The 57671-nt window shown below is 49.5% G+C and carries 45 protein-coding genes and 1 pseudogene (1 of these 46 running past the window's edge); 21 read left to right on the forward strand and 25 right to left on the reverse strand.

Features of this window, described 5'->3' with window-relative positions; all coding sequences use genetic code 11:
* Nucleotides 1-391: IS4/Tn5 family transposase DNA-binding protein (locus tag RW114_RS10630; RefSeq protein ID WP_340122727.1), on the reverse strand; the 391-nt coding region annotated here is incomplete at its 3' end.
* A gap of 28 nt (nucleotides 392-419) precedes the next feature.
* Nucleotides 420-662, reverse strand: a complete 243-nt coding sequence (locus tag RW114_RS10635) for a P-loop NTPase family protein (protein WP_340122728.1) — start codon at nucleotides 660-662, stop codon at nucleotides 420-422.
* An 82-nt stretch (nucleotides 663-744) separates the two neighbouring features.
* Between RW114_RS10635 and RW114_RS10640 the strand changes: the two genes are divergently transcribed.
* The 3 genes from RW114_RS10640 to RW114_RS10650 all read left to right on the forward strand — a co-directional run bounded on the left by RW114_RS10640 (nucleotide 745) and on the right by RW114_RS10650 (nucleotide 3037).
* Complete coding sequence (locus RW114_RS10640; RefSeq protein ID WP_340122729.1) at nucleotides 745-1635, forward strand: dienelactone hydrolase family protein; 891 nt, start codon at nucleotides 745-747, stop codon at nucleotides 1633-1635.
* Nucleotides 1636-1817: 182 nt separating this feature from the next.
* Nucleotides 1818-2537: a cytochrome b/b6 domain-containing protein gene (locus tag RW114_RS10645; protein WP_340122730.1), complete on the forward strand. Its 720-nt coding sequence runs from the start codon at nucleotides 1818-1820 to the stop codon at nucleotides 2535-2537.
* Between the two features lie 65 nt (nucleotides 2538-2602).
* The gene (locus RW114_RS10650) at nucleotides 2603-3037 is read left to right on the forward strand and encodes a c-type cytochrome (RefSeq protein ID WP_340122731.1); all 435 of its coding nucleotides are present in this window, start codon (nucleotides 2603-2605) and stop codon (nucleotides 3035-3037) included.
* Nucleotides 3038-3168: 131 nt separating this feature from the next.
* Here RW114_RS10650 and RW114_RS10655 read toward each other — a convergent pair whose 3' ends face one another.
* The 3 genes from RW114_RS10655 to RW114_RS10665 form a co-directional block, all read right to left on the reverse strand.
* Nucleotides 3169-5526 (reverse strand): putative bifunctional diguanylate cyclase/phosphodiesterase, encoded by a 2358-nt coding sequence (locus tag RW114_RS10655; protein ID WP_340122732.1) that lies wholly within the window; start codon nucleotides 5524-5526, stop codon nucleotides 3169-3171.
* 318 nt (nucleotides 5527-5844) lie between these two features.
* Nucleotides 5845-7644 (reverse strand): ABC transporter transmembrane domain-containing protein, encoded by a 1800-nt coding sequence (locus tag RW114_RS10660; RefSeq protein ID WP_340122733.1) that lies wholly within the window; start codon nucleotides 7642-7644, stop codon nucleotides 5845-5847.
* A 271-nt stretch (nucleotides 7645-7915) separates the two neighbouring features.
* Complete coding sequence (locus RW114_RS10665) at nucleotides 7916-8416, reverse strand: hypothetical protein (RefSeq protein ID WP_340122734.1); 501 nt, start codon at nucleotides 8414-8416, stop codon at nucleotides 7916-7918.
* 592 nt (nucleotides 8417-9008) lie between these two features.
* Between RW114_RS10665 and RW114_RS10670 the strand changes: the two genes are divergently transcribed.
* Complete coding sequence (locus RW114_RS10670) at nucleotides 9009-9383, forward strand: PLP-dependent cysteine synthase family protein (protein ID WP_479687030.1); 375 nt, start codon at nucleotides 9009-9011, stop codon at nucleotides 9381-9383.
* Nucleotides 9384-9480: 97 nt separating this feature from the next.
* Here the strand turns inward: RW114_RS10670 and RW114_RS10675 are convergent, their stop codons facing one another.
* Nucleotides 9481-13290, reverse strand: a complete 3810-nt coding sequence (locus RW114_RS10675; RefSeq protein WP_340122735.1) for a hypothetical protein — start codon at nucleotides 13288-13290, stop codon at nucleotides 9481-9483.
* A gap of 71 nt (nucleotides 13291-13361) precedes the next feature.
* On the opposite strand from RW114_RS10675, the gene RW114_RS10680 reads away from it, so the two are divergent.
* Both RW114_RS10680 and RW114_RS10685 read left to right on the forward strand, forming a co-directional pair.
* Nucleotides 13362-13532 (forward strand): aminotransferase class V-fold PLP-dependent enzyme, encoded by a 171-nt coding sequence (locus RW114_RS10680; RefSeq protein WP_340122736.1) that lies wholly within the window; start codon nucleotides 13362-13364, stop codon nucleotides 13530-13532.
* 147 nt (nucleotides 13533-13679) lie between these two features.
* Entirely contained in the window at nucleotides 13680-17354 is a 3675-nt protein-coding gene (locus RW114_RS10685) for a DUF3683 domain-containing protein (protein WP_340122737.1), read from the forward strand.
* A 265-nt stretch (nucleotides 17355-17619) separates the two neighbouring features.
* On the opposite strand, the pseudogene RW114_RS10690 reads toward RW114_RS10685, so the two are convergent.
* The 9 genes and pseudogenes from RW114_RS10690 to acs all read right to left on the reverse strand — a co-directional run bounded on the left by RW114_RS10690 (nucleotide 17620) and on the right by acs (nucleotide 31220).
* A pseudogene (locus RW114_RS10690) lies at nucleotides 17620-18155 on the reverse strand (REP-associated tyrosine transposase).
* Nucleotides 18156-18266: 111 nt separating this feature from the next.
* Nucleotides 18267-19382: an alanine dehydrogenase gene (ald, locus tag RW114_RS10695; protein ID WP_340122738.1), complete on the reverse strand. Its 1116-nt coding sequence runs from the start codon at nucleotides 19380-19382 to the stop codon at nucleotides 18267-18269.
* A 972-nt stretch (nucleotides 19383-20354) separates the two neighbouring features.
* On the reverse strand, nucleotides 20355-21167 hold the full coding sequence (locus RW114_RS10700; RefSeq protein ID WP_340122739.1) for a hypothetical protein: 813 nt from the start codon (nucleotides 21165-21167) through the stop codon (nucleotides 20355-20357).
* Nucleotides 21164-21952, reverse strand: coding sequence for an SMODS domain-containing nucleotidyltransferase (locus RW114_RS10705; RefSeq protein ID WP_340122740.1), 789 nt, complete (start codon nucleotides 21950-21952; stop codon nucleotides 21164-21166). The genes RW114_RS10700 and RW114_RS10705 overlap by 4 nt, the downstream gene beginning before the upstream one ends.
* Before the next feature lie 160 nt (nucleotides 21953-22112).
* Nucleotides 22113-22790 carry a TSCPD domain-containing protein gene (locus tag RW114_RS10710; RefSeq protein WP_340122741.1) on the reverse strand — a complete coding sequence of 226 codons (678 nt, stop codon included), beginning with the start codon at nucleotides 22788-22790 and terminating at the stop codon, nucleotides 22113-22115.
* Nucleotides 22791-23019: 229 nt separating this feature from the next.
* A complete protein-coding gene (locus RW114_RS10715; protein ID WP_340122742.1) occupies nucleotides 23020-23754 on the reverse strand; it encodes a DUF3800 domain-containing protein in 735 nt (244 codons plus the stop codon).
* Nucleotides 23755-27036, reverse strand: coding sequence for an LAGLIDADG family homing endonuclease (locus tag RW114_RS10720; RefSeq protein ID WP_340122743.1), 3282 nt, complete (start codon nucleotides 27034-27036; stop codon nucleotides 23755-23757).
* A 178-nt stretch (nucleotides 27037-27214) separates the two neighbouring features.
* Complete coding sequence (locus RW114_RS10725; protein WP_340122744.1) at nucleotides 27215-28969, reverse strand: ABC transporter ATP-binding protein; 1755 nt, start codon at nucleotides 28967-28969, stop codon at nucleotides 27215-27217.
* Between the two features lie 310 nt (nucleotides 28970-29279).
* A complete protein-coding gene (gene acs, locus RW114_RS10730) occupies nucleotides 29280-31220 on the reverse strand; it encodes an acetate--CoA ligase (protein WP_340122745.1) in 1941 nt (646 codons plus the stop codon).
* A 305-nt stretch (nucleotides 31221-31525) separates the two neighbouring features.
* Between acs and RW114_RS10735 the strand changes: the two genes are divergently transcribed.
* The 6 genes from RW114_RS10735 (at nucleotide 31526) to RW114_RS10760 (ending at nucleotide 35900) form a co-directional block, all read left to right on the forward strand.
* Entirely contained in the window at nucleotides 31526-32890 is a 1365-nt protein-coding gene (locus tag RW114_RS10735) for a M16 family metallopeptidase (RefSeq protein WP_340122746.1), read from the forward strand.
* On the forward strand, nucleotides 32890-34203 hold the full coding sequence (locus tag RW114_RS10740; protein WP_340122747.1) for a M16 family metallopeptidase: 1314 nt from the start codon (nucleotides 32890-32892) through the stop codon (nucleotides 34201-34203). Before RW114_RS10735 ends, RW114_RS10740 begins: the two co-directional genes overlap by 1 nt.
* A complete protein-coding gene (gene rsmD, locus RW114_RS10745) occupies nucleotides 34193-34750 on the forward strand; it encodes a 16S rRNA (guanine(966)-N(2))-methyltransferase RsmD (RefSeq protein WP_340122748.1) in 558 nt (185 codons plus the stop codon). The genes RW114_RS10740 and rsmD overlap by 11 nt, the downstream gene beginning before the upstream one ends.
* Before the next feature lie 147 nt (nucleotides 34751-34897).
* Nucleotides 34898-35383, forward strand: coding sequence for a pantetheine-phosphate adenylyltransferase (coaD, locus tag RW114_RS10750; RefSeq protein ID WP_340122749.1), 486 nt, complete (start codon nucleotides 34898-34900; stop codon nucleotides 35381-35383).
* Nucleotides 35384-35389: 6 nt separating this feature from the next.
* Nucleotides 35390-35617: a 4Fe-4S binding protein gene (locus RW114_RS10755; RefSeq protein ID WP_340122750.1), complete on the forward strand. Its 228-nt coding sequence runs from the start codon at nucleotides 35390-35392 to the stop codon at nucleotides 35615-35617.
* 37 nt (nucleotides 35618-35654) lie between these two features.
* Nucleotides 35655-35900 carry a YfhL family 4Fe-4S dicluster ferredoxin gene (locus RW114_RS10760; RefSeq protein ID WP_340122751.1) on the forward strand — a complete coding sequence of 82 codons (246 nt, stop codon included), beginning with the start codon at nucleotides 35655-35657 and terminating at the stop codon, nucleotides 35898-35900.
* Here the strand turns inward: RW114_RS10760 and RW114_RS10765 are convergent.
* Both RW114_RS10765 and RW114_RS10770 read right to left on the reverse strand, forming a co-directional pair.
* Nucleotides 35897-36670, reverse strand: coding sequence for a hydroxypyruvate isomerase family protein (locus RW114_RS10765; protein ID WP_340122752.1), 774 nt, complete (start codon nucleotides 36668-36670; stop codon nucleotides 35897-35899). The two genes, RW114_RS10760 and RW114_RS10765, sit on opposite strands and share 4 nt — an antisense overlap.
* Nucleotides 36663-37547 (reverse strand): NAD(P)-dependent oxidoreductase, encoded by an 885-nt coding sequence (locus RW114_RS10770; RefSeq protein ID WP_340122753.1) that lies wholly within the window; start codon nucleotides 37545-37547, stop codon nucleotides 36663-36665. The genes RW114_RS10765 and RW114_RS10770 overlap by 8 nt, the downstream gene beginning before the upstream one ends.
* 175 nt (nucleotides 37548-37722) lie before the next feature.
* On the opposite strand from RW114_RS10770, the gene efpL reads away from it, so the two are divergent.
* Nucleotides 37723-38289 (forward strand): elongation factor P-like protein EfpL, encoded by a 567-nt coding sequence (gene efpL, locus RW114_RS10775; protein WP_340122754.1) that lies wholly within the window; start codon nucleotides 37723-37725, stop codon nucleotides 38287-38289.
* A 5-nt stretch (nucleotides 38290-38294) separates the two neighbouring features.
* Nucleotides 38295-39434, forward strand: coding sequence for a methyltransferase (locus tag RW114_RS10780; protein WP_340122755.1), 1140 nt, complete (start codon nucleotides 38295-38297; stop codon nucleotides 39432-39434).
* 120 nt (nucleotides 39435-39554) lie between these two features.
* Here RW114_RS10780 and RW114_RS10785 read toward each other — a convergent pair whose 3' ends face one another.
* Nucleotides 39555-39707: a hypothetical protein gene (locus tag RW114_RS10785; RefSeq protein WP_340122756.1), complete on the reverse strand. Its 153-nt coding sequence runs from the start codon at nucleotides 39705-39707 to the stop codon at nucleotides 39555-39557.
* Between the two features lie 365 nt (nucleotides 39708-40072).
* Between RW114_RS10785 and glgX the strand changes: the two genes are divergently transcribed.
* Complete coding sequence (gene glgX, locus RW114_RS10790; RefSeq protein ID WP_340122757.1) at nucleotides 40073-42163, forward strand: glycogen debranching protein GlgX; 2091 nt, start codon at nucleotides 40073-40075, stop codon at nucleotides 42161-42163.
* 54 nt (nucleotides 42164-42217) lie between these two features.
* Here the strand turns inward: glgX and RW114_RS10795 are convergent, their stop codons facing one another.
* The 3 genes from RW114_RS10795 to RW114_RS10805 form a co-directional block, all read right to left on the reverse strand.
* Complete coding sequence (locus tag RW114_RS10795) at nucleotides 42218-43087, reverse strand: universal stress protein (RefSeq protein ID WP_340122758.1); 870 nt, start codon at nucleotides 43085-43087, stop codon at nucleotides 42218-42220.
* Complete coding sequence (locus RW114_RS10800) at nucleotides 43087-44580, reverse strand: SulP family inorganic anion transporter (protein WP_340122759.1); 1494 nt, start codon at nucleotides 44578-44580, stop codon at nucleotides 43087-43089. The genes RW114_RS10795 and RW114_RS10800 overlap by 1 nt, the downstream gene beginning before the upstream one ends.
* Before the next feature lie 659 nt (nucleotides 44581-45239).
* Complete coding sequence (locus RW114_RS10805) at nucleotides 45240-45662, reverse strand: MarR family winged helix-turn-helix transcriptional regulator (RefSeq protein WP_340122760.1); 423 nt, start codon at nucleotides 45660-45662, stop codon at nucleotides 45240-45242.
* Nucleotides 45663-46149: 487 nt separating this feature from the next.
* On the opposite strand from RW114_RS10805, the gene RW114_RS10810 reads away from it, so the two are divergent.
* Nucleotides 46150-47004, forward strand: a complete 855-nt coding sequence (locus RW114_RS10810; protein WP_340122761.1) for an ion transporter — start codon at nucleotides 46150-46152, stop codon at nucleotides 47002-47004.
* On the opposite strand, the gene RW114_RS10815 is transcribed toward RW114_RS10810, so the two are convergent.
* Nucleotides 46996-47247, reverse strand: a complete 252-nt coding sequence (locus RW114_RS10815) for a hypothetical protein (RefSeq protein ID WP_340122762.1) — start codon at nucleotides 47245-47247, stop codon at nucleotides 46996-46998. The two genes, RW114_RS10810 and RW114_RS10815, sit on opposite strands and share 9 nt — an antisense overlap.
* 284 nt (nucleotides 47248-47531) lie before the next feature.
* On the opposite strand from RW114_RS10815, the gene RW114_RS10820 reads away from it, so the two are divergent.
* The 5 genes from RW114_RS10820 (at nucleotide 47532) to RW114_RS10840 (ending at nucleotide 54601) form a co-directional block, all read left to right on the forward strand.
* The gene (locus RW114_RS10820) at nucleotides 47532-48095 is read left to right on the forward strand and encodes a DUF4912 domain-containing protein (protein ID WP_340122763.1); all 564 of its coding nucleotides are present in this window, start codon (nucleotides 47532-47534) and stop codon (nucleotides 48093-48095) included.
* The gene (locus tag RW114_RS10825) at nucleotides 48092-49744 is read left to right on the forward strand and encodes a glycoside hydrolase family 57 protein (protein ID WP_340122764.1); all 1653 of its coding nucleotides are present in this window, start codon (nucleotides 48092-48094) and stop codon (nucleotides 49742-49744) included. Before RW114_RS10820 ends, RW114_RS10825 begins: the two co-directional genes overlap by 4 nt.
* A 170-nt stretch (nucleotides 49745-49914) precedes the next feature.
* Entirely contained in the window at nucleotides 49915-51423 is a 1509-nt protein-coding gene (locus tag RW114_RS10830) for an endonuclease/exonuclease/phosphatase family protein (protein WP_340122765.1), read from the forward strand.
* 111 nt (nucleotides 51424-51534) lie between these two features.
* Nucleotides 51535-53127, forward strand: coding sequence for a phospholipase D-like domain-containing protein (locus RW114_RS10835; RefSeq protein WP_340122766.1), 1593 nt, complete (start codon nucleotides 51535-51537; stop codon nucleotides 53125-53127).
* 142 nt (nucleotides 53128-53269) lie between these two features.
* Nucleotides 53270-54601: a hemolysin family protein gene (locus tag RW114_RS10840; RefSeq protein ID WP_340122767.1), complete on the forward strand. Its 1332-nt coding sequence runs from the start codon at nucleotides 53270-53272 to the stop codon at nucleotides 54599-54601.
* Nucleotides 54602-54682: 81 nt separating this feature from the next.
* On the opposite strand, the gene RW114_RS10845 is transcribed toward RW114_RS10840, so the two are convergent.
* The 3 genes from RW114_RS10845 to glgB form a co-directional block, all read right to left on the reverse strand.
* A complete protein-coding gene (locus RW114_RS10845) occupies nucleotides 54683-55453 on the reverse strand; it encodes a polysaccharide deacetylase family protein (protein WP_340122768.1) in 771 nt (256 codons plus the stop codon).
* Nucleotides 55454-55562: 109 nt separating this feature from the next.
* Nucleotides 55563-56996, reverse strand: a complete 1434-nt coding sequence (glgA, locus tag RW114_RS10850) for a glycogen synthase GlgA (protein WP_340122769.1) — start codon at nucleotides 56994-56996, stop codon at nucleotides 55563-55565.
* A 201-nt stretch (nucleotides 56997-57197) separates the two neighbouring features.
* A protein-coding gene (gene glgB / locus RW114_RS10855) for a 1,4-alpha-glucan branching protein GlgB (RefSeq protein WP_340122772.1) crosses the window boundary here: on the reverse strand, nucleotides 57198-57671 show its 3' end. Its footprint extends 1704 nt past the window's final position; 474 of the gene's 2178 nt are visible here — the last part of the coding sequence; its start codon lies beyond the right edge, outside the window — the gene reads right to left on this strand; the stop codon is at nucleotides 57198-57200.

A 57671-nucleotide genomic window follows, 5' to 3' on the forward strand; every position in this document is an offset into this window, starting at 1 on the left:
CTCCTAGAGGGATTCGATCCGGTGTTACACATAACGTTGGGTGAAGGTACATCCCTCGCTGGGCATCATAAGACAAGCGCCCTAAATCTTCGGTCTGCTGTCCATTGAAGTCTAGTTCCGTTGTATCTTGCAGGCATAAAATAACCGCTGAGTCACTTAGGCGGATACGTTCTTCCACGTTATTTGCATGTCCTTCAAGCACCTTATCCCAGGTCACATTTTCATTGGCATAAAAACGATAGGTTGCTTGCGTCTCTGCCCAACCTTGACATGATTCAGGTATGCTTGATTTTGGCGACTTGGCTAGGTTTTCGATTAGCTTTATGGCTCTATTCTTTAGTCGTTTATCACCTAAATCTAAATTACGAAATTCTGTATTTGCCCAATTCATAGCTAAAATGATTCTACTTTACTAAATCTTAACAACTTGTGTGTAAGGAGATGACTTTAGCCCCAATCCGCTCCACCAAAATAGGCACATGCGAGATAACGCCGACTTTTCTGCCCAAGGCTTGCAGGGTGTCCAGGCTGGCGATAGCTATATCCAGCGTTTTCGGGTCCAGACTGCCGAAGCCTTTGTCGATAAACAACGATTCAACCTGGGTTTGCGCTGGTTCCCAAGCTCCAGCTTGGGAACCCAGTGCGTAGGATGTGCTGAACAAAGTGAAGCGCATCTTTCGCGATTGATGCGCTTCATGCTTCAGCACATCCTACATGTGGAAACGATAATTAACAGGTGAAACCATGACACGCAAAACAGCTAAAGACTTCGATCCGGAAGCGCTGAAACTATTCGACAAATACGTCCACGGCGATTTATCGCGCCGGGGATTTTTGGTTTCGGTCGCAAAATACACACTGATCGGTTTGACTGCCGAGGGTTTGCTTGAGGCACTCAGTCCGCGTTTTGCCGAGGCGCAGCAGATAGGACTGGATGATCCACGGATCTCGGCGAGCTATGTGGAATATCCCTCGCCTTCAGGTTACGGCAAGATTCGCGGCTATCTGGTTCAGCCGGCCCAATTCACCGGAAACCTGCCGACGGTGCTGGTCGTGCATGAAAACCGTGGCCTGAATCCGCATATTGAAGATATTGCCCGGCGTATTGCGCTGGATAATTTTATTGCCTTCGCTCCCGACGCGCTGTACCCGTTAGGCGGCTATCCGGGCGATGAGGATAAGGCGCGCGAGCTGTTCAAATCGCTGGATCAAACCAAAACGCGTGCCGACTTTATCGCCGCCGCCGAAGTTCTGAAAAATCTGCCCGAAGGCAACGGCAAAGTAGGCGCGGTAGGCTTTTGTTACGGCGGCGGCATCGTTAATTTCCTGGCGACGCAGCTTCCCGATCTGGCGGCAGCCGTGCCTTTCTACGGCAGTCAGCCTAGCGCCGAAGATGCCGCAAAAATCAAAGCGCCGCTGTTGCTGCATTATGCCGGCGACGATGAACGCATCAATGCCGGTTGGCCGGTTTACGAGGCCGCTCTAAAAGCCTCGGGAATCAGCTACGAAGCTTACATTTATCCGGGCGAACAACACGGTTTTAACAACGACACCACGCCGCGTTTCGACGAGGCCGCGGCAAAGTTGGCATGGGAGCGGACCATCGCTTTTTTTAACAAGCATCTGCGTAGCTAAGCCGTACAAGGTCAGGCTGTTCCCGAGCACGGTTTTTTTACTAATGAATAAGGAGTCAATGATGTTTTTACATCGACTTTATCAAATCGCTTTAGTGAGTTTCACTTTTGCGCAAACGGCCAAATCCAGCACCAAACCGTACGGCTGCTCTGTGAAGTACGCCAGTTAAAAGGAGAATCAAGATGAAAGTTACAATTCATATTTGGGACTTGCCGCACCGGCTGTTTCATTGGCTGCTCGTGGCCTCGGTGATTGCGTCTTATATCACCGCCAAGATCGGCGGCGCATTGATAGACTGGCATGGCCGGTTGGGCATTTTTATTTTGGGATTGCTGGTGTTTCGCCTTATATGGGGATTTATTGGTTCGACTCATTCGCGCTTTGTAACTTTTTTCCCTACCGTTCCGCGAATTGCCGCTTACCTTAAAGGCCGTTGGCAGGGTATCGGTCATAATCCGCTGGGCGCGTTGTCAGTGTTAGCGCTGCTGTCCGTCCTGGCAGTGCAGGTGGGTACCGGCTTGTTTGCCAACGACGACATCGCCTTTGAGGGGCCATTGTTCAACCTGGTCGACAAGTCTTTTAGCAATAAATTGACCGGCTGGCACAGCATCTCATTCAACTTTTTGCTGGCGCTGGTTGGGCTGCATTTAGTCGCCCTGATCTTTTACCGCTGGGTTAAAAAAACCAATCTTGTCGCGCCGATGCTGACCGGAAAAAAGAAAATTTCCACCGCGCTGGCGGAAGCCGTTGCGACCAATCATGTTAAGGAATTTGGCGCTATGCGTTTTATTCTGTCTTTGATCATTCCCAGCACGGTGGCCTGGGGCGTTTCGGGTGGAATAACGCAGCTCTATCCGGTGCCCGGCCCGCAACAAACCGCACAAGCGCCGTCAAGTTTTTAAACCGCTTAACTATTTTTATAACACACAGGAACTGAAGAAATGAAAAAAAACTAGCACTCACCTTATTGCTTACTGCTTCAACCACAGCGGCGATAGCCGGTCCGATTGAAGAACAGATAAGATTCCGGCAGTCGGCCTATTCTTTTGCGGCGTGGAATGTCGGGAAAATCAAAAGCCAAGTCGTTGATCATCCCGAAACCTTTAACAAGGACGCTGTCGCTGCGGCCGCCAATGCGATTGCGGCGGTTGCCAATTCCGGATTGGGCGCACTGTACGGTGAAGGTACGGACCAGGGCGTGGGCTGGAAACAAAGCCGGCTCAAGCCTGAATTCTTCCAGAAAAAAGAAGAAGTGACGATAGCGGCCAACGCCTTTAACGTGGCCGCAAACGAATTGGCGAAAGTCGCGGCAACCGGTGACGTCAATGCGATCAAGGCCCAGTTTGGAAAGGTTGGCGAATCCTGCAAGGGCTGCCATGATTTGATTCGTATCAAGGAGTGAAGATATTTGTCGGGTGAGTTAAGTGCGCTGTACTCATTTGCACTGTATCCCAAGCCGGAGCTTGGGATACAGTGTATTGCTGCTCTCGACCCATTCCGGTCAGTCAAATCGATTTCAATGTTTTATTGGCTTTATAACTCATTCCGCTGTTGATTGTGCAATAACTTGGCAAACTCTGTCGCAGACAGGGGGCGGCTTTTGATAAAGCCCTGATACATATCACAGCCTTTTTCCTGTAGAAATGCCAGTTGTTCCGGCGTTTCTACGCCTTCTGCTAAGACTTTTAAGCCCAGTGTATGTGCCATGGCGATGATGGTGGCGGCGATTTCCATACCGTCTTTACTATGGGGAATATCATCGATAAATCTCTTGTCGATTTTCAGCACATCCAAAGGGAAACTTTTGAGATAAGCCAACGACGAATATCCGGTGCCGAAATCGTCAATGGCAAGGCGAATGCTCTGAACACGCAGGCAGTTGAGAATACCCGTCGCGTTCTCCTGATTCTCCATCAGTCCGCTTTCGGTTATTTCCAATTCCAGATGCTTTGCCGGAAAACCGGTTTCGGCCAGTACCTTAGCAACCAAGGCGTTAATGTCGCTACGCCGGAACTGGTGTGGGGAAACATTAACCGCCAGGGTTAATGGAGGTAGTCCATAAGCCAGCCAAAACTGACCCTGGTTACAGGTTTCCCGCAACACCCATTCGCCAATCTCCAAAATCAAACTGGTTTCTTCGGCAATGGGAATAAAGCGGAAAGGCGGAATCCATCCTTCGATAGGGTCTTGCCAGCGCACTAATGCCTCAGCGCCGACAATGCGGCCACTGGCAATATCCACCTGCGGTTGGTAGAACACATGCAGTTCCTGTTGTTGAACCGCCCTGCGCAATCGGCTTTCCAACTCAATACGCTCACGGGCAGCAATCGTCAGGTCTGCGGAAAAATAGGCAAAGCAGCCGCGCCCCAGGTCTTTTGCTTGATACAACGCCTTATCGGCATGATCCATGAGTATTTCAAAGCTGTCACCGTGTTGTGGATAAATGCTGATGCCAATGCTGGCGCCAATCCGCACATCGTCACTACGGGTCAACCCAAAGGGTTTGCTTAAATCGGCGACGATTTCTTCAGCGAGCCGTGCGGCATCCTCCGGGTAAGCAATATCTTCCAGCAACACGATAAATTCATCGCCGCCCAAACGGGCAACCATGTCTACACTGCGCAACCGGGTTGTGATTCTTTCAGCGACTTGTTGCAGTAACTCGTCGCCCGCCAGATGCCCCAGGCTGTCGTTGACTGCCTTGAAACGATCCAGATCGAGCATCAGCAAGGCCAGTTGCTTGCCTTCACGTCGCGCCACTTTGATGCCCTGCTTCAACCGCTCTTGCAACAGCAGACGGTTGGGCAGATGGGTGAGCGGATCGTAGAAGGCCAGACGCGCCATCTCTTCCTCCACTGCTTTGCGTTGGGTGATGTCGAGATGCGTACCAACGTAATAAATGACCGCACCGGCGGCATCTTTCACCGCAGTGAGGGTTAACCACGAGGGGTAGATTTCACCATTCTTGCGCCGATCCCAGATTTCCCCCTGCCAGGTTCCGGTGTGATTGATGCTTTCCTGCATCGCATTATAAAAGACATCATCATGGCGCCCTGATTTGAGCAAGTTCATGTTATGGCCCACCGCATCCTCGGCCGTGTAGCCAGTGGATTCGGTGAAGGCCTTGTTGACGCGCAAAATAACGTTATTGGTATCGGCGATGACTATCGCTTCCTGCGACCACCCGAAGGCGGTGGCGTCTATCGGGCTGTTTTTACCAGCGAGGAGCAGCAGCGAGACGAGTCCCATAGTCGCCGCCACGGCGCACGCGGCTTGCAATAACTGGACGGGAATGCCAAACAACGCAAGGAAATCTGCCTGCGTTGGCAACCATGTTGGCAGAGGCGGATCGTTCTGGAGCAGGAAAAGGAAAAGGGTAGACAAGCTGTAGCAGATGAATGCCAGCACTATGATGCACAGCCAGACCTCGTTGCGGAGGGTTGTGTATATTTTTCCCTGCGCGCGCGGGGTGGCGAACAGCGCAACACCGGTTAGCAGTGCAGCCAGGGCGCCGACCAAAAAATGCGTGCTCGCCATGGGTTCGGCCGCCCACGGCGTCAGCGCTGCCACCCCGAAGCTCGCAGTGCCATACACCCAAGGCGCAGGTAGCCGAACCGAACCCTGATTGCTGTTCCAGGTACGACGGGCAAACTCCAGTAGCGGCAGATAGGAGGTTAGCAGCAACAGGCCGCCCAATCTAGTTAACCACTCGGCTGAGTCGCCCAGTCTCTGCATTTCAATAAACTCCACCATCCCGTGCAGAATGCTGAACGCTGCCAGCAGCGACAGATGCGGGGCGAAGTGCCACGTCGTATTATACTTTGGCAGCATAAAGGCAACCACGCCCAGCATGAAAAAAGCCAAGCCATAGGCCAAGTAGATCATTTCCATAACCTATGAATTCCAAGAAACTTTTAAAGTAAGTAAAGCTAGTATAGGATAATTTTAATTATAGTGTCTAAACAGTAACCTATAAATAAGGAATTTTACCTGTAACCGTTCGATTAGTAGAAGATAGTTACAACACAAGTTAAAGCACATTTTATATTCGTCTGGCAGGCTTCATTTTACAATTTTGATACATCCATGATCGTCTGTAATTGGCCGAATTGCGACCGAGAGATCATGATCGCTTATTTGCCTATGGCAAATATTACACACCCTGAATCCAAGGTGATCATTCTAACTTTTCCACCAATGAGCCGTGCATTACTGAACGTCGAATTGCAAGTTTGCGAGCTTGGCGTACAGTCCGCTCTGTTTGCGTAAATCTTCCGGTGAGCCGATTTCGACGATACGTCCTTGATCCAACACGATGATGCGGTCGACCTTCTTCACTGTGGCTAGCCGGTGGGCAATGATGAGGGTGGTTCGGCTCTGCATGGCTGCATTCAACCCTTCCTGCACTAAGATTTCTGATTCCGCATCCAGTGCGCTGGTGGCTTCGTCGAGCAATAAAAGTGGCGCATTTTTCAAAATGGCTCTTGCGATGGCGATTCGCTGCCGCTGCCCGCCGGACAAACGAGTACCGCGTTCTCCGAGGAAGGTCTGATAGCCATCCGGCAGGCGCTTGATGAATTCTTCAACCTGCGCCGATTTGGCGGCGGCCATCACTTCATCATCGCTGGCAGAGGGACGGCCGTAGCGAATATTTTCCATGGCATTGGCTGAGAAGATCACCGAATCCTGCGGCACGATGGCAATCTTGTTACGCAATTCATGCAATGAAAGTTGGCGAATATCTCGCCCGTTGAAGGATATGGTGCCGTGGGTTGTATCGTAAAAACGCAATAAGAGTTGGAACAGGGTGCTCTTGCCCGCACCGGAAGGGCCGACTAGCGCGACGACTTCCCCTGATACGATGTTGAGGCTAATGTCATCAAGCGCGATTGTCTGCATGCGCGACGGGTACCGGAAGCTGACATGTTCGAATTGAATCTCGGCTTTTCCAGGTTGCGGTAACGGTTGTGAGGTAGTGATTTCGACGATGGCGGGTTGTGCATGGAGCAGTTCCAGCAAGCGCTCGGTTGCACCTGCCGCACGCATGACATCGCCCCATACTTCCGCCATTGTGCTGACGCCGCCCGCCACCAACGTTGCATAAAGGACGAAAGAAGCCAGTTGTCCGCCCGTCATGCTGCCTGCATGCACCTGGTTTGCGCCTAGCCACAACACGAAAATGATGGAGCCCATCACGGCTATGATAACGATCGCCGTCAATGCCGCACGAAAGCGGGTGCGCCGGATGGCGGTCATGAAGCTGATTTCCGCGCGGTCGGCGAAGCGTTTGGTTTCTCGTTGTTCCTGTGTGTAAGCTTGAACCGTCGGTACCGCGTTGAGGATCTCTCCAGCCAGCGCCGAGGCATCGGCAATTTTGTCCTGCGATTCACGCGAAAGTTTTTTGACTTTGCGACCGATGGCAAAGATGGGCAACGTTAGCAATGCCATCAAGCCTAGATTCAGAGAGAACAGATAAAAACTGGTCACCGCCAGCATGACCATCCCGCCGACAAACTGGAACAGGCTTCGCAAGCACATCGAAATCGAGCTGCCGATCACGGTCTGGATCAGAATGGTGTCGCCGGTCAGGCGTGACAGCACTTCGCCGGTTTGCAAGGTCTCGAAAAACTGCGGAGATTGCGCCAGTACCCGCGCATATACAGCACTGCGTAAATCCGCCGTCACCCGCTCGCCTACCCAAGTCACGGTGTAATAACGCACTGCTACGGTCAATGCCCAAAGGCACGCCAAGCCGAATAACACGGCGAAGTGACCGTTCAAACTCAGCGCACCCAACAGACCGCCTCCGGTGTTTTGCCTTTCCCCAAAACCAAAATCGATCAGGTCGCGGAACGCCAACGGAACCAACAGGATGGTGGCCGAGCCTAGGCATAGCAGCACTAAAGCCAGAACTATTCTGCCCCGATAGGGGCGCATAAAAGGCCACAAATCTTTAAGAGAAGATAGGTGTCGAGTGGGGTCGGGTTGGATCGATTTCGAGATAGACATCCGTGGTCGTGTTTGATGATGTGGGTTTCATTCTCTCATGTCTTGTAGAATCAAAACGAGAAAATATTCATACGGGAGAATTACCAAACTCCAGGATGTACCTCATTTGACTGGATTTCGGCTGTCATGCTACAGGTAAAAAACGACCTGCAAGAAACATTCGGCAGTGCTTCATCATTTCGGTGGCTTTTTTCCGTTGCTGTGTCGTTTACCTCTTTTGTTGCCGGATTCGGTTTCATCCCCGTCACGTCGACTGAGATTTGGGGCAAGATCATTTCATTCCAATAAACAGCTCGACGCATTTATCTATGGCCAAGCTTGGGGCATGGATAAAGTTTTTATTTTCATCGATTTCGTTTTCTGGGACATGAAGTTTTTCTTTTTCCATTTCCCAGCGTTTTTTGAAGTAGTCGAGAAACAGTTCGGACATATTCCAGTGATCCGATTCGAACAGCTCCTGATTACCGGGATTAAGCTCCGTTTCCCAATGCGGATAAGGCATTTTCGAAACCGGCTCGGTGAGATAAAAGCTGTTATAGACTTCCACCTTTTTGGATTCCTTACGAATTATTATAAACAACGGCAGGCTGGGTAGGCCGTCGTAGACAAACACCCCCAATGAGCCTGATATAGTGTTGTCTATGCGGCTGATTACATCCTCTAGCGACACTTTAAACAGTTTGGAATATTCATTGAATTCGTACAGATTAAAGCCGTTGGTTTCCTGGGCGCGCAATTCGCCACTTCGGCAGTCGGCTTTTAAAATCAGCATCCTGAAGTGAACGCCGGTTTTTATTGCATTTTCCAGTTCCCACGATTAGTTTTTGAACCGGGGGTCGGGGGTCGAAGGTAATCAGCCAATAGACGTAATCCTCGTGATTTTCCGGGAGAAGATCAAAAATATGCCTAGGAAATAACTGGTATTGATTAAATTCAACCGGACTTGACTTGAAAGGAGCTGGCATGGCGTGACCCAATGATGTTATTTTCTGCGAATTATAACATAATGCATTGTTTATATTGAATATTTAAATGATGTTTTGTGGCGGTTTGGGCTGCTTTATGAAAATAGGGCGGTAAGGAATATGGGGCTTTATTTTTATGGCTATTCTCGGATAGCCTCCTAGTACAATAAATAGATAAACTAAGGTGTTGTTGGGTGTTCGAGAGAATACAACTATGCGCCTTGACAGAACGTAACGACTTAAAGTAGTTTATAAAAAACGCAAGCTGACCGGACAACCGGAAGCCAGTGAATCCCTTTCCTTGGAGATCACTGGCTTTTTTTTGGCCAAAATTTGGCTGACAGTTACTCGAACATTGCTCACCAGGCAGCTTAGCGGCTGAAATCACAGGAGATTCTTATGTCACATTGGTACGAAGACAATTCCCACTCCATCGGCCAGACTCCGTTGGTTCGGCTTAACCGCATCATCGATGGTGAGCCGGTCACCCTGTTGGCAAAAATAGAAGGCCGCAATCCTGCTTATTCGATTAAATGCCGGATCGGCGCGGCGATGATCTGGGATGCCGAGCGCCGAGGCTTGCTGGGTCCCGCTAAGGAACTGATCGAACCGACCAGCGGCAATACCGGCATTGCGCTGGCGTTCGTCGCGGCGGCGCGGGGCATTCCATTGACCTTGACGATGCCGGAGACCATGAGTCTGGAGCGCCGTAAACTGCTGATTGCCTATGGCGCCAAGCTGGTGTTGACGGAAGGTGTCATTGCTAATGGCTGAAGAAATCGCCACTTTTTCATCGACACGGTACAGGGTTGGTAATCGGTGAGCATGATAGGATGCTGAAGCCCTATTGCTATCGATTCTTTTTATTTCATTAAAACCGCTCCCGGCTTAATTGCGCATCGAGATCGTGTCTAACTCCGTCGGCTTCGTAGCTGCGGGCCATGGCTTCCAAGGCTTCGGCAACATAGACATGGCTACAGGCAAGCGCTTGCGCCTGTTGACGGTAATAATCCGCCAGCCTGCGTTCCTGATTGCCGCCTTCACCGCAAGCGCGTGATGTGACGCCGCGTTTGTTGTGTATCCCGATTTGAACGCCACGTCGCATGTCTTCAAGTTCGGGCCGATCGAGCAGCTCGCGTACCGCTTCGCAGGGCCATATTTCATCCGAACCTGCCGGTGCATAGGCCAGAACTTGGCCTAGCGTCGAGTCGCAGACTTCCAACCGGTCGGCCTCGCGGCAAAGCTGGCGGGCATTATCGACAAACTGGGCAAGCGCCACACCGTCGATTGAACCATCGGCTTGCGTGCCGGGAACCAATCGGCAACCGCGCAGTACACGCCATGCGGTTTCCGCCAGAGCTCGCTCGGATTCGGAAGGTTCGATTTTCCGCTCGCCGTGACGCGGCTTGTAAACCATGCAAAGCAGTTCGTTAAATAGCGCCGGTTCGGACATCAGCGCGTCGTATAAGGTTTTCGCCTGCGGCTCGTTACCGTATCTAAGCGCAGGAAGCAGCGCAAATTCGATACGGATAAGCCGTTGCCTATCCATCAATGGCGAAGCTTGTAAGGCTTCCAATGCCTGCCCGATAGCCCACGAATCCAGCAAAGGGCCGTCAGTTTCTTCACCGGCAATAAAGCGCTCCAGCATCTCTGCCAGAATATCCGCTTCGACATTGTTCAGATTGTAACGGCAGCTCGCAAATGCGGTTCTCGGTCGCCCCGCTCCCAGCAATCGGCCAAGCATGAAGTCTAAGTCTTCGGAGGCATCGCGTGCCCAAAAATTCGGCTGCACTGCCGACCAATAAGCCGACTCGACCGCCTGTCCGCAAGCCGATACTTCATTCCAAGCCACCGGGCAATGCGGCATCAGCATCCATAGACCTGCGATACGTTCCGGTGTCCAACCGGCTGCTATGCCCATTGGTATGGCGTTTTGTAACAGAGCCAAGGCCCTGGAAATGTCCAGTGCGCGTAACAAGCCGCGGATCAATTCGGTTCGCGGTGCGCTGTTGGCCGAGTCGCCGCCATTTTCGAATAGCCATGCGGCAAGCCGGTCCTCGGGTATTTCCAATTTCGCTAGCGTCGTCCCCAGCCAATACGGACTGCCGCAAACATCGGCTAACTGCTCGATGCCTTGCATGCCAAACGTGGCGTGAATTTCTTGTAAGCTATCGATGCGCAGTTGCTCGACCTGCTCCAAGGATGCATCGTGATTGCCATGAGTTTTCCATGGAACATCACCGAGCCAGCCATCCTTGAACAACCAGCGATGGCGGATCAGTAAATCGTTGGGTTGCAGTTGCCGGTAAGTTTGCTCGATTGCATTTAATTCGGTTTCGGTAAATGTGTCGTGCTCTTGGTCATAATTGAGCTGTTGATGAATACGTACTCGCAGTGCGGCTCGGATCGATTCACGGTCTTCATCGGTGGCGGAATTTTCCAGGTATGGATCGATTAGCGCCAAGACTTGCCGAACACGTTGTTCGTCGAACACGCCCAGTTTTTCGATCAGTGTGACTATGCGTTGCGGGTTGCTCTCGGCGAGAGCGATCATGCGGTCGGCCGCAGCCATTACCATTTGCCGATAATCATCTTCAGTAACGTCACGACCAAAACCAGCATCGTCATCACGCCATTTGGGGCGGGCGGCGGGCGTCGCCGAACTTAGGCCGGTATGAACCAGGTCATCGAGCAAACGGAATGCGACCTCTTGATCCTTGTCTATCAACAAATCGAGCGCGGCGATCCGTTGCTCGATTGTAGCCGCTGTCTGCGGCAACCAGCTTCGGAACAAGCCGTGCAAACTCGCCATCGGCGTGTTTCCCCAATTGCTGGCATAGGGTACATGAACCAGCCGCGCCAGAATCAATGCCACGCGTGGAAATCGCTTCGGGTCCCAAGCCACGGTTTCCAAGGCCCATAACAAACCGGAATGCCAGCAGCGCCCTCCCATGATGCCCGTGCTGCGGCTTTCGGTAATCAATCGCGTAACCGGCAAGTCGGCTTGGTTGAGACTGCGTTCGACGGCTTTTAGAAACGCATCGGGCGCTGCTTCGGCAAGTTCCGGTAAGCAAGACGACAGCGATAGCCAACGCTCGCCATCCGCATTAGTTAACAGCCGGCTGATTAATCCCGCAACCCGGTCGTCGAGCCGGGCGGCTTGCAAACCCGGCAGTTGCGTCGCCATTACGGCCAGCTTGATTAAGGTATCGCATAGAGCATCAAGCAAAAAACCGGACTGAGGCCGCACCTTGCCGTAAATTTGCGCGGCATAGCGTTGTTCATCCGCCATTTCCAATATCGGGTCCGGTTGAGCGAGCGTTTGTTCGGCAATGTCGAAAAAACGATTCAATTCATCGCTGCTGATACGTTCGCCGAACAGGGCGAGCAATTCCAGCGCCGATTTGGCTTTCCAGACATCGCCGATGGCTAACAACGGCGCGTCGTCTTGCCGGGCAAGATGGCGCAAGTCTTTTTCGATGTCTTCGTAAGCGCAATCGGCCAACGCCGAAACCAGGTTTTTGTCTTCGGCAAAGTTTCCCGACCAAGCGCCGAGCAAGCACAGTACGGAGAGCGCTTTGGCTTGCGGCATTGTTAGCCAAGCAGGGGTGCGAATGGCGGGGTTTTGTGCAAATTGCCGTCTATAGATTGACCACGAGCGACCGGTATTGGCCGAGGTCCGGTGAGCATCGCCTTCATTGAATCCCATAGTCTGCAATGCCTTTTCGAACAGGTAAATATCCGGGCGTTCGACGACTAAATCCACATCGTTTTTACCGTCAGCGTTCCTTTGAAAATACCCAGACATGTCTCCAGCCGCATACGGTACGACGATAGTCAAGCCGGAACGTAAAGCCGGCCGCTCGGCAACTTCCGGCCTGGCGGCGATTGCCACGTTGATAGAGCTATGCATTTGCGCGTAACGCCAACCGGCTGCATCAGTGACGACTAAACTGGCAGATGCCAGATTTTCCTGACCGGATAAAACGCAACAAACGAAAGCCACCGCTTCTTCCGCACTATCGGCTTTGATCCGGTAAATTTCGGGAGCGGGCGATTTGGTAAGATTGGCAAGCAGGCTATCGCGGGAATGTTCGCGGCTGGCGAAAAATGCCTCTGTGGAAATGGCGGGCGCGGTTTGGCCGGACCAAGTTTTCCAGTATCTGGATACACTCTCGACTTCCGGGCCATTGAGTCCCAATTCTTCGGCGAACTGTAAAGCGACAGGCCAACACTGTTCCAGCCATTGCTCAAGATCACCGGCATCGAAAACTCGAATTTCCTTCCATTCCCCGGTTAATTGTTTTGCCTTGAGCCACTGTTTTTTTCCGGGCCATTTACGGGCGGTGACGATAACGAGAGCCGTTTGGCTACGAGCGATTGCATCGGTCTGTTCGGTTCGCTTATCGTAGTCCCGGTCCGCTTTGGTCTTTGGCTGTTTCTCGCAGCTTAACTCCCAAAAACTGGTGCCGGTTGGCGTCCAAGCTGATTCTTCGCTACATAACAATTCGCCATCCCAACCCGGCAGGCTGGTCGAATCGCCCGCCGGGAAATCGCAACTTTCGGGGGCAACAGTTGCGTGAATCAAACGCCGAATCAGTCTTGGCAAGAAAGCTTGAGCTTCCTTTGTGTTCGCCCAATCTGCAATTTTTGTGCTGGTGATTTGCTGTTGATCTTGCATGGAGCGCCTCATGAAAAGTGTTACGTAAAAGCATGTTAACTGAAATTTAAAATTGTTGAGGTGCTTGTTGTTTGCTTAGATTGCTGAATTCGCATACCAAACTGGTGTCGTTCACGCAGGTTTCCAACGCACTGGGCATGGTGACGCCCGCTCGGGAAATGATCGAGATGGCGCATCGGGTCGATGCGCGGGTGTTGCTGGACGGCGCTCAGTCGGTTTCGCATTTGCGTGTCGTTCGGTAAACTGCCGCTTGTACACATGCCCCCGAAGATTCGTCATAATTTATCTGTATAACACCATAGATACGATTCCAGAAAAACGAATACCTTCACCGTCACAATCATTTAAGAGACAATATCTTATGATGACTACCCCGGACAGGATTGAACATGTCGCCGACTACATTGAAAACTGAATCCAACGCTACGATAACCATTCCTAGAGGCTATCGGGAAATTCCGTTCAACTATACCTCGGCGGATGATTGGCAGGTCGTGTCTTTCCTGCTGGGGACGGAAATAGCCCTGATTCTGGAGGAATTGCGCGACCGCCGCGTAACCGGGCGCTCCGCCCGGTTGCTGATGCGTTTTTTCGGCGAGATCCTGATTTACCGCCGTAATCCTTATCTGTTCCAGGAGCTGGTGACCTCGGCCGGCAGGCGCAAGCGCATGTTCGAAAATGCCGAAAAGCACTTGGGCATCATCGAACAGAATATCGGCGACGAAGCCAGGGTGCATAAGGTGCTGGTCGCGTCCCGCCAACTGCTGGACGAGTTCCGCAACGATGTCGAAAAAGTGCCGGGCTTGCGTCGCCGGATGAAAAGAGAGCTGGGCGCTGTTACCGGCGTCAGTAACGTATTGTTCGACCCGTTCACGCTGGTCTCTCATGCCACTGATGCGACCGACTGGCGTTTGTATCTGCCGGTAGCGGTGGTGATGCCCGATAAAGAAGAGCAGTTGGCGCCGCTGCTCACCGCCATCGCCAAAATGGGCCTGAAAGCGGTGCCGCGCGGCGGCGGTACCGGGCTGACCGGCGGCGCGATTCCGCTACGGCCGGACTGCGTGGTGATTAACACCGAAAAGCTTGACCGCATTCGCGGCACGCGGGACATGGAATTTAAGCTTTGGGATGGACAGAACGCCGTGGCCCAGGTGCTTGAAGTTGAAGTCGGCGTTATTACCGAAAAAGCCCACCAATACGCCGGCAGTCGGGGCTTGGTGTTTGCAACCGACCCGACCAGCGCCTGGGCGTCCTCGATAGGCGGCAATATTTCCGAAAATGCCGGCGGTAAGTGCGCGGTGCGCTGGGGTACCTGCATCGATAACCTGATTTCCTGGCGGATGGCGATGCCCGGCGGCAAACGTTGGGTGGTGCGCAGAACCGATCATCAGTTGCGTAAAATCCTGCCGGAAGATCAAGTGACCTTCGAAGTGTCTGACGAAAAGAGCGGAGAGTCGATCAAGACCATTGTCTTGAAAGGCAGCGAAATCAGGAAGAAAGGCCTGTGGAAAGACATCACCAACAAGGCGTTGGGCGGAGTTCCGGGTCTGCAAAAGGAAGGCACCGACGGCATCATCACCTCGGCGGAATTTATCCTTTATCCTAAATTCGAAGCCACGCGCACGATTTGCCTGGAGTTCTTCGGCCAGGACATGGAAGAAGCCAGCCGCGTGATTGTCGAGCTATCCAAGGCGTTCCCGTTTCCGGATCAAGGCGAAGATACGTTGGTGGCGCTGGAACATTTCGACGACGAATATGTGCGCGCAATCGACTATCAGGTCAAATCGAGCCGGTTCAAAACGCCGAAAGCCGTACTGCTGATCGATGTTGCCGGACATTCTTTAGATCAGACCCAGCGTGGCATTGACAAAATACGCGCTATTCTGGATCAGCACCCGAACAGCGAACTATTTGAAGCCCGCGATACTGCCGAAGCAGAACGATATTGGGCCGATCGCAAAAAATTCGGCGCGATTGCGAGGCGCACCAATGCCTTCAAGCTGAATGAGGACGTCGTTATTCCGTTGGAAACGCTGGCCGAATTTGCCCGTTTTATCGACGAGGTCAATTTAGAAGAAGAGCGTTATGCCCAGCTGACGTTCCTTGACCGGGCGGCCGCATTATTCCGCGAACCGCCGGTTGAAGACAATAACGATTCATTCGACGCCCGATCAAGCGTTGCGTTGGAGCTTGATGCAACGGCCAGAAACGCGCTGCCTACCGCCGACGAAAAAACATTGCGCAGCCTGTCGATCATCAAAAAGTTCAAAAAGGAATTCGCCGAACTGGCGCGCGGATTTCCCAAAATTATCGCCGCCGTGAATCTTGCCCATCAGGAAGTGCGCGACCGGCGCATCGTGCTGGCGACCCACATGCACGCCGGAGACGGCAACGTGCATGTGAACTTGCCGGTGCTGTCCAATGATCGGGACATGCTGGAACGCTCCGGCGAAGTCATCGACCAAGTCATGTTCAAGGTGGTCGAACTGGGCGGCGTGGTGTCCGGCGAGCACGGTATAGGCGTCACCAAACTCAAGTATCTGGAACCGGAACGCATCGCGGCGCTGAGCGCCTATCGCCGCGAAGTCGACCCGACCGGGCTGATGAACCCCGGCAAGCTCGAAGATTTCGACGTGCTGGAACATATCTTCACGCCATCGTTCAACCTGTTGGGGCTGGAAGCGCGCATTCTGCGCCACGGCCAGCTGGAAGAGCTGGCGAACAAAATCGCCCATTGCGTGCGCTGCGGAAAATGCAAACCCGATTGCGGCGTTTTTCACCCTGCGGGCAGCCTGTTCTATCATCCGCGTAACAAGAACCTGGCGATCGGTGCGATTATCGAAGCCTTGCTGTTCGATGCGCAGCGCGAATATTCGACAAAATTTGAACTGCTGCAGTGGCTGGAAGAAGTGTCGGATCATTGCACGACCTGTCACAAATGCGCCAAACCCTGTCCGGTCGATATCGATTCCGCCGACGTATCAGTGCTGGAACGCCGGATTCTGGCGGATTGGGGTTATAAGCACACGGCCGCGGCGACCAAGATGACGTTGCGCTATCTGCACAGCGACTCGCCGACTTTCAATAAAGTGTTCCGTTTCGGCGTGCTTCGGGCCGGTTTTGTCGGACAGCAGCTGGGCACGCTATTAGCCAAGCCGCTGCAACCGAAAAAAGGCCAGTCCAAGCATTACCCGTTGCAACTGCTGAGCTCGCCGATGCCGACCGTGCCGGCACTTACACTGCGGGATCTGTTACCCGACTGCAAGGACGATCAGGTTTTGGTGTTTGAACCCGATCAGGAAGCCGAACGCACCGTATTCTATTTTCCCGGCTGCGGTTCCGAGCGCATGGTGTCCGACATATCGATGGCTGCGATCCATGTCTTGATGGGCTTGAAAACACGGGTGGTATTACCGCCGCCGTTCTTGTGCTGCGGATTTCCGGCCTACGCCAACGGCCAGGCCGAAATGCATTCGCAAAACGGCTTGCGCGTGACCATCCTGTTGAACCAAATCCGGGATATGTTTACCCATCTGGAGTTCGACGGCTGCGTTGTGACCTGCGGGACTTGCCGCGAGGGCTTGAACGAGATGGAAGCGGCCAAATTGTTTGGCGGCAGGCTGGTCGATATAGCCCGTTATGCGCTGGAGCGGGACTTGCAATTAGAAGGCACAGGCAGCGAGACCTATCTTTATCACGCGCCGTGCCATGACTCCCTGGACGGCAAGGCGCTGGACGTGCTCGATCAGCTCGGCGGATTCGGTAGCGTTCAGCCGGTACCCAATTGCTGCTCCGAGGCGGGAACGCTGTCGTTGTCGCGCCCCGACATTTCCGCCTCGATGCTGCACCGCAAACGCGAGTCATTGGCCGAAGCGATGCCGGAAAAAGGCAGAGCCACCATCCTGACCAACTGTCCTTCCTGTATGCAGGGTTTGGGCCGGAACAAGGGCATGGGTGTTGATCCGCAGCATCTTGCCGTGGCGTTGGCTGAGAAATTATCCGGGAAATCGTGGTTGAAGCAGTTTAAGGTGCAGGCGGGGAAGGCTAAGGCGTTTAATTTTTGATGGGACCCCGTTTTCCTGTTTCGCGAAGCTAGAGCTTCGCCTTCTGGGTTCCCAAGCTGGAGCTTGGGAACCAGCGATTACTAGCGAGAGTAGCGGGTAACGAATAGCCTGGCTGTGGCTTGTGGAATCACGGGCTTCGTGGTTCCGATCATCCCGTATTCCGCAAGCCACATACGAGCGATGCAGAGACATATCTCATTCACGCGCTGGTTCCCAAGCTCCAGCTTGGGAACCCAGTCTCGGAAGCTCCAGCTTCCCGAGCAACTTACCACGACCGAATCACCTCAATCAACCCCGCCTGACCGGCATAATTACGCGCACTGGAATAGCGCCAATGTTCCGGCTGGTCCACATAACCCCGCTTGACCGGATTGTGTAATGAATGTAATCCAGCTTCTGCCGCATAACGGCCTCAGATTCGATGATTTGCGGATGATTGCCTTCTTCCCAAACCTGATAGGTGGTTTCCTGCTTATGGGCGCGTTTAAAAAACGCCAGCAGCTCCAACAGCTTGACTGAGCGGCGTTGTTCCAGATGCGCGATGATTTGCTTCGCCGTGTAGGATTTAAATCGCTGCATGTCATGGTTCAAATTATCAGAAACGGCGATAAGATGCAGGTGGTTTTCGAGGATGACGTAACCGTAGAGTCGAAAGTCCGTGTCCCGCTGTAAAAAACGCCAAGAGTCCAGAATGATGTTCACGGTTTCCGGGCGGGTAAATAACGGCATCCAGTGGTTTACCGTTGCGGTCAGGAAGTGTGGGCACGAGTCGCATTGGACGCGATAGCGGCTTCTGGGCATGGTTGTACTCCTGTGTGACGAGGGTAGACGGGAAGCTGGAGCTTCCCGGACTGGGTTCCCAAGCTGGAGCTTGGGAACCAGCGGAATCGCTGTTACCGGGTATACTCATTTTTAGGAATAACCCAATGCCTGCAGCGGGTCGGTATGTTTCAAGCCGAACGCTGCTGCCACGGCGGGATAAGTCACGTTCCCGCGATAGGTGTTGAGTCCGCATCGCAATGCCGTATCTTTACGCACAGCGTCCAGGCCTTCGTTTGCCAGACGCAAGGCATACCCGGCCGTCTGGTTGTTCAGCGCAAAGGTACTGGTGCGCGGCACCGCCCCCGGCATGTTGGCGACGCAATAATGCACCACGCCGTCGATTTCATAAGTCGGGTGGCTATGGGTGGTAGGGCGCGTGGTCTCCACGCAGCCGCCCTGATCGACGGCCACGTCAACGATCACCGAGCCTTTGCGCATGGTCGGCAGCATGTTGCGGGTAATCAGCCAGGGCGCTCGTCCGCCGTGGATTAAAATTGCGCCGATGACCAGATCGGCGGTATCAAGAACCTCTTCGATAGTCGATTCATTGCTGATACGGGTTTGCAGTTGCCCCCGGTAAATGTCGTCCAGGTATTTCAGGCGGGCATGGCTGATGTCCAGTACCGTGACTTGCGCGCCCAAGCCGACGGCGACCCGCGCGGCGTTGGTACCGACGATGCCGCCGCCCAGAATGACGACATTGGCGGGAGCGACGCCAGGCACTCCGCCTATTAAGACACCGCGGCCGCCGTGCGATTTTTGTAAATAGGTTGCGCCCGCTTGAGTCGCCATGCGTCCTGCCACCTCACTCATCGGTATCAATAAAGGCAAACTGCCGTCTTCGGTTTGTACGGTTTCGTAAGCGATGCCGGTGGTCCCGCTGGCTAACAGGGCCTCGGTCAGCGCTTTATCCGAAGCCAAATGCAGATAGGTAAACAGCAGCAAGTCCTGTCGCAGATAGTGATATTCCGATGCAATCGGCTCTTTTACCTTGACCACCATGTCTGCCGCCCACGCATCTTCTGCATAGGGAACGATTTGGGCGCCGGCAGACTGGTATTCTTCGTCCGAAAGCGAGCTGCCTTCGCCCGCGCCGCTTTGCACCACCACCTGATGACCCCGGCGCGTTAACGCCTTGACTGAGCCCGGCGTCAGACCGACTCGATTCTCGTTGTCCTTAATTTCTTTGGGTAGTCCGATTAACATGATTTGACTCCTGATGAGTGGAATGTATTGCGCGGTAATAAAAGTCTGTGTTGCGGAGCGAATTTACCCGCAATACACAAGAGCGTAGCATAATTCGAATGACCGATTAGTACGATTTTCCGGTTTAATAAATCAATATAATTAGTTATAAATACCGAGATAAATAGATGATGCGGCGTTTATTTTAATAAAAACGATAGGGGTCTCGGCAGAGCCTGACGACTTAGGAATGAGCATGAAACAATTTGAACAACTCGCGGCGTAAGTTTTCAGTGGGAGTGCAAGCTTTGCTTGCGCTTGCAGGCGAAGCTTCCGCTCCTCGGCAATTGCTCCTGCATGGCTCTACCTCCTGCATCCCTGACAGTCGTGCTCACGCCCCTTACCTACATGATCCACATGGATGTGGTGAATGCAGATATTGCAGGAGCAAATATCTGTCCATGTAGGCAAAGCCTGCACTCCAGCTATTGGCAACTTGCTCAAGTTATTTTGTGCACGTTCCTTAACGTAGTTTAAAAAATAATCTGACCATTCCCACGTAGCGCGCGGGAACGAGAGAATCGTCGTGTGGGAGCGAAGAAAATTTGCCGGTAGTGCGAGTTTAATCCCGTATGCCGCGCCGAGTACCGGAGCTTTCGGCGGGGATGGCCCGTAGGGGGGCGGCAGGGATGCCGCACGTTGACGAAGGGGCAGGAGCCCCTTTCGGCAACCCCCGGCGAAAGCGAGGAACGCAGGAAATAAGCGGTAACCGGGTCGCCTTTTCTTTGGATACTTTCTTTTCGACTGCATGGATGCAGGAGGTAGAGCAACGCAGGAGCAGTTGCCGAGGCGACGCAAAAGAAAGTATCTCGCCCTTGGGGGCGAGACCCCGATTAAATTAACCGTCGCGGTAGCGACACCTTCGTTAATGTTGTTGGGAAATAGTTCCCGTTGGAAATGTTGGGCTTCATTGCATTCAGCCCAACATGAGTTCTATCCCTTGCCTGGTGGGTTTTCTTGTTGGAAATCCATATTTAACTCTTTGCAAATCTGCATCCATTTTTGTGTGAGAGAGGGATTAAGCTCATAAAAAACTTTGGAGGAAAGTAATGTTCCTGAGGCTGCTTTAGCTGCCTCATATGAAGCAAAGGAATCCAGCACTGTTGCAATAGCCTTTTGATTATCTCCACCAATTTTATGCAAAAAGTGCGAATGAAGTTGATCATAAGTACTCTCATGCCTAACTCTAAGAATCTCAAGATTCAGCCACTGGACGATAATTGCACTAGAAAAAACCAATTGTGTTACCCAAACTAATAAATTTATATTGTCATGTCGTAGGGCAAAAAAGAGCACCCAAACAACAATATAACCACCGGTAATAATTCTGCTTTTTATAAGCATCTTTGATGCAATTTCCTTGCTGAATAGAGAATTCTCCATGATGTTGGCACCAAGTCGCATAACAGAAGGTGAATAGTTATTATTGTAATATAGAGATGTTTTATCGTGTGAAAGTGGGGTAGCAAAGGCATCTGATAGCAATTGTTGTCTTCGTTTGCGTTCAGCCCTTGGAATTAGATGAAATCTTGACAATTGGGATATCGAAAAATGAACAACAACGAAAGTAATAAAAACAGCAGAGAAAATATTTTGCATAGACTTATCAAATACCGATGATGAGTATGGCATAAATAATGAGACGCTAGCTGTTAGCCAAAAAAGATAAGTTTCAATGGTTGCGGTCTTTGCAGCAGCTTCATAGTATTGTGATACCTCATCAACTCTAACTTGTTTATTATTCATAATGTTGAGACTATCTTTTTAATTTCCAATTCTGCAAGCCCAGGCATATTGCCATCTTCATACATCTTGGCATTCACAGCATATTTCTTTGCACGGTCAACCTTGTCCTTGATGTATTGTGGAGTGTTATAAGTGCATGAGAAATCAGACCAGAACGCATAAAAATAGTCTTTAAGATTTGTACATGACCAAAAATATTTCCCTACGATATACTGCTCTAACGAAAAGGATGTAAAAGGATATCCTTGAGTTGCATTCCAATATTTCACAAGACGTACGAGTGGTTTTATCTGGTAATTTTCCGCTTTATTTTTATCCTGAATAGATTGGTTTGTTCCTGTCGGGTTTGTATTTATCCAATCGATATAAGATGATGCGGATGATGGAATTTGATAACTGTAATTATAGATTGCAGGAACAAGTTCGAATTTAATATGGTTCAGTGAAAGTACAATTGTAGGGTGTGACTGGTAAATTTCTGAAGTGGAATACCTCGTTTTTGCAAATTTCCGTAATCGATCTAGATAAGTTTGAGGTTTCCTCGTTCCATCGATGGACGTATCAAAAACAACCATATAATCAATATCTGAGTTATTGTCTGCTTTACGAGGCAATATCGTACCACGAGTGTTTGATCCAAACTGAAAGTGGCTCGATATATTGCTTCCAAAGTATCCATTTAGTCTTAACGAAAGCGTACTTATAGATGTTGCAATACTCGATTTTTCATTTTCTGCATGAACTAGATTACTCGCCAGCTGCGTAAGATGAGAATTTACTGACATATTAAATGTGATCCTTTTTCCAACTTAATAATCAAACACCCTTGCAGATGCCATACGTTACATTTATTTGGTGCATAATTTGGATTCAATCCAACTACGCCATAACATTCAAGAACAGGCATGATCTTAAATAACTAATGAGGGGTATCATCAGCATAAATCACCCACACTTACTCTCCCCACAATTCAAACAAGTCATACAGCCATCCATCAACACCATCGCCTTGGTGCTGCACTTGTTGCAGAGCACGGCTTTTTCGGGGAACGACTGGCCTTCCGACTCGCCGTGCTGGGCTTCAAACTCCTTGCGTTTGTCGTCAAGAAACTGTTTCTGGTGATCGGTCATTTTTTCCGGCTTGATCATGCCGATGTGCTTCAAATGCGATTCGATCGCGTAGCCGATTTCGGCGACCAGCGACGGCATGAACACTCCGCCTTTTTTGAAATAACCGCCGTGCGGGTCGAATACCGCTTTCATCTCTTCGACCAGGAAGCAGGAGTCGCCGCCTTTGCGGAATACCGCGGAGATCAGCCGGGTCAGCGCCAACACCCACTGGAAATGCTCCATGTTTTTGGAGTTGATGAAGATTTCGTAAGGCCTGCGCTCTTCATGGGGGGTGCCGGGGTTCAGGATCATGTCGTTGATGGTGATGTACAAGGCATGCTCCGACTGCGGGGTTTTGATCTTGTAAGTGGAGCCGAGCAGCACTTCCGGGCGCGTGAGGTTTTCGTTCATGCTTTCCAGCGTTGGCTGTACTTCCTGCTTGACCGGTTCGATATCGTCTTTGGTCAGGACTTTGTAGCTGACGATTTTTTTGCTGATCTTATGTAGTGTCATGATGTCTGCCTTGATAGGTGTTAAAGATGTAATCAATTTGAAAGTCATTACTTTGGATTACATGAAATATGTTAGTGGTTTGTGCTTTATCCCTTTAATGCCTTGCTGATTACTACTAGTAGTTATACTTTACTTGACTGCTAGTAGTAATTTAACGATAATGTGACCAAGGATTGAGGATTCTCGGTCGACCAAAAGCCTCGGTGGTTACATCGGGGCTTTTTGTTTTTTACGGGTAGCATTTTAGTCCGTAGCCGATTTTGTCACCTTGGCCGTTCTTGTAAAACTTCTCGCTAATAATCTTAAAAGCCCTATTGCTTTGCTCCGGCTTTAGTATGTGCAATCCGATTGGACGTGCAACTAAGTCAGCCAATTGTAAACCAGCCGAATTGCTTTTTTTATCCGCAAACACCAGCTCAAAAGGCAGTGCTTGTCGTAGGTAATTATTTCCCGCGCAAATCCGGCGGAACTCAAGCTCTAACTCGTCATCTTCGACCTTGCCGCGTTGCTCGACAACGATATGTGTAACAGAGGACTGTTGCCGCAAATAATAAAAAATACGCTCCAAACCGAAACGCAAGGCGATATGGTAGGGGTTTTCCAGTTCATGATGGCCTTGGCGATACGGTTCTTTTTTTATTACGGTGCTGATGAGTGTGAAAGGTGTTTCTTGGATAATACCGGTTAACTCATCTAAAAAATCCGTTTTGAGTTGTCTGCTTTTTAAAAACGAAAAGCTGCCTCGATCGCGACGAATATCGGTTTCATGCAAAACGACTTGATCATGCCCAAAATGCTTTAGTTTAAATTCTTGCAATAACGGGACTACTCTTTGCACATAGTCCCGTTTTTTAAAGATACAAAAAACCAGTACAAATATTGGGTAGCTGGGATCTATGGTATTCAAACCATGGTCGCCGCTTTCATCAACATAAACGATGTATTCCGAAAACTCATTGGCCATTTAAAATTTACCGTAGTAGCCTTCTTTTAAAGCATCAAACAAATTAGCGGCGCTGTGGATTTCGCCGTCGTATTCCACGTCTTCGTTGCCTTTAAATTCCACGACGTGGCCGTCTTCCAGCGTAAACTGGTAGATGGTGTTTTCCAGATCCGATTCCTTGACCAACACGCCCTGGAAAACTTCAGGATTAAAACGGAACGTGGTGCAGCCTTTCAGGCCTTTGTCGTAGGCATATTCATAAATCGACTTGAAGTCTTCATAAGGATAATCGGTAGGCACGTTGGCTGTTTTCGAGATCGACGAATCGATCCATTTTTGCGCGGCCGCCTGAATATCGACATGCTGTTTCGGGGTCACGTCATCCGCGGAGATAAAATAATCCGGCAGTTGCTTGTCGGGATCTTCGCTGTAAGGCATAGCGTCGCTATTGATCATTTCGCGGTAAGCCAGCAGTTCAAAGGAAAACACGTCGATTTTTTCTTTGGACTTTTTACCGGCGCGGATCACGTTGCGCGAATAATGATGCGCAAAGCTGGGCTCTATGCCGTTGCTGGCGTTGTTGGCCAGGGACAGCGAAATAGTGCCGGTCGGCGCAATAGAGCTGTGATGGGTAAAGCGGGCGCCGGTTTCAATCAGCTCGGCGACCAGATCGGGTTCTTCCCTGGCCAGTTGCTGCATGTAACGGCTGTATTGGGTATGCAGCAGTTTTCCGGGTACACGGTCGCCGACTTTATAACCATCGGCAAACATTTCAGGGCGTTTATGCAGCATTTCGCCGGTGACGCTAAACATTTGCTCCATAATCGGCGCCGGGCCTTTTTCTTTGGCCAGCGCAAGTCCCGCTTTCCAGCCTTCCACCGCCAGTACCTTGGTCACTTCTTCAGTGAATTCCAGCGACTGTGCATCGCCGTATTTCATGCCCATCATGGTGACGGTTGAACCCAGTCCCAGATAGCCCATGCCGTGGCGGCGCTTGCTGGTAATTTCTTCACGTTGTTGCGCCAGCGGCAGGCCGTTGATTTCAACGACGTTGTCCAGCAGGCGGGTGAAGATCTTGATGGTTTTGCGGTAATTGTCCCAGTCAAAATGCGCGTCGGTGGTGAACGGTTTTTTGACGAAGCGGGTCAGGTTGATCGAGCCTAACAGGCAGCTGCCGTAAGGCGGCAACGGCTGTTCGCCGCAATTGTGTGCATGTAAGCCATTGGCATCGAAAGTGTTGATGCCGGGAACCTGTATATCGAAAACATCTTCGCAGCCATCAGGCGTGATCGATTCAATCGTAGCGACAAAACGCTCCCGATTTAATGAACGACGGTAATTTTTTAAAGCGGCTTCAAGTTGAGCCGCTTTACTGCTATCGGTAAAGTTTATTAATTCTTGATAAACGGCAAGATTATCGCCGCTGATAACTAGTTCATGCTGGGGAGAAATTTTATAGTCAGCGACACCGCCTTTACCGTCAGGCAGTTTTGTTATGCCTGCTGGACGGCGATTACGATAGAGGGTCGAGCTGATGCCCAAGCGCAGTAACATGCGCTGTACAGCTTCCAGTCGGGGCAGATCCGATTGGGCTAGGCGAATACTGACACCTTTGGTTTGGCTGCCTTGAACAGAACCGTCAGCGTCAAAAAATCCCTGTAAAAAGCCTCGGTAAAAATCGCTGGATGCTGTTTCGATTTGTGGGTTGATACATTTGTTTCCGGGGGACATGCCAAGTTCTTCTGCCAGCGTTTTTAGCCCGGCAAAACTGAGTCTGAATTCATTTCTTCCCGCTATTTCAGACCAGCCTTTAAAGTCACTACGCGTATTAAATTCTGATGTAGCAAGCATGACCTTATCCATAATGGCGTCAATACCTGCATTTTGCGTGTTGATGTCGCTATTCATGACTTGCGCAGTTTTCCAGACGGATAGCACGGCTTTATCTTCTTTTAACGTGCCGTCACCGACTAATAAGCCGACTAAATAGCCCTGATTTTCGTTATATTTTCCCTGCCAGTGATTATGTTGGCGATGATCATTCAGCAAAACCTGATCGCCGGCATGAAGTTGACCGGCTGCACACCATTCCGTTTCAAGGTTGTAACGATCCAGGCGGGTTATTTTGCGCACCCGGTGATCGTCAGTCAGGCGGAGACTGAAACCTTCTTTGGTTTTTAATCGAAGCACTTCTTTGGTTGCGGTTTTAAAGAAACCCTCAACACCGGATTGATGTATTTGACCATCGACTAATACGTTGATTTGTTGGCCCAGGATGGCGTTAATCTGTCTTGGTCCTTGCGCTGTTTGAACCCAGGTGTCGCCTGTTACACAAGGGTTGGTCGCGCGGATTTTCTCGCAAAACCAGTTGTTGTTCATCTCGTTGACTTTGTCGATCAGGATGAATCCCGGCTCGGCATAGTCGTAAGTGGAACTCATGATGATGTCCCACAAACGGCGGGCGGGCATGGTTTTGCTTATTTTGCAGGCGACCATGCCGTCGTCGTTAAGGATATAGCCGTCTATGTAGGGCAGGTCGCGCCAGATGATGAGTTTGTCGTCGGTCAAGTCCAGGTTATCCAGTTTGACTTCTTTTTCGGTGACCGGAAATGACAACGACCAAGGCTGGTCGTTTTTTACCGCTTCGACGAATTCCGAGGTAATCAGCAGCGACAGGTTAAACTGACGCAACCGTCCGTCTTCGCGTTTGGCGCGGATAAATTCGACGACATCGGGATGGCCGATATCGAAAGTCGCCATTTGCGCGCCGCGTCTGCCGCCTGCGGACGACACGGTAAAACACATCTTGTCATAGATGTCCATGAACGATAACGGGCCGGAAGTATAAGCGCCGGCGCCGGAGACATAAGCGTCTTTAGGGCGCAAGGTCGAGAATTCATAACCGATACCGCAACCGGCTTTCAGGGTCAATCCGGCTTCGTGTACTTTGCCTAAAATATCATCCATGGAATCGGCGATGGTGCCGGATACCGTGCAATTGATAGTCGATGTCGCCGGTTTGTGTTCCAGCGCGCCGGCATTGGAGGTAATCCGCCCGGCCGGAATAGCACCCTGACGCAAGGCCCACAGAAAGTCTTTGTAGCATTGCTCCTGCTTGGCTTTGCCTTTTTCCACTTCGGAAATCGCTCTGGCAACCCGTTGGTAGGTTTCATCGATAGTGCCGTCAATAGCATCGCCATCTTTGGTTTTTAAACGATATTTGGTGTCCCAAATATCCATTGAAGCGTCCTGAAAAGGTATTTCAGTCACGGTGTTTGGAATGACATGTAGCTTTGCCGACATTGAGCGATCCCTCTTGGTTAGTGTATGAATAAGCGAATTTGAAAAACCAGCCTATTAAGGCTGGTGATCGATATATAGTGTTTGTTTTTGTAAGGAGCAACAATATATAGTGTTTTTGAGAGAAAATAAAATCTATTTAAAACCTATTTTATAAATCGTTACACTATCAAACAGTTGCCTATTCAACCAGAAAATTACCGCTTTGATGTTGCCACATGGCGTAGTATTTGCCTTGTTTAGCCAGCAATTGCTGATGCGTGCCTTGTTCTATGATTTTGCCTTTTTCCAGTACGACAATGCGATCCATCGTTAAAATGGTAGAAAGGCGATGAGCAATAATCAGGGTTGTTTTATGTTTAATCAACTCAAAAATAGCCGTTTGGATCTGTTGTTCGGTCAGTGAATCCAGCGCGCTGGTGGCTTCATCCAGAACCACAACCGGTGCATCCTCCAGAAAGGCGCGGGCAATGGCGATGCGTTGTCTTTCGCCGCCGGAAAGCTTGACGCCGCGCTCGCCGACCAGCGTGTCGAATTGTTCGGGCAAATCCTTGATAAAGTCAAGGCAGTGGGATTTTGCGGCGACATCAATCAGCCGCGCTTCTGAAATGTCCGCGCCCAGCGTGATATTGTCCCGTATCGAGCGATGAAACAGATCCGGTTGTTGCGGCACCATGGAGATTTGTTGGCGCAATGAATTCAGCGTAAAGGCTTTTGCATCCAAGCCGTCAAAGCTTATGCTGCCTTTTTGCGGGTCAAGAAAACGAAATAACAGTTTGGTTAACGACGATTTGCCGGAGCCGGATTGGCCGACCAGCGCGACTTTTTCACCGGCTTTGATGTTCAGGGAGAAGTTTTCAAACAGTTGGGTTTGTCGCGAGTTTTCTTCATTATAGGTAAAGCAGATGTTATTAAAGTCGATGGCGCCGTGGGTGATGGTCAGTGCTTGGGCATTGGCGGGATCAACTTCGACATCTTCCTGTCTGAACACATCGGCCATTTCGGAGGCATCGGCCAAAGCGGTGAAAAAGTTCCTGAAATTGCGCCCGAATTCCCATAAACGCTGGATCAGCATGATCATGATCGATTGAAATAAAACAAACTCGCCGACCTGAAAGTTGCCGGTTTTCCACTTTTGGATCATCAAATAAACCAGCAGCAATTCAATGCTGAAGGTCATCAAGCCTTGCACGGCAAAGGAAAAAAACATTAATATCCAGGCGATTTTTTTCTTCCGGTAAACAAAATCCGATGCCTGATTGATGCGCGCCTGTTCGACGGCTTCCATGGCAAAGCTTTTGACGATGAAAATATTGCTGACCGCATCCGAATACACGCCGCCGACGGTTGAATCGGCCTGGGCTACGGCCTTATCAAAGCGCAGTTTCCATATCGAGTAGACAATAGTCCAGGTGACGAAGAGTACGACCCAGGCAAGAAAATAGCAGGCGAATTCCGGCTGTTGTTGGTAGAAGATGGCAAAGGCAATGCCTATTGCCACAATGTTCATGAAAAACTGGAACAGGAGCCAGTCCATAATGATTTCAAAAGAACGCGAGAAGCGGTTGGCTTGCTTGATTAAGCTGCCGGAAAAACTGTTTTCGAAAAAGACATATTTTTGTTTTTTGAGTACCTCGAAACAGCGTTTTTCCAGCAGATTAACGCCGCCGCCATCGAGTGGAACAATAGCGATTTCAAGCAATCGCCATGATAACCAGATGCCCGCATAAATAATGCCGACCTTTTTCAGGTTGTCCAGCAGCAGTGCCAGTGTGGCATCCGAATAGGGCGCGGTCAGTCCGTTGGCAATGTTTTTGTAATAAATCGGCGCTGATAAATCCAGGGTCATGGCGGAAGCCAGTGCGAATAGGGCCAGCAGGAAAAACCATTTTTTCTGCCAGACCACTCGGCTGTACTCTTTAAGGATAATGTCCATTAGTTGTTTTTTTGTAACTACACATTAAGTAAGGGGATGTTTAACCTGTCGGGTGCGCTGCTATTGATTAAGGAACAGGCATAAATTAATTTAAGCAATTACCATGAAGAGCATGAAGGACATGAAGACTAAATCCTTCATGCCTTTCATGCTCTTCATGGTTTAAAAATAAAACTTGCTCAAGTTATTCATGCACCTTCCTAACTGATGTTATGCAATGATTAAGGGGGAGCATCGCGAAGACACGAAGAAAATAAACTTCATGTCCTTCGTGTCTTCGTGGTGTTTTGATAGGGTTACGTAGCGTCAGTTATTTATTAGCCCGATGCGCAATAATATCGTCAACCACGGCCGGATCGGCCAGCGTGGAAGTGTCGCCCAGACTGTTAATTTCATTGGACGCCACTTTACGCAAAATACGGCGCATGATTTTACCGGAACGGGTTTTGGGTAAACCCGGCGCCCATTGAATGATATCCGGGTGGGCAATCGGGCCGATTTCATTTCTGACCAGTTCGATCAGTTCTTGGCGCAGTTGTTCAGACGGTTCGATGCCGACATTCAAGGTCACGTAAGCGTAGATGCCTTGTCCCTTGATGTCATGCGGATAGCCGACCACCGCCGCTTCGGCGACATGTTCATGCAGCACCAGGGCGCTTTCGATTTCCGCCGTACCCATGCGGTGGCCGGAGACATTGATGACATCGTCAACCCGTCCGGTAATCCAGAAATAGCCGTCCTGGTCGCGGCGCGCGCCGTCGCCGGTGAAATAATAACCGGGGTAGTTTTTAAAATAAGTGTCGATAAAGCGTTGATGGTCGCCGAAAACGGAACGCGCCTGTCCCGGCCAGGAGCGGCTGATGACTAAAATACCTTCGGCGACACCTTCCCTGATTTGGCCGTTGGTATCCATGATTTCAGGCTTGATGCCGAAGAAGGGCAGGGTGGCTGAACCCGGTTTTAAAGCGATGGCTCCGGGCAACGGGGTGATTAAAATGCCGCCGGTTTCAGTTTGCCACCAGGTATCGACTACGGGACAGCGACTCTCGCCGACCACACGGTAATACCATTCCCAGGCTTCGGGATTAATGGGTTCGCCGACACTGCCGAGTATTCGTAAGCTGCGGCGTGAGCTGCTGCGGGTTACAAATTCATCGCCTTGCGCCATCAATGCGCGGATCGCGGTCGGAGCGGTGTAGAAGATATTCACCTGATGTTTGTCGACCACCTGCCAAAAACGGTCGGCCGCCGGATAGGTCGGTACGCCTTCAAACATCAAGGTGATAGCGCCGTTGCATAACGGGCCGTAGATCATGTAGGAATGGCCGGTTATCCAGCCTATATCGGCGGTACACCAGTAAATGTCGCCGTCGCGGTAATCGAACACATATTTGTGGGTCATCGCCGTGTACAGCAGATAACCGCCGGTGCTGTGCAAAACCCCTTTAGGTTGGCCGGTGGAACCTGAGGTATACAGAATAAATAACGGATCTTCGGCATCCATTTCTTCTGCAGGGCAATCGGCAGATGTGGTTGTCATCGCCTCGTGATACCAGAGGTCGCGCTGCTCGTGCCAGTCGACAGGATTGCCGGTATTTTTTATGACGATGACTTTTTCAAGGCGAGGGCAGGAGGCGGCAGCTTTATCGACGTTGGCTTTAATCGGTAAGACTTTACCGCCACGGTAGCCTTCATCGGCGCAGACCAAAAACCGGCAATCGGCATCCAGAATCCGGTCTTTTAAGGCCTCGGCGGAAAAGCCGCCGAACACGATCGAATGTACCGCGCCAATCCGTGTGCAGGCCAGCATCACCGTAGCCGCCTCGCTGATCATCGGCAGGTAGATACAAACGCGGTCGCCTTTTTTAACGCCTTGCGCCTTTAACACATTGGCGAATTTGCAGACTTGTTCGTGCAATTGCCGGTAAGTGATTTTTTGGTCATGCTCCGGGTTATCGCCTTCCCAGATAATGGCGACCTGATCGCCGCGCGTGGCAAGATGGCGATCCAGACAATTGACGCTGACATTGAGTTTTCCGCCTTCAAACCAGCGGATATGGCCGGTCAGAAAATCGCAGTCCATGACTTTATCCCAAGGCTTACTCCAGTCCAGGAACTGTTCGGCTTGTTCAGCCCAGAAAGCTTCCGGCTCGGCAATGGAGCGCTGATACAAGGTTTTATAGCTTGCCGCGGTAATGTGGGCATTGGCCGCTATTTCCGGTTTTATGTCATAGATTTTAAGGTCTGACATGCGTTAATCCTTAGGTTCGGTTGAAAAATGTAGAAGGCTACCATGTGGCATAAAATGATATTATTGGCGATATATAGTATGTTTTAACCTCCTATGATTAGGGACATCAGCAGGTAAAGTCAAAGATTTGTGCCGCTTTCGTAAAAGCAACATCTTGCATAAAGCCGCTATCCTGTTGATAGTGGCTTATTTTTTTCAAGTATCGCTATCCAGAACTATTTTACCCCTGTTACTATCGGGCTTAGCAAATGATGCAGCCCGGAATTTTTCTGGAAAGTACCTTAACATTAACCCAAGAGGGAGTTATGAACTATCGATTACTATGCGCCGCATTATTGTGGCTACCGGTTTTTGCCAGCAGCGCCGAGACTAAGGTGTCGGAGCATGTGCTGGGCAACGGTTTAAAAGTGCTGGTTAAGGAGGATCACCGGTCTCCGGTTGCAGTGTCCCAAGTTTGGTACAAAGTGGGTTCAAGTTATGAACCGGACGGCATTACCGGCATTTCCCATATGCTTGAACATATGATGTTTAAAGGTACTGACAAGCATCCCGTCGGTGAGTTTTCACAGATTATCGCCGAAAATGGCGGCGACGAGAATGCCTTTACCGGGTCGGATTACACGGCTTATTTTCAAACCATGGAGGCGTCAAGACTGGCCGTCAGTTTTGAGCTGGAAGCCGATAGAATGCGCAATTTGCATCTGTTGGCCGATGAGTTGAAAAAGGAACTGGAGGTGGTCACCGAAGAACGCAGGATGCGCACCGACGATAATCCGCAGGCAAAAATGCAGGAACATTTTATGGCGATGGCTTATACCAACAGCCCTTATAGAAACCCTGTGATCGGCTGGCCTTCAGACATTGCCAATTATAAAGTTGAAGATTTGCAAGCCTGGTATCAACGTTGGTATGCACCCAATAATGCTACCTTAGTGGTGGTGGGCGATGTCGAACCTAAAGCGGTGTTTGCATTGGCGGAAAAATATTTTGCCCCGCTTAAACCCGGCGAAATTAAAGCGGTCAAGCCGCAGGATGAGGTTGAACAGCTCGGCGTGCGCAAGATGACGGTGAAATTACCGGCCAAACTGCCGTATCTGTTAATGGGCTACAAAGTGCCGGTATTGAAGACAGCGGAACACGAGTGGGAAGCCTATGCGCTGGAGGTCTTGGCCGGAGTGCTTGATGGCGGCAGCAGCGCCAGATTATCTTCAGACCTGATACGCGGCAAGCAACTGGCCGTTTCTGCCGGTGCCAGCTATGGTTTGGCTTCGAGATTGCCGGGATTGTTTACGCTGGAGGCTACGCCTGCGGCCGGGAAAACCGTGTGGGACTTGGAAACTGCGTTAAAGAACGAGATTACCAATTTGCAAATCAAGCTGGTCGAGAAGGATGAATTACAGCGCATTAAGGCGCAGGTTTTAGCGGCGGCAGTCTACGAGCGGGATTCCAATTTTTATCAGGCCATGCAGTTGGGTATGCTGGAGACAGTCGGTCTGGGTTGGCAAAAAGCCGATGAATATGTGCCTAAGGTCAATCAGGTTACCGCAGAACAGGTGCGCGACGTGGCGCGTAAATATTTGATTGAAGATAAATTGAGTGTCGCTTATTTGGAACCTTTACCGATCAATGAAAGCACTGCCGATACCAACACCGAAAAAGGAGCTAAATAATGCGCATCCATCTGTTAAGTCTTGTTTTTTTATTGTTTAGCCAGTCCGTCTGGGCCGTTGCAAAAATCGAACACTGGCAAACGCCGCAAGGCAGCCGGGTTTATTATGTGCAGACCGAAGGCTTGCCGATGGTGGATATACAGGTTGCTTTCGATGCCGGCAGTGCCCGCGATGGCTACCAGTTCGGCTTGTCGGCATTAACCTCTGCGTTGCTTGATACCGGTGCCGGGCAGTGGAATGCCGATGACATTGCCCAGCGCTTTGAGAGTGTCGGGGCGAAATTCGGTTCCAGTGTTTCCAACGATATGGCTTCTGTTTCATTGCGCACTTTAATTGATAAACCTTTATTCGATAAAGCGCTGGAGACTATGCAGGTCATTTTGGCTAGTCCAAGTTTCAATGAAGCCGATTTTCAACGGGAAAAAAACCGAACCTTGGCCGGTTTAAAGCAACAGGAAGAATCGCCTGCCGAATTGGCCAGCATCGCTTTTTATAAGGCTTTGTACGGCGATCATCCTTACGGGCATCCGAGTTCCGGTTCGATTATCACGGTGTCAGGCTTTGAAGCAGCGGATTTGCGCAGCTTCTATCAGCAATATTATGTCGCCGCCAATGCGATGGTGGTGATTGTCGGCGACTTGTCCAGAAAACAGGCCGAGCTTACCGCCGAGACCTTGCTCTCCGGTTTGCCGGCAGGATCAAAGCCGGAACCCGTACCGGAAGTGGTCATGCCGGTAAAAGCAGACCGACAGCATATCGAATTTCCCTCCTCGCAAACTCATGTTCTGGTCGGGATGCCCGGCACTTACCGCAAGGATCCCGATTATTTCAATTTGTATGTCGGCAATCATATTCTGGGCGGCGGCGGACTGGTGTCCAAGCTGTTTGAGGAAGTCAGGGAAAAACGCGGCCTGGCGTATAGTGCACGCAGTTCGTTTGTGCCAATGTCCAGGAAAGGGCCGTTCACGGTCAGCTTGCAAACCCGCAACGATCAAACCGGGCAAGCGCTGGACGTACTGAATAAAACCCTGACCGATTTTATCGAGCAAGGACCGACAGAAGCCGAGCTGATTGCCGCCAAGAAAAATATTACCGGCGGTTTTGCGATGCGTTTCGATACCAATAAAGAGCTGGCCAGCTACGTGTCGATGATCGGTTTTTATGACATGCCGCTGGATTATCTGGATACCTTTCGGCAAAACGTCGAGCAAGTGACGGTAGCCTCGATAAAAGACGCGTTTAAGCGGCGTGTTAATCCGCAGTTAATGCAAACTATCACCGTAGGCGGGAGCGCTAACAACAGTGAAAAATAAGCTCAGAATTATCGGCGGGGATTGGCGCAGTCGGCAGTTAAGTTTTGTCGATGCGCCGGGGTTAAGGCCCACGCCGGACAGAGTCAGGGAAACCGTATTCAACTGGTTGCGCTATGAAATTTCCGGCAAACAGTGCCTGGATTTGTATTCCGGGAGCGGCGCTTTGGGCTTTGAAGCCGCTTCCAGAGGCGCAAAGTCGGTTATTCAGGTGGAAAACAATATCCAGGCCTGTCGCAGTTTAAAGGACAATGCGCTTGCGCTGTCTGCGACCCAGATAAAAACAGTGCAAAGCGATGTACTGCGCTATCTGGCCGGGGACGCACAAGTCTTCGATGTGGTGTTTCTCGATCCGCCATTCGGGTTGTCTCTGGTGATTCAAACGTGTCAACTGTTGGAACAAAACGCCTGGCTGGCTAAACATGCCAAGATTTATGTTGAAACGGAACGACATTTTGATTTGTCCGGAATGCCTGAAAACTGGCGGCTGCTGAAAAGCAAGAGCGCGGGCGAAGTCGGTTATCATTTGTTTGAACGGGCGGAAGTTTGACGATAAGGTGAAAGACGACAGGCGAAGGGCGAAAAACAAGGCTTCACGTTGCGTCGCCTTGAATATTGAATCTTGAACCCCAATTAAATGAGTATTTAAAAACCGCCTCTTGGTATAGAATTGCCGATTTTTTGAAAATAACACGCTATGCAAACCACTGCAATTTATCCGGGTACCTTTGATCCGATTACCAATGGACATCTGGATCTGATTGCCAGAGCGTCCAGGCTTTATCACAAAGTGGTCGTCGCAGTCGCGGTCAACAGAAGTAAAACGCCGTTGTTTTCTCTGGATGAGCGGGTGGCTTTGGCTAAAGCGGTCACCTCGGAGTTCCCCAATGTGGAGGTGATCGGCTTTGATAACCTGCTGGTTGAGTGCGCCAAACAGCAGGGAGCCAATGTGATCTTGCGGGGCTTGCGGGCGGTGTCCGATTTTGAATATGAGTTTCAATTGGCCGGAATGAACCGGCGTCTGGCGCCGGAACTGGAAACCGTATTTCTAACCCCGGCCGAGCAATATGAATTCATTTCTTCGAGCATGATCCGTGAAATTGCCCAGCTGAACGGCGATGTGTCCTGTTTTGTCCCTGACCTTGTTCACCAATGTTTGATTGACAAATTCAGGGGCGAGTAAAACAGCATGGCCCTGGTTATTAATGATGATAAATGTGCCCGATGTGGGGTTTGCGAGCCCGAATGCCCAAGTGAAGCTATTATGCAGACTGAGGATTCTTATGTCATTAACACTACTTTGTGTAATGAATGTGTTCGCTTTGGTGTCCCCTTATGTATATCGGTTTGCCCCAATGACGGCATCCATGAAACCAAAGAAAGTTTGTATAAGCAGTGTTTAAGTTTATTCAGTTGAGCAATTTATTGTTCGACCTTGTTTTGTAGGAGTAGGTATGGCCCTTATTATTAATGAAGAATGCATCAATTGCGATGTTTGCGAGCCGGAATGTCCGAATGCGGCGATTTCCCAAGGTGCGGATATTTATATTATCGACCCTGACTTGTGTACCGAGTGCGTAGGCCATCATGGTGTGCCGCAATGCATGGAAGTGTGTCCGGTCGATTGTATCGATAAAGATGCCAAGCATGTTGAGAGCCAGGAAGACTTGTATCAGAAGTATTTGAAATTGATAGGTTAAGCTGATTTTAACCAAGCCAAACTTTCAGCCGTAGCGCCAACCGGTTTATATTCCGCACCGACCCATCCCGAATAAGCCGATGTTGCAATGGCTGAAAACACCCGGTCGAAATCAATTTGGCCGGTACCGGGTTGCCCCCGTCCGGGACAATCGGCAAACTGGATATGGCCGATTTTATCTGCCTGTTCGGTAATAAATTCTTCGGGCTTTTCGCCCATCATTTGCATGTGATAAATATCGTACTGCATAAACAGATTTGGGCGGTTCAGTTGCTTTAATATCTCCAGCATTTGCGTGCCGCTATCGATGATAAACCCCGGCATATCCTGAGTATTGACGGCTTCAAAAACCGTTTTAATGTCCAGCGGCGAAAAGGTCTCGACGGCTAACGCCAAGTTTTCCTTAAAGGTTGCCAGATATTGCTCCAGGCGTCTGTTATCCAGACAGCGCCCCGGCAGCACATTGATGACTTCCGGTTTTAACCGCTTGGCGTATTCGATGGTTTGAGCAACGGCCTGTCTGAATTGATCGCGTTTTTCAGGCACGCAGGCAAGTCCCTCTCCGCCTTGTAATAAATCGTCGGCGGCTACGTTAAACAAAACCAGTTTTAAGTCATGCTCGTCCAGTCTGCTTTTTATAGCGGCTGCGCTTAACTCGTAAGGAAATTGAATTTCTACGGCGTTAAAGCCCGCTTGCTTGGCGGCCTTAAATCGATCAATCAAGGGTACTTCGGTAAATAACAGGCTCAGATTAGCGGTAAAATTAAGCATCGGTTTTCGTGTACAGTTTGATTAAAGTGGCCGGGTCTTGTTCCAGATAACCTTGACTGCCGTGCAGTTGCATCAGCTGCGAGGCCAGCGCGGACATGGGGACGGCAGTGCCCTGCTTGGTGGACAAGTCAACCGCCATGTTCAAATCCTTCAACAGGGTTTTAACCCGCCATTTGACCGGCTCAAAGGTTCCATCCGCCATTTCCTTGCCGACAATTTGCAAGGGCTTGGAGTCGGCAAAACCGCCTGCCAGCGCGAGAGGTATCTGCTTGGTATCAACACCGGCTTGTTTGGCCAGCGCCATCATTTCGGCGATAACCAGCACGTTGCAACTGACGATCATCTGGTTGCAGATCTTGGTGATCTGGCCGCTGCCCACCTCGCCCATGTGGGTTAATTGTTGATAAAGAGGCGCCAGAACGATCCGGGCAATATCGATATGTTCGGCACTGCCTCCCGCCATAATCGCCAGACTGCCCAGTTCTGCACCGGCAACGCCGCCGGAAACCGGTGCGTCAACCCAGTCCATCGCGCATTGTTGATGCAATAATGCCGCTAATTGCCGGGTGTTTTCCGGGTGGATGCTGGATAAGTCAATCAGCAACTTGCCTGCGGTACCGTTTGGTGCAATATCGTTGCGGACAACGGATTCTACGACCTTTGTGTCGGCCAGACACAGGATAATGACCTCGGAGGCCCGGACTAATTCGGCAACGGAACAGCAGGCTATAGCGCCGGCATCCGTGACTGGCTGGAGTTTTTCAGTTGAGCGGTTCCAGACATTGACGCTAAAGCCTGCATTCAGCAAGCGCAATGTCATCGGCTTGCCCATCAGGCCGATACCGATGAAACCGAGAGTGGGTTTTTTATCTGACATGGATTAATTGTTCACTGATGAATAGTTAAGATGAAACGCCATAAAATAGCTTTCCGATAGCAGGCGGTTTTAAGTATAAATTTTACGATATAATGGTGTTTGATGGTGGCTTAGCTCACTTAACTATAAACCCTTGCTGTATGTTGTCGGCAAGTTTAATCGAGAAGAGGTTTGCGTGGCAAAAGCGAGTGATTTAAAAAGAGGCATGGTGGTTGAAATAAACGGCATACCGCATGCGGTTAAGCAGGTCGATGCGAAAAGTCCATCGTCCCGTGGAGCGTCAACTTTGTACAAGATTCGTTTTACCAATCTTAAGACCGGTCAAAAATTGGATGAGTCCTTAAAAGGGGATGATTTCTTTAAGGATGCCGATCTGGTGCGGGCCAAGGTGCAGTTTTCTTATATAGATGGGGATAATTATATCTTCATGGATATGGAAGATTATACCCAGTACACCTTGAGTAGTGCGGATCTGGAAGGCCAAATCGACTATTTGACCGAAGGCTTGGAGGGTATAGTGGCCTTGTTGATAGACGATGGTGTGCTGGGTATTGAATTGCCCAGTTCCGTGGTGTTGGCGATAGTGGAGACGGCTCCGGCCATTAAGGGGGCGACGGCGTCAGGGCGTACCAAAACGGCCAGACTGACCACCGGATTGGAGGTTCAGGTGCCCGAATATCTGGAGCCTGAGGAATTGATTAAGATTAATACCGACAGCGGAAAATTCATGTCACGCGCTTAACCGTCATGTCTAATCGTTTAAGCGTTGCTCAAGGTGAATTTGAACTCAACCGGTTGCCAAAACGGCCGCGAGAGTTGCTGCGCGCCTGGGATGCGGCAGACGAATATCTGCTTAACACGCTGGCAGAAGAACTGAATCTGCCTGCTGCTGCACGGGTTTTGATCGTGAATGATGGTTTTGGCGCGTTGGCTGTGGCGTTGAATGCTTTCCGACCTGATGCGATATCGGATTCCTATTTGTCTCAGCAGGCAACGCGGCTTAATTTGGCCGCAAATAACTTGCCTGAGCACAGCGTCAGCTTGCAAAATAGTCTTGAGCCGTTGGAGGGTGCCTTTGATCTGGTATTGATTAAGGTACCGAAGACGCTGGCATTATTGGAAGACCAGTTGATACGCTTGCATCCGCATTTAACACCATCAACCCAGATCATTGTAGCGGGCATGATCAAAACCCTGCCGCCTTCGGTTTGGAAGTTACTGGAGCGTTTGGTTGGACCGACGACGACCTCGCTGGCAAGAAAGAAGGCGCGGCTGATTTTTACATCCCTTGATACCGGGCTGATTGTGCCGCCTAGTCCCTATCCGGTCAGTTACCGGCTTGAAAACACCGATTACCTGATTAGTAACCACGCCAACGTGTTTTCGCGAGACAGTCTCGATATAGGGACGCGCTTTTTTCTTCAGCATCTCCCTTCTCGGCAGGATGCCTGCGACATTATCGATTTGGGCTGCGGTAACGGCTTGGTTGGTTTAATCGCCGCCGAACGCAATCCAGAGGCGACCCTGTGCTTTGTCGACGAGTCTTTTATGGCTGTGGCATCGGCCAGGGACAATTTTTATCGTGTATTTAAAGAGCAGCGCGCGGCGATTTTTTGCGTTGGTGATGGCTTGATGGAACGTGAGTCCGAGTCGGCCGACCTGATTCTTTGTAATCCGCCGTTTCATCAGCAAAATACGGTAGGCGATCAGATTGCTGTCAGCTTATTTAAACAGTCGCGCAGGGTATTGCGTAAAGGCGGCGAATTATGGGTGATCGGCAATCGGCATCTGGATTATCACAGCTACCTTAATCGTCTTTTTGGGACGCACTCGATCGTTGCATCCCATTCGAAATTCATTATCGTGAAAGCGGTGTTGATGGGGTAACTTGCAGAACCGGCGCAAAATTTAGGCAAAAAAAACTCCCGGTGCTAATACAAGCACCGGGAGAAAGGTCAAACAGGAGAGAGTCTGTTTGAGGTAGGATACCAGGAGGTAGTAAAAAACTTAGTTGTGCGATCTGCGACTCAACAACATATTGCTGAGTAGGGCGGCCGCTCCAAACATAATCGTTGAAACAATGAATTCGCCGGAAATAAAGCCTAAAATACCAACGGCAAACATGAGTCCTATTAGAATATCTCTTTGAAGATCGGTCATTTTAAAGCTCCTTTGCTATGTTGTGGGAACGAATTAAACAGCTTGGAATACACTATACATGCGCGCTTATTGGTTGACAATGCCTGTAATTATTGATTAATAGTTTCTTGGTTATATATAATTGGTTTTTAGACGCGGTTTATTTCATTGCTAAATACGGGAGAAGCTAGCCTGAAGTGCCTTAACTGAGGGAAGTGCCAGGATTGAAGCTGGTTCTATGGCGAGTGATCTTGCTATAGGCTTTAAATTGCATTGCCTTGCAGTCGCTGGCTTTGGATAATAGCAATCATGACCTCCTGTTTTCAGCTGAAAACAACCCAAACGAGTTAATTAAGCTTTGTGATGACAAAGCGCGAGACGAGGATATGCAAAAAGAATACCAGTTAAGTCCGGGGAATCCTTACCCTTCGGGCTCCAGAGCTAAAAACAAGGGTGTCAATTTCTCCATTTTTAGTCGCTATGCGACGCATGTGGAACTGTTGCTTTTTGATACATCAGACTGCGATGAACCCTTTCAAACCATCGTGTTGCAGGAAGACATTCACCGAACTTTTTTTTCCTGGCACGTTTATGTGGCCGGATTACCGGCGGGCACATGGTATGCCTGGCGCATGGACGGGCCTAATCAAGTCCGTGAATCGGGATTGCATTTTGATAAAGACAAGCAATTGATCGACCCTTGGGCGCGGGCCGTCAGTGATAAGCGTTGGAGTCGCAAGTCGGCGTGTATGCCGGGTGACAATAAACTTACCGCCATGCGTTGCGTTGTCACTGACGATCGTTATGATTGGGAAGGCGATGTGCCGCTACGCATTCGCAGTGAAAGGGCTATTGTTTACGAACTGCATGTAGGCGGTTTTACGCGACATCCCTCTTCAAAAGTGGATCATCCGGGTACTTTTTCCGGGTTGATTGAAAAAATTCCTTATCTGAAAGCACTCGGCATTACTCACGTTGAACTATTGCCGGTGATGGCTTTTGATGAACAGGATGTTCCTAAGAACACGGCCGATATGGGGCTGAAAAATTACTGGGGTTACAGTACCCACAGTTTTTTTAGTCCGCATCCAGGTTACTGTGTCACCCCGGAGCAGGGAACTCATGTACAGGAGTTTCGCGATCTGGTCAAAGCGCTGCACCAGGCCGGCATCGGCGTTATTATGGATGTGGTGTTTAACCATACCGCAGAGGCGGGTGCCGATGGCCCGATCATAAATTTCAGGGGCATAGGCGATGATATTTTTTATCATCATGATGCGAATAATAAGAGCATTCTTTATGATTATACCGGCTGCGGCAACACGGTAAACGCCAATCATCCCCTGGTGGCCAACTTTATTATTAAGTGTCTGGAATATTGGGTCAGGGAAATGCATGTCGATGGTTTTCGCTTTGATCTGGCCAGCGCTTTAGCCCGAGGGGAGGGGGGTAAAGTTCTGCATGATCCGCCTTTGCTGTGGGGTATTGAGCTTTCAGCGCGGCTGGCCAAAACCAAATTGATTGCCGAAGCCTGGGATGCGGCAGGTCTGTATCAGGTCGGCAGTTTTCCCGGTTATCGCTGGGCTGAATGGAACGGTAGATACCGGGACGTGATCCGGCGCTTTGTACGCGGCGATAATGGCTTGATCAACGAGCTTGCAACCCGCCTTTGCGGCAGTAACGATTTGTATGAACACAAGGGCCGACTGCCTATTAACAGCATTAACTTTGTCACCTGTCACGACGGCTTCACCTTGTACGATTTGTTCAGTTACAACGAAAAACATAATGAGGCTAACGGCGAAAATAATCAGGACGGCTGTAATAATAATTTAAGTTTTAATTACGGCATTGAGGGCGAAACCGAAGATGCAAGTATTTTGGCATTGCGCAGAAAACAGGCGAAAAATGTTTTTGCTATGTTGCTACTCAGCCATGGAGTTCCGATGCTACTGGCGGGCAACGAGTTATTACATAGCCAGGGCGGAAATAATAATTGTTACTGCCAGGATAATGAATTGTCCTGGATAGACTGGAATATGGCGGAGAAAAATGCCGATATGCTGCGCTTTGTTCAACTGATGATAGCGTTGCGCAAAAGACATCCGGCCATCATGCGGCGGCGTTTTTTGACCGGTAAACCTGTTAATGGCCGGGGCATAGCCGAAATTCAATGGCATGGCACCGAACTTAACAAGCCGTTATGGGATGATCCGGAAGCCAGGGTTCTGGCTTTTACCCTGGCAGGTGTAGAAAGTAACGAACCCGACCTGCATGTAGTGATGAATATGTCAGATCAACAAGTGACCATTGAGTTGCCGGTCATTGCCGTTCGCCTATGGTGTCTGTCTTTGGATACATCGTTGCAGGCACCGCAGGATATTGTGGGCTCGCAACAGCAGAAGCCAGTGCGCGAAAATTGCTATCAGGTAAATACCCGGGCTGTCGTGGTCTTTGAAAATCGCATTGTTGAATAGGGTGTAATTGGCGGGTAAGAGGCTCCTTTGACGAGCCTCTTTATGTCTTCAGTTTTACCGCAGTAACAGCAACGGCTTTTGGGTATGCATCAGCATCTTGGTCGTGAAACTGCCCAGCAGCAGGTCATGAATGCGGGTGTGACTGAATGCCCCCATCACGATCATATCAATAGCGTATTTGTCCTGATATTCACAAAGCGCTTGGTCGGGCTTGCCGGGTAATTTTTTGGTGATCACTTCAATGCCGCCGGCCTTTGTCAGTTTTCTGGCAGCCGCCTCAAGCAATTGTCCCGTCGCTGTATCGTCTTTGCTGACGTAGACCAGATGGCAGGTCAGGCCTTTATAGAGCGGACTGGCAGCGACCATTTCTACCGCTTTTTCTGCCGCCTTGCTGCCGTCATAGGCGATCATGATGCGTTGCGGTGCTTTGAACTGGTCGTTGACTACCAGAACAGGCTTATGCAATGAGCGAATGATAGACTCAAGTTTTGCGCCTATCTTGTCAGGCTGGTTTTCGTGAACTTTTCCGCGCACACCGATGACCAGGACCCGGATGCTGGCTTCAAGTTCTATCAGCGACTCAACCAGACTGCCATGGCGCTGATTGGTGATAGGATCCGCGATACCTGCTTGGATCGCACGCTCTTTTGCCGCCTGTAATATCAATTTTCCTCGCTGTAATAGTAACTTGCTGCGCTGCTGTTCGACGGAGACAAGCTCTTCGAGTAAAGATTCCTGACTGCCCAAGCCGATATTGCCGGACAAGTCGGATATGACAGCGGTCTCATGGTGATGATCGATGCTATGCAGCAGTTTTAGCGGCGCATCGACCCGTTGCGCTATCCAGGCGGCGTAATCGCAGACGGCTTCTGTCAATGACGAACCGTCAATACACGCCAGTACCAAATTTGTAGTAGTGTTCATTAGTGACCTCCCATGATTTTTTCAATTTCTTCCGGTTTATCGTGTATGCCGAAACGATCGACAATCGTCGCGCTGGCTTCGTTTAAACCGATTAATTCCACCTCGGCGCCTTCTCTCCGGAACTTTATCACGACTTTATCCAACGCGGTTACCGAGGATATATCCCAGAAATGCGCACGATGTAAATTGATTACCACCTTTTCTACCGCTTCTTTAAAGTCAAAGGCAACGGCAAGTTTGTCTGCCGAGTTAAAGAAGACTTGCCCTACTACCTGATAGATTCGGGTATTCGTTGCCTCGTCAAATTTGGATTCCACAACCATAAAATGACCGATTTTATTGGCGAAGAACAGTGATGCCAGCAACACCCCGGTCAATACACCAAACGCCAGATTGTGTGTCCAGACAACGACAATCACAGTCGTTACCATGACGACATTAGTGGATAACGGATGCTCTTTCAGTTTGACGATAGAATTCCAGCTAAAGGTACCGATCGAGACCATGATCATCACCGCCACCAATGCAGCCATCGGAATTTTAGACAGCCACTCGCCCAGAAATACCACCATGATCAGCAGGAACACACCCGCGCATAGCGTAGATAAACGTCCACGGCCACCGGATTTTATATTGATAATCGACTGTCCGATCATCGCGCAACCCGCCATGCCACCCAGAAGACCAGAGCCGATATTGGCCAGGCCCTGGCCTTTGCATTCGCGATTTTTATCGCTGGTCGTATCGGTCAGATCATCGACGATGGTGGCGGTCATTAACGATTCCAGCATACCCACCACGGCCAGTCCGGCCGAATAAGGAAAAATGATCTGCAAGGTTTCGACGGTCAACGGCACTTCGGGCCAGAGGAATATCGGCAGCGTGTCGGGCAACTCGCCCATGTCGCCGACGGTGCGGATGTCCAGATTCAAATAGATGGCAATACCGGTCAAAGCCACAATACAAACCAGCGGCGAGGGCAGGGATTTGCCGATAAAGGGAATGTACGGAAACAGATAAATAATCGCCAGTCCGCCCGCCGTCATCGCATAGACATGCCAGGTGACGTGAGTCAGTTCAGGCACTTGCGCCATAAAGATCAATATCGCCAGCGCATTGACAAAACCTGTGACCACCGAGCGGGAAACAAAGCTCATCAAACTGCCGAGTCTGAGGTAACCGGAAATGATTTGTAACACACCGGTTAATACGGTTGCCACTAATAAATATTGTAGCCCGTGATCCTTGACCAAAGTCACCATCAGTAACGCCATGGCTCCGGTAGCCGCCGAAATCATGCCCGGCCTTCCGCCGACAATAGCCGTTATCACCGCAATACAGAAGGACGCATAAAGCCCGACTTTGGGGTCGACACCGGCAATAATGGAAAAGGCAATAGCTTCGGGAATCAGGGCAAGGGCAACGACCAGACCGGCCAGTAAATCGCCACGGATGTTGCCGAACCAGTCCTGTTTTTTTGATAAAAAGAGCATGTCAATCCTATAAATTTAAAAAAGGCTATGTCAGAACATAGCTAAGGAGCAAAAAGTTATCCAGGTGATGAAAGCGAATACTAAGGCGGCATTGTTTGAGCGGTTTTTACAGTCATTGATCATCCTTTAGAGAAAAATCCAAAATAGAAGACAGAAAAGTCCGATCAGATAAGCGATGATTAATTTCCATTTACGCCCAATCGGCAACGTTCGCCAATAGAAGGATTGATGCTTGGTATATCGTAACCAGGCAGCTCGGCTATTTCTTCGTCAGCAGCGATATAAACGCGGCAATACTTTGTGTAGTGGATATAGCCCGAACACCATTAAAATCATATTAATGATGAATATTTCGCTTTCGTGGTGAGTCGTGTACAACGTGTATTCCTGAATTTCTTCAACGAATCCTTCGATAACCTCGAAAAGCAGATGCATTCATTCAAAAACAAAATGCAGTGTTCCGAGTATTCAATCGAGATTGATCATCAGACAAGGTAATATTAATCAATAAAATCACGAACCGTTTGCCGACTCGGATCAGCATTTGCCGGTCGGTTTCATTAGCATGTCCGCAGCACAATCCGCCGTCAGTCAGCTTCATGAAAAAACGGATTATCCGGTTAGGTTTATGCAAACTTTTCAATATCCAATTTCATTAATCAGATAGTTTCGCTCATGCTGGTTTTAATGCGCTCCAGCAGCGCGGTCATCTGTTCTTGTTCTTGTGGTGTTAAGGTTTTAAGCACCTCCGCTTCCACTGCATCGGCGATTTCCCAGAGTTCCTGCATGACGGCGTGCGCCTTGGGCATGAGTTCCAGACGATAAGCGCGCCGGTCCTCACTGTCCTTATTACGTCGAACCAGTCCCGCCACTTCCAGCAAGTCGATCTGCCTTACCAGCGTAATCGGTTTGATTTCGAGGATGTCGGCCAGATCAATTTGGCGGCAGTTTTCGTTGTTGGACAGATGTACCAAAGCTCGCCATTGGGCATGAGTCAAGCCGATATTTTCCGCTTTCTTGTTAAAGCGCTGACGAATGATGTGGCTGATTTCGTAACTTAAAAAACCGAATTTAGAATGCATAAGAAAAATATAATAAGCAAAAGGTATAGTATCAATATTTTTGCATTTATCCTAATCAGAAGAATGCTGCAAGCTGGATTCACCGTTAGGGCAATCCTCCGATGCTAGATCACAATCACCTGAATCAATTTTTTCACCCAAGGTTATCAATCAGTCCTTGGTGATAATAATCGGCAAAATCCCGGAAAAACGGGCAGTACTCAGGCGCGCCAAAATTATGCGTGACTGTCGCCAATTGTATGCAGGTCAGAATGAACGGCCGGGCTGCCCAATACTTAGCTATCTGGCCGGTGCGTCGCTCCCACTCGATGGTCTTAACTGTCCCGGTTTAAGTCAGAAGCCGTGAATCCGCAATAACATGCGATAACCTACCCGTCAAAAAACGCAGCGATTATACTGTGCTAATTTCACGCCAAAAGCCCAAAAAGCACCCAAGAAACCAAACCGGTAGAATGTCAGACCAAATTCACAGGGGGAATTATTATTTATGAGTACGCGCACACGTATAGAGACATTCCGGCACACGTTGTATCAGATTATTTATCAGGCCAATACCCCGGCGGGGAAGGGCTTCGATATTGCGCTGATGATCTTAATTCTGATCAGTGTTTTAACAATTACCTTGGACAGTGTCGCCGACATTAGCCAGCGGTATGGGGAGCAACTGGCTACTGCAGAATGGGTATTCACGACTTTATTCACTGTCGAGTATATCCTTCGTATTTTCTGCATACACAGGCCAATCAAATACATCATCAGTTTCTACGGCCTCATCGATTTATTGGCTATCGTTCCTTCCTATCTCGGTATTTTTATATCCGATTCACATTACCTCCAAGTCATCCGCATCCTGAGAGTTTTACGGATATTTCGGGTATTGAAGCTGGTCCGTTTTATCAATCAGTCCAATCTGCTAATCAACGCCTTGATGGCCAGTCGGCTCAAAATCACTATATTTATGTTCACTATTTCCACGCTGTTGGTGATTTTCGGGTCGGCCATGTATTTGATCGAAGGTCCGGAACATGGCTTTGCCAACATACCGGTAAGCATTTACTGGGCGGTGGTGACCTTGACCACGGTGGGTTTTGGCGACATCACGCCTCAAACCGATCTGGGGCGTGCCATCTCGGCAGTGGTTATGATAAGCGGTTACACTATCATCGCGGTGCCCACCGGTATATTCACGGCGGAATTATCCCAGGAAATGAAGCGGCAGAATACTCGTGTTGACGAAAGGGTTTGTTCGAAATGCCGAAAAATCGGGCATGAAATGGAAGCAAACTATTGTCGTATTTGTGGAACGGAGTTACCCCGGTTGGCCGGAGAAAAATCAGGCTAGTATGGGTATTTTCTGCGGTTGTTTGGTGTCTATGCGTTGTGTATGATTTATTTGTGTTTGCTCCTTTCGTTTTGCCAGCAATAACTGCCATTTTCTACCTTTTAGCGGATTTTTCAGTTGGTTATTAGGTTTTTGCAATTGCCGCAAGAGGAAACGCCAAGGGCCTATGTGACCGATGTCCAATACGAAAATGACTTTCAGACCGATGCCGTTACCCATGTAACCGGCGCATTGCCAGCGCATCGCCTTAACCAAAAAAAATCAATTGATCCGCGAAAACCAAAAGTAAACGCCTCCTAAGCTGTGCAACACCGCTAATTGTGGGGCTCATACAGTACTAGACCCTGTGGAATTTACTCCGTATACTTAAATGCGCTTAACTTCCAAGATAGTCTATAAAAATATAGACTAATAATGCATTAAGCGTATGGAAGAATTTTAGTATAGGGTAATCGTAACGTTTAAGGCTGATGATGACGTTTTTGCATTCAGAGTACAATTTCAACGTGAATCTGTCGGCGAAAGACATGCTTGAAATCAGTCAGGAAATTAGTCGGGATTTTACGCCGTGTTTTTCAAACCCGGTGCCGGAACTTGACGGAAAAATCAGGCTTTCGCCCAGGGAACTATTGGATATTGGCGAGGAAATCGGTCGGAATTTTGCACCGAAACCGTTCGGCAACACTCCCGAATTGATGCTTGTGCCGGTCGATCCCGGACACCTTTATGCCTATTGGAACCTGGGAAAGGATCGGGATATTTCTATGGCTGATAATGAGCAAATCACCTTACGAATTTATTCGCAATCCAACGACGAAGAAGAGGCAGCCGCCGAGACGGTATCATGGTTCGACGTCGCCATCGATAATCCGATGACTCAACAGCAAATGTCTTTACCTTGTCCGGTTAATGAAACGGCTTATTCAGCCGCCATAGGCAAATGTGGTGCAGATGACGGTTTTATCGCTATTGCCCATTCGAACATTATTCATGCCCCGCTTGGACGAACGGCCTGGTATCAAGATCATCAAGACTTCAGCTGTTGCCAAGGCAAAAATGCCTCAGGCCTAGGCATCAACAAACAAGCATGACAACAAGCTTACCGCGTTCCGGGCAAGGTTTCCTGAGCATTATTCTGCACGCGCATCTTCCCTATGTGCGCCATCCTGAACATGACAGTTTTTTTGAGGAAAACTGGCTGTTCGAAGCCATGACCGAATGCTATCTGCCGCTGATCGCTGTACTCGACCGTTTACACGCGGATAACGTCGATTACCGGCTGACGCTGTCGTTGTCGCCGACGCTGATATCTATGTTGCGCGACGACTTGTTGCAAACGCGCTATCTGAGCTATTTGCACAGTCGACTGGAACTGGCTGAAAAGGAAATTATCAGAACCCGCAAGCAGACTGAGTATCAAAAATTAGCGCGACTCTATCGCCGCTTTTATCTAAACGCGTTAAGCACTTATCAAGATCGCTATCAAGGCGATTTATTGGCGGCTTTTAAAAAACACCAAAGCACCGGTAAGCTTGAGCTGATCACGACAGCCGCGACTCACGGTTTTTTGCCGTTGCTTAATGTCAGCGAAACCGCAGTCCGCAACCAAATCCATACCGGTATCGCAACGTTTAAAGCGGCAACGGGCAGCGCTCCAAGCGGTTTTTGGCTGCCTGAATGCGGCTATTATCCCGGCCTTGAGACGGTGCTGGCCGATGCGGGTATCGCGTATTTTTTTGTCGATAGCCACGGTATTATGGATGCCAGTTCGCCACCTCGTCATGGCGTTTATGCGCCGATAGCCTGCGGCAATGGTGTTGCGGCATTTGCGCGCGATCCCGAATCATCGCAGCAGGTCTGGAGTTCTAATGAAGGCTATCCGGGGGATTTCGATTACCGCGAATACTATAGCGATATCGGTTTTGAGCGGGAGTTGGATTATATTGCGCCTTATATTCTCGATGGAAAAACCCGTATCAACACAGGCATTAAATACCATCGCGTGACCGGCGATAATCTGCCTAAGGAAATTTATAATCCGAGACGGGCATTAGCAAAAGCGCGCGAACATGCCCAGGATTTTGTCGATAAACGTCAGCGTCAAATCGATCGGCTTGGCGCTACGATGGACGATGGTCGGCAACCGATTATAGTTGCGCCTTACGATGCAGAACTGTTTGGTCATTGGTGGTTCGAAGGGACGCATTGGCTGGAATGGGTGCTGAGATTGGCAAGTGAAAGCACCGGCGGCGTTCAACTAAGCAGTTGCGGAGATTATTTAAAGCAGCAGCCGTCACCGCAGGTAGCTACACCCGCCGCATCAAGCTGGGGCGATCAAGGCTATTCCAGTTACTGGATTAATGAAACCAATGCCTGGATTTATCCCTTGCTGCACAAGGCCGAATTAGAGATGGAAAAACTGGCGTACGATGTTCAGGGCTTAACGCTGACTCCGATACAGACGCGGGCCTTGAATCAGGCCGCCAGATCGATTTTGCTGGCGCAAGCTTCCGATTGGCCGTTTATCATGAAATCGGGGACGACCATCGACTATGCGAATAAACGCGTTACCGATCATCTGGCCAGATTTAACTATTTACATGACTGTTTTCGCAAGAATAGGCTCAATGAACGTTATTTGACGGCGCTGGAGATCATGGATAATGTTTTTCCGGACATTGATTTTCGGGATTACAATCCTTCAAATGTAAGGGTGGGTTTTAAACCTGCCCGGTCTTAAGCTGCTGCGTCGTTCCCTTGCTATGACGTCACTACCAAATAGTTATCGTTGAATGCCGTGGGTGCGAATTTATTCGCGCCCACAATCTATAAATTTTTAACTTAATGGTAGTGAATCCTCTATCTTTCCTTCTGACCTGAGTTTCAGGATAGCAATAACGGAGACAATGGATGACCAAAATCCAACTGCTGTATGTTGAAAATGTGATTACCCGTAAAAAAACCGACGTTCAGCAGACGCTGAATTTTTTTATGCGGGTGGAAAATGTCAGTTACGATAAACGGATCGATGTACTCTGGTCGGGTGAAGACGGCATATGGCAAACCCTGCCTGCCAGTTTTCACAGCAAGCTGGAACATGATCAGGAATACTGGCAGGTCCAAATCCATATCAAACTCAGTCCGGCTCATTCGCTACCCGGCAATATCCGGTTCGGATTGCGCTATCAGAGTTCGGCGGGCGAGTATTGGGATAACCGGCAGGGCGCAAATTATTCCAGTCAAGCTGATTCAGGTATCAAGATAATTTGCCCGGCGCCGGTTTTAAACATCGGCTTTACGACCCAACTGGATGACGGACAAAAAAACATTCCGATCACGGTGGCGGTGGATAAATTCAACGATGCCGACAAAGTAACCCTACACTGGACGACCGATAACTGGCGGCATAGCCATAAAACCGCCTGTCATTTTAAAAGAAACTACTGGGATAAAGAGGCACTCAGCAATGCCAGAAACCCCAATCAGTACGGTGTTGCAATCTGGAAAGGCTGGCTTAGGATAGGTCAGGCTTTTCGCGTGCAATACAGCATCTCCGTTGAACGCAACGGCCATGTTTTTTGGGACAATAACTACGGCAAAAACTACTCGCTTAGCCATGAGCCGTTGAAGGTGTTGATTCTTAACCTGCATTGTTATCAGGAAGATAATCAGGATCATAAGTTTTCTCAAATAGCCAAGGCGATTAACGAACTGAATGTTGACGTTGTCTGTCTACAGGAAGTGGCTGAGCTTTGGAATGACGGGGCAGGGGACTGGGAGTCCAATTCTGCCAAAATCATTAATGATCGCTTGGCTGCGCCCTATCATATCCATACCGACTGGGCGCACCTGGGCTTTGACAAGTACCGCGAAGGCGTTGCCATTTTAAGCAAATTTCCGCTGCTCAAACAGGACGCCAAGTATGTGTCGGACAGCGATGATGTCCACAGCATTCACTCCCGAAAAGTGGTCATGGCTCAAGTCAAGGTGCCTTATATCGGGCGGGTTAATGTTTTTTCGGCGCATTTAAGCTGGTGGGAAGACGGGTTTGCCGAGCAGTTTAATCGACTGTGCGAGTGGGCCAAGGCTAAACAGACGGCGCAGGTTTGTGCCACGCTGCTGTGCGGCGATTTTAATATTGCCGCCGGATCAAAAGGCTATCATCTGGTGGTCGATGCCCACCAATATGACGACCAGTATTTGGCGGCCAATTCGCAGGGCGTGTTTGAAAAGATCTTCAGAGTTAACGATCCGCACTGGCAAAATTATCTGAGCGATGATTATCGTATCGATTATATATTTTTGAATAAAACCAGCGAGCTGCAGGTCACGTCGGCGACGGTTTTGTTTACCGAGCAGGATTATGGCCGGGTTTCCGATCATTGCGGTTATTTGATGACCTTTGAGCCTAAGGTGTAGCCTGCCTCCAGTCACACTTTCACGTTTTATATATGTAAATATTACCGACGGCGCTGAAAACCCCGTCCGGCATGAGGTAGATGCCAATACCTTTACCATGGAGATAAACCTATGCAGATAGCAGAACATTACGCCGCACCCACTCATGGAAATCTGGGCGGCTCTTTTCAAAGAGTTAACGACTTCAGCGACAAATTCTATATCCGCTGGGGAAAAATAGATTTCGATGTGTTTTATGGCGTTCAGGCCAATGTAAAAGTTATCCTAAAAGTCTATCGCGATGCGGTCTGCGAAACCTATATAGTCGATACCGACGCCTATGATATTCACTGGGATCGTCACAAGCGCTGTACGCGGGATTTTTATATCCATCCGTTTTCCAACAACTTCGGTCAGATTAATTGCATTAAATTCGCCTTTATTGTGCATCTGGACGAGCATTCCATTGCCTCCCGGAACGAATATATCTTTATGGACTGGCAGCAGCTTCAGGGAGACCATCCGCAGTATCGAAAAATTACCGGGGATTGGTCCACGGCCAACAGCTATCGAACTTACGAGCTGAATGCCGGTGAATTGCAGAGCGATGTGGATTGGTATAACCATCATTTTGACGCCTTGCAGCTGGTGCCCAAATTCACCAAAGGACAGCAGCATCATCCTTATCATCCCAAACGTTATATTCACGACCTGATCGACAAGGTTATCTGCTGTAAGCACCAGAATCCTGAGCGCTTATGCACGATAAAAGTCAGCGTGGATTGCATCGACGACCATGATTTCACCACCCATTTGCTAGCCGCCAGCGAGCAGGGGGTTTTGGTTCAGTGCATCGTGGATTGGCGAAAAATGACCCTGACCAACAGCCAAAACTATGCGCGTTTGAAACGTTCCCGGATTGAATTGATCGGCGTTTTTTGCAGTCCCAAACATCACTTGATCGAAGTGGAGCCGGATATGCACACCAAATTCATTATTTTTAATGATGAGGACAGCATATTGGGTTCATTCAATATCACCTTCGATCGCTGGTGGGCCAATTGGGAATCGGGGATGACCTTTCATTCCAAAGGCGTCTGCCGTCTGCTGGACAATATCTTTCAAAGCCAGCGGGGCGGCGTCAATCAAAAATACGGCATCGACCCGTTAAGCCATTTCAACCTGCTCTATACCTTCGGTCGGCACGTTATGCTGAACGGCAAGCCCTACCTTCCGCATCATGCGATATTGGCCGAAATTAACCGCGCCAGACATTCGATAAAAGTGTCATTATTCATGATCGGCGATTTGCTCGGTGATCATCACGATAGTGTGGTCAATGCGCTGATCAATGCCAAGAACCGGGGCGTTCATGTCCACATCCTGCTTAACGGGCACTTGGCGAGGCAGGGTCGTATCGGAGTGGAACGGCCGATGTCGGAAGAACTGAACCGCCCGTTATTGCCGACTGTCGACCGATTAAAGCATGCTGGTATTGCGGTAGGTCTGGTTTACGGGCAGGACGACCATCCGGTGCCTTATTCCCCGATACATTCCAAGTATTGCATTATTGACGATTACATCGTCATTGAAGGCAGTTTCAACTGGTACAACACCTCGGTTTTTTCCCATGATCTGCTGGTTGTAGCCGCCAATTACGAAGTGGCGCAGCCTTATCTGTATGAGTTTGAACAAATACAGCAGTCGTTCAGGGTGTATTATTGAACGCATCAACTATTTTGCATGCTGTTTCAATAACGCGTAGGTTTTAGCTATTGCCTAATTCAATGGCACTACTCTGAATCGTGGGCACCCTCAATTTATAGACAACGTCAATACTCTTTCCCATTAAAATTTAAAGTGTTATATGAATAATGTTTTTCTAATCAGTGTGGCGATGTTATTAGTCGCACTCAATGGTTTTTTTGTAGCCGCAGAGTTTGGTCTCGTCAAACTGCGACAAACGCGCATCCGCTCGATTGTTAAAACACAAGGTTGGCGCGGACGTATTTTGGGGAAGGTACACGCAAAACTTGATGCCTATTTATCGGCCTGCCAGTTGGGCATTACCCTTGCTTCGCTCGGCCTGGGCTGGATTGGCGAGCCTGCATTTGCCAGCCTGCTGGAACCTGTGTTCGGCAGAATCGGTGTTACATCGCCAGAGCTGATACACGGCATCTCATTCGCTTTCGCTTTTTCGATGATCTCGTTTCTGCACATCGTAGTCGGTGAGCTTGCGCCAAAGTCGATGGCGATTCGTAATCCTGAAAAGATCGGCTTATGGAGCGCCGCGCCGCTCTACGGATTCTATTGGCTGATGTATCCTGCGATCTGGTTACTCAATTCCAGTGCCAATTTGGTATTGCGCCTGTTTGGTTTGGGTAATGTTCATGGCCACGATGCGCACTATTCGGCCGACGAACTTAAACTTATTTTGCGCAGCAACTGTCCTGACGACCGCTTTACCCCCGATGAATGGAATATTCTGGCGAAAACGCTCGATTTCAGCGAACTCGAAGTGTCCGACTTGATGCGTCCGATCCATGAGATCACTGCATTGCATCGTAACGAGTCATTGCAAAAAAACCTGCAAACCGTATCTCAAAAACGCTTCAGTCGTTATCCCTATTTCGACACTAATGGCGTTGATGTGTTAGGCGTGATTCATTTGAAAGATCTGTTTTTCGCTCAGCAAGAAGGCAAAGCGATTGAGGATTTGAATAATTATCTGCGGCCAATTCAATATATCTCGCCGCACGCCTCCGCACTGGAATTATTCCGTCATTTCCGCATGGGGGCATCACATTTTGCGATCATTGGACAAAAAGGGCAAAAGCCGCAAGGCTTCATTACGCTGGATAATTTGTTAAGTGCGATGGTCGGTGAGATACGCGATGAATTTCGTCAAAACAACAATGACTGGACAAGGCTCGATGACGACACTTTGATCGGCAAGGGCAGTTTGCCGATATTCTCGTTGGAACGGATTCTGGGCATGGACATCGAGAACGAAGAACTTGAATTGGAAGATGAGGTCTCGATTGGCGGCCTCATCATGGCCAAACTGCGTGATATTCCAGTAGAAGGTCAGAAAATTGAATTCAACCAATTCGATGTCGTGGTCAGAAAAATGAATGGGTCACGCATTGTCTTTGTCCAGATTTACCCCAATGAAATTATTGATCTGGGGCATCAATAGGAATGCTGGCGGCGATGGGGTCGGCTATCGTATTTATCCAGCCGTACCAATAGGGCGGGAGCCCATGTCATCACCGTTGGGTTATTCATAAGCCTCAATCTTCAAAAGCTGCTCTACACTGACTATTTTATAGTCATTTTCTTTTGCAAAATCAAGCGTTTGTTTTAATACCTGGATGGTTTTATCCGAAGTGTCGTGAAACAGAATGATAGCGCCCGGTTTTATTTGTGTTTGTACGCGCCGGGTTATGGTTTGTGCGCTGTCGGCCGTTGTATCTAACGAGCGGATATTCCAGCCGATGATGCTGTAGTCCAAACCATTTGAGGCTTTGGCAAGATTGGGTGTGGTGACTCCATAGGGTGGCCGGAATAATTTCATCCGTTTGCCTATGACGTTAAAGACGCTCTCTGCTGTCTGGTTTAGTTCATCCTTAAAGCCTTGCAAGTTTTTAAAATCCACAAAAAAAGAATGCGTGTAGCTGTGGTTGCCAATACTGTGGCCGTCCACATCTATTTGCTTTAAAATGCTTTCATTGCCCTGAATGTTTTTCCCGATCACAAAAAAGGTTGCCGGTGCATTGTGTTGGGCTAATATTGAGAGCACCTGTGGGGTGTATTCCCGGTTTGGACCATCGTCAAACGACAGCGCAATTTCTTTTTCTGCAATATCCGCATAACAATAAGCTTGGGCGTGGAAGTTGGATTGAATGATTGCCGAGCCGTAAATGAGTAATGCCAGATAAACTGTGCTTGGCAATACCAGCCACCCTAGGCTGAGTCCAAAAAATGCGTGCAACAAACCGATAACGCTGATGGTGATGAGGAAACTGTTGCGGGTTGATTTAAATGTCATTTGCTATGGTTGCTGGCGAGTGGGTAGGATGGGTAGAACAACGCGACTTGTAAAGCACGAACTGAAACCCATCGCATGGGTGATTCGTTATGATGGGTTTACCATACCGTTACAGATGACTGTACAAGGTCATGTATTGTTTGGCGCTTTTGCTCCAAGAGTAGTCTTTTTGCATGCCATTGGTTTGTAGCTGTTTCCAGGTTTTAGGGTGGCTGTATAAGATAAGCGAGCGTTTAATGGCTTCCATCAACGCACCGGGGCTTGCTTCATTGAAAACAAGACCCGTTGCAGTGTTATTTTTCAGCGTTTCCGGGACGGTATCGACGACGGTATCGGCCAGTCCGCCGGTTTTTCTGACAACGGGGATGGTGCCGTAGCGTTGACTGTAAATCTGGTTTAAGCCGCAGGGTTCAAAGCGTGATGGCATCAGGAAAATATCTGCACCCGCTTCAATCAGATGTGCCAGTGTTTCGTCATAACCAATGGTAATCGATATTTTATCGGGGTGGCTTTCGGCAAAATTATGCAAGCGCTGTTCAAAACCTTTATTACCGCTGCCGAGCAGTACAAATTGCAGTGGGTGGGTCAGCATCTCGGGGAGGCATTCCAGTATCAGGTCGATGCCTTTTTGTTCTACCAAACGGCTGATAATCCCGATCAGGGGAATGTTTTTGTCAACGGGCAGGGATAATTGTTCCTGCAGCGCTGCTTTATTAAACAGTTTTTTGTTTAGCGTTAAGCGATTAAACGTTTGGGGGATGTTGGTGTCGGTTTCCGGATTCCATTGGTCGGTATCTATGCCATTGATAATACCGCTCAGAAAATGTTTTCGGTGATTTAACAGGCCTTCCAGACCATAGCCAAACTCGGCGGTTTGAATTTCCTTGGCATAGGTCGGGCTTACGGTGATGATGCGATCGGAATAGATCAGGCCTCCTTTAAGAAATGACAGCATGTCATGAAATTCTATACCGTTCGGATTCCAAAGTTGGCCGGGCAAATTCAACGAGAGGTAAGTCGCGCTTGGGAATAATCCCTGATAAGCCATGTTATGTATGGTGAAAACGATAGCGGGGCGGCTGTATTCGAGGGATAGCAGCGCAGGTACCAGTCCGCTTTGCCAGTCGTTGCAGTGGACGATGTCGGGTTTCCAATCCAGATAGCTGCGGTTCATCGCAACTTCTACGGTGACACGGCAAAATAGGGCAAAACGTTCAGCGCTGTTCGCCCAAGGCTTGCCGTGTTCATCAACATAGGGGTTGCCGGGGAAATTAAAGTGCTGCGGAGAATCCACCAGCCACACGATGACATCAGTACCCGGAAGCCGGGTTTCCAGAATATTCACCGCATAATTATTCACATAGACGGTGCTGAGGTAGCGAACTTCTTCAGTCGTTTTGATGTCCTGATAATTGGGTATGATAATGCGCACATCTTCACCTAATTCCACCAACGCCTTGGGCAGACTGCCGGATACATCGGCTAGGCCTCCGGTTTTAATCAGGGGGTGGGCTTCACTAGTGACAAAAAGTATTTTTTTCATTGTGTGGGTTTTTATCAAAGGGTAATTACTTGGCAGATGTTAGATTTGTCATGGAATACGGACGATATTTTCAAGGCTAAAGGCTAAAGGCTAAAGGCTAAAGGCTAAAAATTGAAAAAAATCTTAAACATCAATGCAAGCTTTTTTTTCGCCCTTCGCCCTTCGCCCTTCGCCCTTCGCCTTTCACCTTTTACCTAAAACCTATAATTTCAAAATCACGGCTCCCAACGGCGGCAAGGTAAGGCTGATAGAATGTGGCAGATTCATCCACGCGGTCGGTTCTGACAAGGCTGCGCCATTGCCTACATTACTGCCGCTGTAATATCCGGAATCAGAATTGAATATTTCGGTATAAGTACCCGCCGCAGGCACACCGATCCGGTATTGCTCACGAGCTACCGGGGTAAAGTTGAGCACGATGATCAAATCTTCATGCTCGGTTTTACGACGATAACTGATGATGGATTGTTGTGAATCATGGCAATCAATCCAGTCAAATCCCTGATAATCGAAATCATGCTGATATAGCGCCGGGTGTTTTTTATAAAGATGATTCAGGTCTTTTACCAGCGCTTGCAGGCCTTGGTGATGCGGGTACTCCAGAACATACCAGTCCAAGGCCTTGTTGAAATTCCATTCGGTGCCTTGCCCGAATTCACAGCCCATGAACAGCAG

The organism is Methylobacter svalbardensis, assembly GCF_037671525.1.
Classification (GTDB): domain Bacteria; phylum Pseudomonadota; class Gammaproteobacteria; order Methylococcales; family Methylomonadaceae; genus Methylobacter_A; species Methylobacter_A svalbardensis.

Excerpts from the sequence above, each read along its gene's own strand:
- RW114_RS10640 (WP_340122729.1), top strand. The coding sequence starts at position 745 with ATGACACGCAAAACAGCTAAAGACTTCGATCCGGAAGCGCTGAAACTA.
- RW114_RS10645 (WP_340122730.1), top strand. The coding sequence starts at position 1,818 with ATGAAAGTTACAATTCATATTTGGGACTTGCCGCACCGGCTGTTTCAT.
- RW114_RS10655 (WP_340122732.1), bottom strand. The coding sequence starts at position 5,526 with ATGGAAATGATCTACTTGGCCTATGGCTTGGCTTTTTTCATGCTGGGC.
- RW114_RS10660 (WP_340122733.1), bottom strand. The coding sequence starts at position 7,644 with ATGTCTATCTCGAAATCGATCCAACCCGACCCCACTCGACACCTATCT.
- RW114_RS10665 (WP_340122734.1), bottom strand. The coding sequence starts at position 8,416 with ATGCTGATTTTAAAAGCCGACTGCCGAAGTGGCGAATTGCGCGCCCAG.
- RW114_RS10670 (WP_479687030.1), top strand. The coding sequence starts at position 9,009 with ATGTCACATTGGTACGAAGACAATTCCCACTCCATCGGCCAGACTCCG.
- RW114_RS10675 (WP_340122735.1), bottom strand. The coding sequence starts at position 13,290 with ATGCAAGATCAACAGCAAATCACCAGCACAAAAATTGCAGATTGGGCG.
- RW114_RS10685 (WP_340122737.1), top strand. The coding sequence starts at position 13,680 with ATGTCGCCGACTACATTGAAAACTGAATCCAACGCTACGATAACCATT.
- ald (WP_340122738.1), bottom strand. The coding sequence starts at position 19,382 with ATGTTAATCGGACTACCCAAAGAAATTAAGGACAACGAGAATCGAGTC.
- RW114_RS10700 (WP_340122739.1), bottom strand. The coding sequence starts at position 21,167 with ATGAATAATAAACAAGTTAGAGTTGATGAGGTATCACAATACTATGAA.
- RW114_RS10705 (WP_340122740.1), bottom strand. The coding sequence starts at position 21,952 with ATGTCAGTAAATTCTCATCTTACGCAGCTGGCGAGTAATCTAGTTCAT.
- RW114_RS10710 (WP_340122741.1), bottom strand. The coding sequence starts at position 22,790 with ATGACACTACATAAGATCAGCAAAAAAATCGTCAGCTACAAAGTCCTG.
- RW114_RS10715 (WP_340122742.1), bottom strand. The coding sequence starts at position 23,754 with ATGGCCAATGAGTTTTCGGAATACATCGTTTATGTTGATGAAAGCGGC.
- RW114_RS10720 (WP_340122743.1), bottom strand. The coding sequence starts at position 27,036 with ATGTCGGCAAAGCTACATGTCATTCCAAACACCGTGACTGAAATACCT.
- RW114_RS10725 (WP_340122744.1), bottom strand. The coding sequence starts at position 28,969 with ATGGACATTATCCTTAAAGAGTACAGCCGAGTGGTCTGGCAGAAAAAA.
- acs (WP_340122745.1), bottom strand. The coding sequence starts at position 31,220 with ATGTCAGACCTTAAAATCTATGACATAAAACCGGAAATAGCGGCCAAT.
- RW114_RS10735 (WP_340122746.1), top strand. The coding sequence starts at position 31,526 with ATGAACTATCGATTACTATGCGCCGCATTATTGTGGCTACCGGTTTTT.
- RW114_RS10740 (WP_340122747.1), top strand. The coding sequence starts at position 32,890 with ATGCGCATCCATCTGTTAAGTCTTGTTTTTTTATTGTTTAGCCAGTCC.
- coaD (WP_340122749.1), top strand. The coding sequence starts at position 34,898 with ATGCAAACCACTGCAATTTATCCGGGTACCTTTGATCCGATTACCAAT.
- RW114_RS10755 (WP_340122750.1), top strand. The coding sequence starts at position 35,390 with ATGGCCCTGGTTATTAATGATGATAAATGTGCCCGATGTGGGGTTTGC.
- RW114_RS10760 (WP_340122751.1), top strand. The coding sequence starts at position 35,655 with ATGGCCCTTATTATTAATGAAGAATGCATCAATTGCGATGTTTGCGAG.
- RW114_RS10765 (WP_340122752.1), bottom strand. The coding sequence starts at position 36,670 with ATGCTTAATTTTACCGCTAATCTGAGCCTGTTATTTACCGAAGTACCC.
- RW114_RS10770 (WP_340122753.1), bottom strand. The coding sequence starts at position 37,547 with ATGTCAGATAAAAAACCCACTCTCGGTTTCATCGGTATCGGCCTGATG.
- RW114_RS10780 (WP_340122755.1), top strand. The coding sequence starts at position 38,295 with ATGTCTAATCGTTTAAGCGTTGCTCAAGGTGAATTTGAACTCAACCGG.
- RW114_RS10785 (WP_340122756.1), bottom strand. The coding sequence starts at position 39,707 with ATGACCGATCTTCAAAGAGATATTCTAATAGGACTCATGTTTGCCGTT.
- glgX (WP_340122757.1), top strand. The coding sequence starts at position 40,073 with ATGCAAAAAGAATACCAGTTAAGTCCGGGGAATCCTTACCCTTCGGGC.
- RW114_RS10795 (WP_340122758.1), bottom strand. The coding sequence starts at position 43,087 with ATGAACACTACTACAAATTTGGTACTGGCGTGTATTGACGGTTCGTCA.
- RW114_RS10800 (WP_340122759.1), bottom strand. The coding sequence starts at position 44,580 with ATGCTCTTTTTATCAAAAAAACAGGACTGGTTCGGCAACATCCGTGGC.
- RW114_RS10805 (WP_340122760.1), bottom strand. The coding sequence starts at position 45,662 with ATGCATTCTAAATTCGGTTTTTTAAGTTACGAAATCAGCCACATCATT.
- RW114_RS10810 (WP_340122761.1), top strand. The coding sequence starts at position 46,150 with ATGAGTACGCGCACACGTATAGAGACATTCCGGCACACGTTGTATCAG.
- RW114_RS10815 (WP_340122762.1), bottom strand. The coding sequence starts at position 47,247 with ATGCGCTGGCAATGCGCCGGTTACATGGGTAACGGCATCGGTCTGAAA.
- RW114_RS10820 (WP_340122763.1), top strand. The coding sequence starts at position 47,532 with ATGCTTGAAATCAGTCAGGAAATTAGTCGGGATTTTACGCCGTGTTTT.
- RW114_RS10825 (WP_340122764.1), top strand. The coding sequence starts at position 48,092 with ATGACAACAAGCTTACCGCGTTCCGGGCAAGGTTTCCTGAGCATTATT.
- RW114_RS10830 (WP_340122765.1), top strand. The coding sequence starts at position 49,915 with ATGACCAAAATCCAACTGCTGTATGTTGAAAATGTGATTACCCGTAAA.
- RW114_RS10835 (WP_340122766.1), top strand. The coding sequence starts at position 51,535 with ATGCAGATAGCAGAACATTACGCCGCACCCACTCATGGAAATCTGGGC.
- RW114_RS10840 (WP_340122767.1), top strand. The coding sequence starts at position 53,270 with ATGAATAATGTTTTTCTAATCAGTGTGGCGATGTTATTAGTCGCACTC.
- RW114_RS10845 (WP_340122768.1), bottom strand. The coding sequence starts at position 55,453 with ATGACATTTAAATCAACCCGCAACAGTTTCCTCATCACCATCAGCGTT.
- glgA (WP_340122769.1), bottom strand. The coding sequence starts at position 56,996 with ATGAAAAAAATACTTTTTGTCACTAGTGAAGCCCACCCCCTGATTAAA.